This is a genomic window from Rhodococcus sp. 14C212, from assembly GCF_011058195.1.
GTDB classification, from domain to species: domain Bacteria; phylum Actinomycetota; class Actinomycetes; order Mycobacteriales; family Mycobacteriaceae; genus Rhodococcus; species Rhodococcus aetherivorans.
The window spans coordinates 1-57,671 of record NZ_JAALEH010000014.1 but is presented as its reverse complement, the minus strand read 5'-3'; the positions used below and the strand labels follow the sequence as shown (position 1 = coordinate 57,671).

45 protein-coding genes, 3 pseudogenes and 1 riboswitch (1 of these 49 running past the window's edge) are annotated in these 57,671 nt (G+C 66.6%); of the genes and pseudogenes, 21 read left to right on the top strand and 27 right to left on the bottom strand.

The features are described 5' to 3' along the window. Nucleotides 1-807: the 5' portion of an MFS transporter gene (locus tag G6038_RS09410; RefSeq protein WP_165037415.1), read on the bottom strand. It extends 567 nt beyond the left edge of the window; the window shows 807 of its 1,374 coding nt (coding positions 1-807); it begins with the start codon at nt 805-807; the stop codon falls past the left edge of the window. A 555-nt stretch (nt 808-1,362) separates the two neighbouring features. Between G6038_RS09410 and G6038_RS09405 the strand changes: the two genes are divergently transcribed. After that, on the top strand, nt 1,363-2,391 hold the full coding sequence (locus G6038_RS09405) for a LacI family DNA-binding transcriptional regulator (RefSeq protein ID WP_240918381.1): 1,029 nt from the start codon (nt 1,363-1,365) through the stop codon (nt 2,389-2,391). Between the two features lie 3 nt (nt 2,392-2,394). Here G6038_RS09405 and G6038_RS09400 read toward each other — a convergent pair whose 3' ends face one another. From G6038_RS09400 to G6038_RS09375, 6 genes are all read right to left on the bottom strand, one after another. Continuing rightward, nucleotides 2,395-3,528: an NADH:flavin oxidoreductase gene (locus G6038_RS09400; RefSeq protein WP_165037413.1), complete on the bottom strand. Its 1,134-nt coding sequence runs from the start codon at nt 3,526-3,528 to the stop codon at nt 2,395-2,397. A 4-nt stretch (nt 3,529-3,532) separates the two neighbouring features. Next, on the bottom strand, nt 3,533-5,080 hold the full coding sequence (locus tag G6038_RS09395; protein ID WP_165037412.1) for an AMP-binding protein: 1,548 nt from the start codon (nt 5,078-5,080) through the stop codon (nt 3,533-3,535). A 51-nt stretch (nt 5,081-5,131) separates the two neighbouring features. After that, a complete protein-coding gene (locus G6038_RS09390) occupies nt 5,132-6,394 on the bottom strand; it encodes a M20 family metallo-hydrolase (RefSeq protein WP_165037411.1) in 1,263 nt (420 codons plus the stop codon). Between the two features lie 14 nt (nt 6,395-6,408). Continuing rightward, nucleotides 6,409-7,779 (bottom strand): aminotransferase class III-fold pyridoxal phosphate-dependent enzyme, encoded by a 1,371-nt coding sequence (locus G6038_RS09385; protein WP_165037410.1) that lies wholly within the window; start codon nt 7,777-7,779, stop codon nt 6,409-6,411. Nucleotides 7,780-8,149: 370 nt separating this feature from the next. Then, on the bottom strand, nt 8,150-8,959 hold the full coding sequence (locus tag G6038_RS09380) for an enoyl-CoA hydratase/isomerase family protein (protein WP_346772779.1): 810 nt from the start codon (nt 8,957-8,959) through the stop codon (nt 8,150-8,152). 7 nt (nt 8,960-8,966) lie between these two features. Then, nucleotides 8,967-9,947 carry an agmatinase gene (locus G6038_RS09375; protein WP_165037409.1) on the bottom strand — a complete coding sequence of 327 codons (981 nt, stop codon included), beginning with the start codon at nt 9,945-9,947 and terminating at the stop codon, nt 8,967-8,969. 250 nt (nt 9,948-10,197) lie between these two features. Between G6038_RS09375 and G6038_RS09370 the strand changes: the two genes are divergently transcribed. Continuing rightward, nucleotides 10,198-10,989: an IclR family transcriptional regulator gene (locus G6038_RS09370; RefSeq protein ID WP_165037408.1), complete on the top strand. Its 792-nt coding sequence runs from the start codon at nt 10,198-10,200 to the stop codon at nt 10,987-10,989. A gap of 151 nt (nt 10,990-11,140) precedes the next feature. Beyond that, complete coding sequence (locus G6038_RS09365; RefSeq protein WP_165037407.1) at nt 11,141-12,352, top strand: MFS transporter; 1,212 nt, start codon at nt 11,141-11,143, stop codon at nt 12,350-12,352. Here G6038_RS09365 and G6038_RS09360 read toward each other — a convergent pair. From G6038_RS09360 to gcvP, 10 genes and pseudogenes are all read right to left on the bottom strand, one after another. After that, complete coding sequence (locus G6038_RS09360) at nt 12,347-13,138, bottom strand: IclR family transcriptional regulator (RefSeq protein WP_165037406.1); 792 nt, start codon at nt 13,136-13,138, stop codon at nt 12,347-12,349. The two genes, G6038_RS09365 and G6038_RS09360, sit on opposite strands and share 6 nt — an antisense overlap. A gap of 39 nt (nt 13,139-13,177) precedes the next feature. Continuing rightward, the gene (locus G6038_RS09355) at nt 13,178-15,004 is read right to left on the bottom strand and encodes an acyl-CoA dehydrogenase (RefSeq protein ID WP_165037446.1); all 1,827 of its coding nucleotides are present in this window, start codon (nt 15,002-15,004) and stop codon (nt 13,178-13,180) included. Between the two features lie 153 nt (nt 15,005-15,157). Next, the gene (locus G6038_RS09350; RefSeq protein ID WP_240918372.1) at nt 15,158-15,949 is read right to left on the bottom strand and encodes a crotonase/enoyl-CoA hydratase family protein; all 792 of its coding nucleotides are present in this window, start codon (nt 15,947-15,949) and stop codon (nt 15,158-15,160) included. Nucleotides 15,950-15,971: 22 nt separating this feature from the next. After that, on the bottom strand, nt 15,972-17,330 hold the full coding sequence (locus tag G6038_RS09345) for a Glu/Leu/Phe/Val dehydrogenase (RefSeq protein WP_165037405.1): 1,359 nt from the start codon (nt 17,328-17,330) through the stop codon (nt 15,972-15,974). Nucleotides 17,331-17,431: 101 nt separating this feature from the next. After that, a pseudogene (gene pdxS, locus G6038_RS09340) lies at nt 17,432-18,333 on the bottom strand (pyridoxal 5'-phosphate synthase lyase subunit PdxS). A 26-nt stretch (nt 18,334-18,359) separates the two neighbouring features. Beyond that, nucleotides 18,360-19,742 carry an L-serine ammonia-lyase gene (locus tag G6038_RS09335; RefSeq protein WP_165037404.1) on the bottom strand — a complete coding sequence of 461 codons (1,383 nt, stop codon included), beginning with the start codon at nt 19,740-19,742 and terminating at the stop codon, nt 18,360-18,362. Between the two features lie 4 nt (nt 19,743-19,746). Further along, nucleotides 19,747-21,015, bottom strand: coding sequence for a serine hydroxymethyltransferase (glyA, locus tag G6038_RS09330; RefSeq protein ID WP_165037403.1), 1,269 nt, complete (start codon nt 21,013-21,015; stop codon nt 19,747-19,749). Continuing rightward, entirely contained in the window at nt 21,012-21,416 is a 405-nt protein-coding gene (gene gcvH / locus G6038_RS09325; RefSeq protein ID WP_165037402.1) for a glycine cleavage system protein GcvH, read from the bottom strand. The genes glyA and gcvH overlap by 4 nt, the downstream gene beginning before the upstream one ends. A 74-nt stretch (nt 21,417-21,490) precedes the next feature. Further along, nucleotides 21,491-22,606: a glycine cleavage system aminomethyltransferase GcvT gene (gcvT, locus tag G6038_RS09320; protein ID WP_165037401.1), complete on the bottom strand. Its 1,116-nt coding sequence runs from the start codon at nt 22,604-22,606 to the stop codon at nt 21,491-21,493. Continuing rightward, nucleotides 22,603-25,491 carry an aminomethyl-transferring glycine dehydrogenase gene (gene gcvP / locus G6038_RS09315; protein ID WP_165037400.1) on the bottom strand — a complete coding sequence of 963 codons (2,889 nt, stop codon included), beginning with the start codon at nt 25,489-25,491 and terminating at the stop codon, nt 22,603-22,605. The genes gcvT and gcvP overlap by 4 nt, the downstream gene beginning before the upstream one ends. Before the next feature lie 159 nt (nt 25,492-25,650). Further along, nucleotides 25,651-25,742, bottom strand: a riboswitch (glycine riboswitch). Nucleotides 25,743-26,015: 273 nt separating this feature from the next. On the opposite strand from gcvP, the gene lipA reads away from it, so the two are divergent. Both lipA and lpdA read left to right on the top strand, forming a co-directional pair. Then, nucleotides 26,016-26,981 carry a lipoyl synthase gene (lipA, locus tag G6038_RS09310; protein ID WP_165037399.1) on the top strand — a complete coding sequence of 322 codons (966 nt, stop codon included), beginning with the start codon at nt 26,016-26,018 and terminating at the stop codon, nt 26,979-26,981. Between the two features lie 4 nt (nt 26,982-26,985). Beyond that, nucleotides 26,986-28,359, top strand: a complete 1,374-nt coding sequence (gene lpdA / locus G6038_RS09305) for a dihydrolipoyl dehydrogenase (protein WP_165037398.1) — start codon at nt 26,986-26,988, stop codon at nt 28,357-28,359. A 666-nt stretch (nt 28,360-29,025) separates the two neighbouring features. Here lpdA and G6038_RS09300 read toward each other — a convergent pair. The 8 genes and pseudogenes from G6038_RS09300 to G6038_RS09265 all read right to left on the bottom strand — a co-directional run bounded on the left by G6038_RS09300 (nt 29,026) and on the right by G6038_RS09265 (nt 37,900). After that, entirely contained in the window at nt 29,026-30,042 is a 1,017-nt protein-coding gene (locus G6038_RS09300) for a hypothetical protein (RefSeq protein ID WP_165037397.1), read from the bottom strand. A gap of 4 nt (nt 30,043-30,046) precedes the next feature. Beyond that, nucleotides 30,047-31,214, bottom strand: a pseudogene (locus tag G6038_RS09295) (site-specific integrase). A 685-nt stretch (nt 31,215-31,899) separates the two neighbouring features. Continuing rightward, entirely contained in the window at nt 31,900-32,394 is a 495-nt protein-coding gene (locus G6038_RS09290; protein WP_165037396.1) for a hypothetical protein, read from the bottom strand. Between the two features lie 138 nt (nt 32,395-32,532). Then, a complete protein-coding gene (locus G6038_RS09285; RefSeq protein WP_240918371.1) occupies nt 32,533-32,685 on the bottom strand; it encodes a hypothetical protein in 153 nt (50 codons plus the stop codon). Nucleotides 32,686-33,037: 352 nt separating this feature from the next. Then, on the bottom strand, nt 33,038-33,841 hold the full coding sequence (locus G6038_RS09280; RefSeq protein WP_165037394.1) for an N-formylglutamate amidohydrolase: 804 nt from the start codon (nt 33,839-33,841) through the stop codon (nt 33,038-33,040). 172 nt (nt 33,842-34,013) lie between these two features. After that, nucleotides 34,014-35,993, bottom strand: coding sequence for a cutinase family protein (locus G6038_RS09275; RefSeq protein ID WP_165037393.1), 1,980 nt, complete (start codon nt 35,991-35,993; stop codon nt 34,014-34,016). 126 nt (nt 35,994-36,119) lie between these two features. After that, nucleotides 36,120-36,689 carry a hypothetical protein gene (locus tag G6038_RS09270; protein ID WP_165037392.1) on the bottom strand — a complete coding sequence of 190 codons (570 nt, stop codon included), beginning with the start codon at nt 36,687-36,689 and terminating at the stop codon, nt 36,120-36,122. 245 nt (nt 36,690-36,934) lie between these two features. After that, nucleotides 36,935-37,900 carry an alpha/beta hydrolase gene (locus G6038_RS09265; RefSeq protein ID WP_165037391.1) on the bottom strand — a complete coding sequence of 322 codons (966 nt, stop codon included), beginning with the start codon at nt 37,898-37,900 and terminating at the stop codon, nt 36,935-36,937. Between the two features lie 158 nt (nt 37,901-38,058). On the opposite strand from G6038_RS09265, the gene G6038_RS09260 reads away from it, so the two are divergent. Genes G6038_RS09260 through G6038_RS09250 form a run of 3 tightly spaced genes read left to right on the top strand, consistent with a single transcriptional unit; the run spans nt 38,059 to nt 40,848 of the window. After that, entirely contained in the window at nt 38,059-38,730 is a 672-nt protein-coding gene (locus tag G6038_RS09260) for a hypothetical protein (protein ID WP_165037390.1), read from the top strand. Continuing rightward, complete coding sequence (locus G6038_RS09255; RefSeq protein ID WP_165037389.1) at nt 38,723-40,078, top strand: glutamine synthetase family protein; 1,356 nt, start codon at nt 38,723-38,725, stop codon at nt 40,076-40,078. The genes G6038_RS09260 and G6038_RS09255 overlap by 8 nt, the downstream gene beginning before the upstream one ends. Beyond that, on the top strand, nt 40,075-40,848 hold the full coding sequence (locus tag G6038_RS09250; RefSeq protein WP_165037388.1) for a gamma-glutamyl-gamma-aminobutyrate hydrolase family protein: 774 nt from the start codon (nt 40,075-40,077) through the stop codon (nt 40,846-40,848). The genes G6038_RS09255 and G6038_RS09250 overlap by 4 nt, the downstream gene beginning before the upstream one ends. 67 nt (nt 40,849-40,915) lie before the next feature. Here G6038_RS09250 and G6038_RS09245 read toward each other — a convergent pair whose 3' ends face one another. Continuing rightward, nucleotides 40,916-41,596: a TetR/AcrR family transcriptional regulator gene (locus G6038_RS09245; RefSeq protein ID WP_165037387.1), complete on the bottom strand. Its 681-nt coding sequence runs from the start codon at nt 41,594-41,596 to the stop codon at nt 40,916-40,918. Nucleotides 41,597-42,088: 492 nt separating this feature from the next. Here G6038_RS09245 and G6038_RS09240 point away from each other — a divergent pair, with 492 nt between their 5' ends. The 10 genes from G6038_RS09240 to G6038_RS09195 all read left to right on the top strand — a co-directional run bounded on the left by G6038_RS09240 (nt 42,089) and on the right by G6038_RS09195 (nt 53,808). Further along, nucleotides 42,089-43,729, top strand: a complete 1,641-nt coding sequence (locus G6038_RS09240; protein WP_240918369.1) for an AMP-binding protein — start codon at nt 42,089-42,091, stop codon at nt 43,727-43,729. A gap of 10 nt (nt 43,730-43,739) precedes the next feature. Beyond that, complete coding sequence (locus tag G6038_RS09235) at nt 43,740-44,534, top strand: enoyl-CoA hydratase/isomerase family protein (RefSeq protein ID WP_165037386.1); 795 nt, start codon at nt 43,740-43,742, stop codon at nt 44,532-44,534. Further along, nucleotides 44,534-45,628, top strand: a complete 1,095-nt coding sequence (locus tag G6038_RS09230; protein WP_165037385.1) for a Zn-dependent alcohol dehydrogenase — start codon at nt 44,534-44,536, stop codon at nt 45,626-45,628. The genes G6038_RS09235 and G6038_RS09230 overlap by 1 nt, the downstream gene beginning before the upstream one ends. Nucleotides 45,629-45,672: 44 nt before the next feature. After that, nucleotides 45,673-47,130 carry an aldehyde dehydrogenase gene (locus G6038_RS09225; RefSeq protein ID WP_165037384.1) on the top strand — a complete coding sequence of 486 codons (1,458 nt, stop codon included), beginning with the start codon at nt 45,673-45,675 and terminating at the stop codon, nt 47,128-47,130. A 112-nt stretch (nt 47,131-47,242) separates the two neighbouring features. Continuing rightward, nucleotides 47,243-48,907 carry an NAD(P)/FAD-dependent oxidoreductase gene (locus G6038_RS09220; RefSeq protein WP_165037383.1) on the top strand — a complete coding sequence of 555 codons (1,665 nt, stop codon included), beginning with the start codon at nt 47,243-47,245 and terminating at the stop codon, nt 48,905-48,907. Beyond that, complete coding sequence (locus G6038_RS09215) at nt 48,904-49,284, top strand: hotdog domain-containing protein (RefSeq protein WP_050035242.1); 381 nt, start codon at nt 48,904-48,906, stop codon at nt 49,282-49,284. The genes G6038_RS09220 and G6038_RS09215 overlap by 4 nt, the downstream gene beginning before the upstream one ends. Beyond that, the gene (locus G6038_RS09210) at nt 49,281-50,579 is read left to right on the top strand and encodes an FAD-binding oxidoreductase (RefSeq protein WP_165037382.1); all 1,299 of its coding nucleotides are present in this window, start codon (nt 49,281-49,283) and stop codon (nt 50,577-50,579) included. Before G6038_RS09215 ends, G6038_RS09210 begins: the two co-directional genes overlap by 4 nt. 77 nt (nt 50,580-50,656) lie before the next feature. Continuing rightward, entirely contained in the window at nt 50,657-51,352 is a 696-nt protein-coding gene (locus G6038_RS09205; protein WP_165037381.1) for a transporter, read from the top strand. A gap of 107 nt (nt 51,353-51,459) precedes the next feature. Continuing rightward, entirely contained in the window at nt 51,460-52,818 is a 1,359-nt protein-coding gene (locus G6038_RS09200; protein ID WP_165037380.1) for an NAD(P)/FAD-dependent oxidoreductase, read from the top strand. Nucleotides 52,819-53,178: 360 nt separating this feature from the next. Next, nucleotides 53,179-53,808, top strand: a complete 630-nt coding sequence (locus G6038_RS09195; protein WP_165037379.1) for a sigma-70 family RNA polymerase sigma factor — start codon at nt 53,179-53,181, stop codon at nt 53,806-53,808. A gap of 441 nt (nt 53,809-54,249) precedes the next feature. Here G6038_RS09195 and G6038_RS31245 read toward each other — a convergent pair. After that, nucleotides 54,250-54,390, bottom strand: a pseudogene (locus G6038_RS31245) (helix-turn-helix transcriptional regulator); the annotation flags it as partial. 237 nt (nt 54,391-54,627) lie between these two features. Here G6038_RS31245 and G6038_RS09180 point away from each other — a divergent pair. From G6038_RS09180 to G6038_RS09170, 3 genes are all read left to right on the top strand, one after another. Further along, nucleotides 54,628-54,903 carry a GlsB/YeaQ/YmgE family stress response membrane protein gene (locus G6038_RS09180; protein ID WP_165037378.1) on the top strand — a complete coding sequence of 92 codons (276 nt, stop codon included), beginning with the start codon at nt 54,628-54,630 and terminating at the stop codon, nt 54,901-54,903. Between the two features lie 796 nt (nt 54,904-55,699). Beyond that, the gene (locus G6038_RS09175; RefSeq protein WP_165037377.1) at nt 55,700-56,197 is read left to right on the top strand and encodes a hypothetical protein; all 498 of its coding nucleotides are present in this window, start codon (nt 55,700-55,702) and stop codon (nt 56,195-56,197) included. A gap of 1,146 nt (nt 56,198-57,343) precedes the next feature. After that, nucleotides 57,344-57,671: wax ester/triacylglycerol synthase family O-acyltransferase (locus G6038_RS09170; protein WP_240918368.1), on the top strand; the 328-nt coding region annotated here is incomplete at its 3' end.

Here is a 57,671-nt window from a genome sequence, read left to right as displayed (position 1 = left end):
CACGAAGGCGAGGCGCCCGACGTAGCCTGAGCGGATGATTCCGCGGAGCCCAACGGTCCGCTCCCCTTCAGCGGGAACCTCGTCGACCGTTACCCCGGGACCGAACACCCGCTCCATCACCGCGTTGGCCTCGTCGACGCGGCCGTTTCGTGTGAGCCAGTAGGGGGATTCGGGGGTCCCGATGCGTAGCACGCCGAGAAACAGGGCTGGAACGGCAGCGCTGGCGAGCATCCATCGCCAGGCGTCGTCCCCGAGTGTGGACAGCAGCACCTGTCCGACGGCGTAGGCGACGGCCCCGCCGAGGAAGAACAGCGAGATCAGCACTCCCAAAAGTGGTCCGCGGAACCGCTTCGGGCTGAACTCGGTAAGCAGGGCCGAACCGATTGGGTAGTCGACTCCGACGGCGAACCCGATGAGCAGCCGCATGATAAGCAGGGCGATCGTCCCATCGATCCAGAACGACGCAATGGATAGGACGGCGATGGCGAAGAGATCCCACTTGTAGATCTGCTGACGGCCGAACTTGTCCGATAGGTGGCCGCCGACCACTCCACCGAAGAAGACCCCGATGAGGATCGTCGCGGCGACGGCGCCCTTTGCTGCAGACGACAGGGAGAACTCTGGGCCGATCTGGATCAGCGCAACACCGAAGATGGACAGAATGTAGCCATCGATGAACCCCGAACCCCCGGCACATGCAGCAAGCCGGATCTGGAACAGGCTCAGTTTCCCGCTCTCGAGGGAGGCGCCGTCGCTGGGCGGAGACGGCGTTGTGGATGGGTACGCGGTGCCCGCAATCTCGGACATGAAACGCTCCTGTTCTGGGTTGGCTCTCGCGTCTACCGAATGCTCGCGGTGAAACGTGTCTCAGTGGGATTCGCGTCGTCATCTCTGATGGGTACGCGGAGCCTGGCGTGACTGTACGTCTGGTCTGGCCGGGGTGCCGATGTTCGGTCACCCACTATTTGCGGCTGGCTACCACGGGTACCGGACGATCCGGTACTTGGTGCGGCCCCCGCCGCGAGCGACTGCGAGGCCTGCACGTGGACACCCATCCCTTCTCGCTGTCGCCGCTCGGTGTGACCCACGCCGTGCCAAACGTTTGGTGTGACGATAATCCAGGCCCCCGAGTGGACGCAAGGGCCGGCCCGAGATCGGAAGGCGCGCTGCGCCCGACTTCCCGAATGACCATCAGCTCGCCAGGACGGCTGGCCGCCTCGCCCGGGAGAGTCCGCCGCACAATGGACAATCGTTTGGCGTACATTGAGGGGCTAGAGCTGAACTCTCGACCGAGACCCCAGTTCCTGGTCTCTTCCAACACGACCGCCGCACGAACTCGGAAGGAGGATGGGATTGACCGCGATGAACATGAAGCAGCTGGCAGCACTCGCCGGCGTCGACGTGTCCACTGTGTCACGCGCGTTGCGGGGCGACAGTCGGCGCGTGGCCGCGTCGACGATCGAGCGCATCCAGAGGCTGGCTCGCGAAGCGGGATACGTTCCCGACCCCGTTGCCTCCAGCCTGCGCGGTGGACGGTCCCGCATGCTCGGCGTGGTTGTACCCGTCCTCAGCGACATCGTCATGGCCATTCTCGCGACCGCCATCGAGGAAGCCTCGCGGGAGTTGGGCTATCTCTCTGCCGTCATCGCGACCCACGGTGACCCCGAGGTGCGCTCCGCCGCAATCGACCATCTCCTCAGCCGCAAAGTGGACGGGTTCATTCTGTGCGATACCGAGGTGGGGCGCGCCATTCCATCCCAGCTCGAATCGGAGTCGGTGCCGTTCGTGTGCGCCATGCGCCGGTCGGATACCGCCGTGTCGGTGTCTGCCGATGATCGGCGTGGCGGCTCGCTCGTGGCAGTGCATTTCGTGGCAATGGGGCACAAGCGAGTCGCGGTGGTTCCCGGGCCGGCGTCAGCGAGTACCTCGCTCGATCGGGTGGCGGGATTCACCGAGGTGATAGCGGAACACCCACAGATCACCGTCGTGTCCGTTTCGGGCGTCGGCGGATTCGGTGTCGAGGACGGGCATCGGTATGTGACGGAGCTGCTTGAGCAGCACCGGGAACCTCCCACTGCCCTGTTCTGCGCGAACGACCACGCTGCGATCGGAGCAGGTCGGGCGCTCGCCGACCGTGGCTTGCGGGTCGGGAAGGATGTCGCGCTCGTCGGGTACAACGACATTCCGCAGGCTGCATACCTCGAAACACCACTCAGCAGTGTCCGCACTGACCTGGGAGCGATGGGGCGGACGGCCGCGCGGAAGCTGGTGTCGTTGATCGAGGGACGAGATGAGGCAAGCACGACTTTGGAGCCCGCCCTGATCGTCCGCGCGTCCTCTGCCGGGGTGCGCGGCGCCCTGGTAGAACCGGCACCCCGGCTAGGGGTGTGATCATCACGCGACGAAGTCGTCCCAACTGTTCGCGAGATAGTCGATGAAGGTAGGACCCAGCCCCTGCATCTCAAGATGCTCACGAGGCACCGGCTGGCCGACGCTGCTGAACGACGGATCGCTCAACACTCGGCGAGCGAAGTCATGATGAAGGATCGCCGCCGTTCCGACGAGAACGAAGTCGGCTCCCCGATCGAGACACCACCGGGCCACCGCCCCGGAGGGGATCTTGCCCGCCACGCCGAGTCGCGCGGTCCCCCGCGGCAGCGAGGCAAAGACGTCCAACAGCGTGACGTCGGCAGCCACGTCGCGGTGTGGTCGCTTTGCGACATCCCACAGTGACATGTCGAGATAGTCGACGAGGCCCGATGTCATTGCGCGCTCGGCCACGTGACAGCTCTCGGCGAGAAGAACGCCGAAACGCTCGGGGCTCAGACGCAGGCCGACCTGAAACGAGGGTCCGGTCGCCGCTCGCACCGCCTCCAGAACCTCGAAGAGCATCCGGGAACGGTTCTCCAACGTGCCACCGTAGCCGTCGGTCCTGGTGTTGTGCCGCGAGTCCAGGAATTGGCACAGGAGGTAACCGTGTGCTCCGTGAATTTCGACGCCGGCGAATCCCGCGCGCTCGACACGTTGTGCAGCAGAAGCGAAGTCGCTGACTATGGCACCGATTTCATCAGTGGACAGTGCGCGAACACCTCTGGATGGATCATCCCAGGGAGCGCGCGGTTCAAGCCCTGACAGTTCGCGGCGTGCCCGCGCGCCACCGTGATGGAGTTGGACCGCCGAGGGCGCACCCCGGTCGGCCAGTGCGGAGGCCAGTCGTGTCAGGCCGGGCAGAAAACGATCGTCCCATATGGCCAGTTGTCCCGGAAATGCCTGGCCAGCCTGGGACACGTGCGCTGCACACGTCATCACCAGTCCGTAGCCGCCCTCGGCTCGCATCGTCAGCCAGTTCAGTTCGTCGTCGTGCAGGCTGCCGTCTGCATTGCTCTGTTGATTGGTCAGTGGCGCCAGAGCGAGCCGATTGGGCCAGCTCGGCCCGTGGGCCAGCTGCATGGGATCACCCAGCTGCGCAGGGTTCGGAACGCCGGAGGGCCGGTCACTGAAGCGGGCGCCGGACGGATAGTCGGTCATCGCTCTACCCGACCGCGGTCTGGTACTGCTTGCGCAGTTCGCGCTTGAGTACCTTGCCGTAGGCATTGGTCGGCAGCTCGTCCACGATCCAGACGTGGTGGGGCTTCTTGTACGAGGCCATCGACTTTCGTGCGAAATCGATGACGGATTCGGGCGTCAGATCGGTGCCCTTGTGCGGAACGACCACCGCGGCGACGACTTCACCCCATTTTTCATCGGGAATGCCGATGACCGCGGACTGCGCAATGTCGGGGTGCTGGCCGAGGATCTCTTCGACCTCGCGGGCATAGATGTTGGATCCTCCGCTGATGATCATGTCTTTGATGCGGTCTGTGATGAAGAGGTATCCGGCGTCGTCGAGGTAGCCGGCGTCGCCCGTATGCAACCAGCCGTCTTTGATCGTGTCGGCTGTCGCGTCCGGGCGTTCCCAGTAGCCCGCCATAACCAGTTCACCGCGAACGGTAATCTCGCCGACGGTGCCGACGGGAGCTTCCTGTCCCTGTGGGTCGACGATCCGAACGCGTGTCGAGAAGGTCTCACGCCCGGCGGACCCGAGCCGCCGGATGCAGTCCTCGTCGTCGAGACGGTGTTCGGCCTTCGGCAAGCAGGTGATGGTCGCGGCGGCCTCTGCCTGTCCGTAGAACTGCACAAAGACGGGGCCGAAGACCTCGAGCGCGCGCTTGAGGTCGGCGACCGGCATGGGCGCAGCCCCGTACACCACCGTTTTCAGGCTCGCGAGGTCGTGCTTTTCGACATCGGGGGCGTCGAGAAGCATTCGGATCATTGTGGGGGCCAGCATTGTCGCCGTGACGTTCAGGCGATCAATCGTCTCGAGCACCGCAGACGGATCGAAACTGAGTGAGGTCGGGAACGCGTTGGCTGCGCCCACTGCCAGGTGTGGCATTGCGACGCTGCACGATCCGTGAGAGATCGGGGCGAGGTGCAACATTACGTCGTCCGAGCCGAGATCCGAACCGAGTTCGAGCATGAAATGTCGTGTCATCGCGAGCAGGTTCCGGTGGGTCTCCACAGCCCCCTTGGGCTTGCCGGTGGTCCCCGACGTGTAGAAGAGCCACGCGGGATCGTCGGGTTCGATGGCGATGTCCGGACGTTCGCGCGGCGATTGCAGCCAGTCGTCGAAGCTGTCGAAGTCGGGGATGTCCCCGCCGAAGCTGACCCAGTGCTCGATGTGCGTGAGGTCCTCGCGAAGGGGAGTCAATCGATCGGCGAGCGCTGCATCGCATAGGACGATCGTGGCCCCGGAGTCGGAGAGGGCGTGGCGGTAGTCCTCCTGGTGCCCACGCGGGTTGAGGGTCACCGCGGCGCAACCGGCCGTGATGGTGGCCAGGAAGCCCTCGAGCCCCTCGTGGCGGTTCGTGGACAGAATCGCGACGCGCGCCCGCTGTGAGGTACGCGCAAGGATTGCGTTGGCAAGGGAACTGACGCGGGCGGCGCCTTCCGCGTAGGTGACGGGCGGACGGTCGAGCGAGATCCACAGCGGGTTATCGGGATATCGCAATGCGCTGCGGTAGAGCAGATGTGCCAGATCCATGTTGTTCTCCAGAGTGCGAAGTCCGAACCGGTCGCGAGGACGGTGCGGCGGTCAGTCGAAGTCGAGTTCGCGATCGAGGGTGATGATCGTGTTGAGGAGTACGTTTGCGCCCGAGTGGATGTCCTTCTCGGCCGTGAACTCGTCCGGACAGTGGCTGCGGCCGTCCTTGGACGGCACGAAGATCATGGCCGTCGGGATCTTCTTCGCGATGATCGCCGCATCGTGTTCTGCGCCGCTGTAGAGGCGGGACTGGCTCAGACCCAGACGATCGGCCTCCCGCGCGGTGACGTCGATGAACCGGTCGTCCATGCCCGCCGGACGCTCCGACGGAAGCCAGTCCAGCTGGACCTCCACCGAACGACTGGTCCCCTCTCGCTGCACTGCCGAGTGAAACTCGGTACCCGCGTCCTCCAGCCATCGCAGATCGGGGCTGCGGAATTCCCCCCAGAGTTCGGCGGACTCGGTGACGATGTTGACCGCGTCGGGTGTGAAGGTCACCAGCCCGGTAGTCCCTCGACCGTCGACGTTCGCCGAGGCGATCTGTTCGATAGCGAGGACGGAGCCGGCCGCGGCGCACCCTGCGTCGTGTCGGCGGTTCATGGGCGTCGTTCCAGCGTGGTCCGGCCGACCCTTGAACGCTACGCGGAAGCGCTTGATGCCGGTGATGGAGGTGACGAGCCCGATGTCGCTGCCCTGTTCCTCGAGGTAGGGGCCCTGTTCGATGTGGAGTTCGACGAACGCCTTGATGCGGCTGGTGTCCAGTTGAGCGGACAGTAGCGCACTGGGGTCGATGTCGACGCGTGCCAGCTCGTCTGCGAACCGCACACCGTCCGAGTCGACCCGGTCCAGATCCTGGGCAGTGATGAATCCTGTCATTGCCCGCGACCCGATGCAGCTGATGCCGAACCGGTTGGGTTCCTCGCTGAAGAAGTCGACGACGATGAGGTCGTGTCGGAGCCTGACCCCGCTGGCGCGCAGCGTTCGCACCACCTCGATTGCCGAGGCGACGCCGACATTGCCGTCGTAACGTCCGCCCCCTTCGACCGTGTCGGTGTGGGATCCGGTCATGATCGCACTGCTGCCCGGTGCGGTCCCGCGGAGCACACCGATGACATTGCCTGCGCCGTCGATGTGGGCCTCGAGCCCGGCCTCCGCCATACGAGCCTTCACCCAGTTCCGACCCACGACGTCGGCCTCGGTCAGCGCTTGCCGAGTCCAACCAGGAACGGTGGAGTCGACGATCGTCGAGAGGTGGGCCAGAGCGGCAGTGAGGTGCTCCGGATCGGCAATGGTGAGGGGGTCGAGCACAGACATGTGGTCTCCGTTTCTCAGGCCGAGAGATATCCGGCGGCCTGCAGCCGCTTGGTCACGGTGGCAAGGGTGAGGTCCAACCGCTCGACGATCTCGGTGACCTCGGCCTCGTTGATGATCAGTGCGGGGGTGAGCATGAGGAACTCGCCGAATGCTCCGCCGTTGAGTCGTCGACCGCCGATGAGCAGTCCGTTCTCCATCGCGGTACGGCGGATCTCTACCGTTGCGTTGGCAGCACCGGGAAGAGACGCCTTGGTCACGCGGTCGGCGACGATCTCGACGCCGACCATCAGTCCGCGGCCTCGAACGTCACCGATCAGCGGCCACTTCTCGGCCAGTCCGTTGAGCTGTTTGGCCAGTTCCTGGCCCATGACCGCGCCGTTCTCGATAAGGCCGCGCTCGGTCATTTCGTCGAGCACCGCACAACCTGCTGCACATGAGATCGGATTCGCGTTGTAGGTGTGCGACAGGTCGAAACCGCCGTTCGCGTTGAGTCGCTCGAGCAGCTCCGCCGAGACCGCGGTGGCGGCGAGCGGCACGTAGCCGGCGCCAAGGCCCTTGGCGATCACGATCGCATCGGGGCGTGCGTCGGGTGTGTGCTGTGCGGCCAGGAACTTTCCGGTTCGGGTCGCAGACATGACCTCGTCGAAGACGAGGAAGACGTCGTGGCGGGTGCAGATCTCTCGGACGGCACGCAGGTACGAAGCAGGGGCGACGTTCGCGCCGGTCGCTGTTCCGCCGATGGGTTCCATGATGAACGCCAGTACGTTCTCCGGGCCGAGTTCGAGGATTGCGCGCGCGAGATGCTCGGCGGCCAGTGACCCCGCCTCGTCTTCGGTGAGGCCCGCAGGGCGTCGATACGTCAACGGCGCAGGAATCTTCGTCGATGGAACCATCATGTCGCCGTAATAGGCGGTGTACTCGCTGTCCCCGGTCCACCCCATCGTGCCGAGGGTTCCGCCGTGGTACGACGGCGTCAGCGAAATGACCTTCCGTTTTGCCGGCTTACCGGCCTGGTAGGCCGCGACTCGCAGAAGCTTGATGGCCATTTCGTTGGCCTCGGAACCGTCGTTCGCGAGGTGGATGCGTTCGAAGCCCGGCCCTGCGAGCTCGGCGATCCGTGCCGTGAGCTCGATGTTGGGGTCGTGCCGGGAGAAGCGCACGTAGGAGAACGACATGCGGCGCCCCTGCTCGACCATGGCCTGAAGGACGCGTTCGTTGCCGGGTCCGATGTTGGCCACCGCAGCACCGGCGTTCGCGTCGATGTACATCGTGCCGTCGCTGTCGTGGTAGCGAATGCCCTCGGACCGGACGATGTGGGGTCGCGGGATCGCGGACTTCGAATAGAACTGCTCTTGATGGTTTCCGAGGCCGTCACGTGTGGACACTGCGCCTGACCTTCCTACTGTCGCCGTGGTTTTGAGATGAAATAAAGACCGGCAGCCTGGCACCTTCTGTCCGACGGTTCGAAGTCGGCATCAGCGGTCAAAGGCGGTGCTGGCGGACCCGTGCCAAACGTTTGGCTATCACTCTACGTTCAGGTGCCCATCGGCACAAGGCATGTCATGGGACATGTGAAGCTTTACCGACTGATCGGTCGCCCTACTTTGTCTTGCCCTCTGTTCGCCGAACGGATGACGGCACGCCGTCGACCGAGAAACGCTGATGGCGACGAATCCCGTGGTGAGCGGGATCCGTCGCCATCCGGGTGCCGCCGGCTCAGGACGTCGTTGTCCAACCGAGGGTCACTGCCGTTTGTCAGGTGAGCGGCCCACCGGACGCCGACGGGAACCGAGGTTCCCGCTTCTCCTGGAACGCAGTCAGGCCCTCCAGCGCGTCTTCCTGGTAGAAGTCGATGGTTTCGAGAGCCACCGACAGCTCGAAAGCAGGGGCAGCACTGCGCAGCACGTGGTTGAGCGACCGCTTCGTGGAGCGTAGCGCCCGCTGAGGTCCACGACCGAGTCGATCGGCGACAGCGAGGGCCTCCTCCAACACCGACTCCGCCGGCGCCGCCTTGCTGACGAGACCGATACGCTCCGCCTCAGCGCCGGTCAGGAAGTCCGCGGTCAGCAGGTAGTACTTCGCCTTGGCCATGCCGCACATCCACGGCCACAGCATCACAGCGTGATCGCCGGAAGCGACACCGATACGGCTGTGGCCGTCGGTTATCCGCACCTCCTCGCCAATGATGCTGATGTCGGCGGTCAAGGCCACTGCAAGTCCCGCCCCCACCGCGACACCATTGATGGCAGAGATGATGGGCTTGTCCAGGTCGAGCATGTTGTAGACGATGTCGAGCGCGACCTTGCCAGAGCGCAGAACCCGGTCGGACCGCAGGCTCTCCTTCGGGCTGCCGTGCTCCTTGAGGTCGCCGCCGGCCGAGAAGACCTTTCCGCGACCCGTGATGACCGCGACCCGCGTCTCGTCGTCTCGAGCGATCGTGCGCCACACCTCCGCGAACTCGTCGTGGGTGCGCGCGTCGGCGGCGATACGCTCGATATGAATCAAGAGCACCCCGTTCGGGCGACGCTCGAAGCTCAGGCTTTTGTACTCGTGGTACTGCAGCATCAGGCCCTCACGCACCCTTGGCGGCGGCGTTGCCGCGCTTGGCAGTACGAGCAAGGGCGATTGCGCAGGTAATCTCGAACATGATGTTCGCGGCGTTCAGCGCGGTGTGACCGCTGGGGTCGAGAGGAGGGGCAACTTCCATGACATCCCCGCCTACGATGTCGAGCCCCTTCAGTCCCCGCAGAATCGCCAGCGCCTCTCGCATGGACATCCCGTCAGGTTCGGGTGCTCCTGTGCCGATGGCATAGGAGGGGTCGAGTGCGTCGATGTCGAACGTAATGTAGGTCGGGCCGTCTCCGACGACACGGCGGATCTCGGCGATCGTTTCATCAGCACCGAGTTCGACGACGTCGTTGATGGTGAGCAAGCGCATGCCGTGCCGATCGTGGTAGTCGCGGTCGGTGGTCATGAATCGGGTTCCGCGAATGCCGAGGCTGATGGTGCGTTTCGGGTCGACCAGGCCGTCCTCGATGGCAGCCCGGATTGCGTTGCCGTGGTGAATGAAGCCACCGTACGGATCGTCGTAGGTGTCGGGGTGGGCATCGAAGTGGATCAGACCGACAGGCCCGTTGCGGACGAGTCCCTTGAGGACGGGGTAGGTGGTTCCATGGTCACCGCCGACGGCGACTACGGCTCCCCCGCGGTCCGCGACCTTGCTCACGAACTCGGTGGCAAGCTCCTGGCTCACCCGTGGGTCCATGGGATTGAGGACAGCGTCGCCAATGTCAGCGATGTTGCAGAGGTCGAACGGCGCGACGCCGTCGTAGCTCACCCGGCGGATGAGACCGGACATCTGTCGGACCTGGGACGGTCCCGTCTTGGCCGAGCCTCGCCCACCCTGGAAGTCGAACGGGACCCCGGCCAGTGCGATGTCCACGCCGTCGAGGTCGGGCTTGTACGGGGCACGCATGAAGGTTTCCACGCCCACGAAGCGGGCCAGGCCCTGCTTGCCGAGCTCGCCGATCGTGGATTCGGGCTTTTCTGACATGTCATCTCCTGGGCTCCTGCCGCGACACCCCCTTCGGGAGCTGATTGTGTTGCCGCGAGCAGTCTGAGAGGATTGGTAAATGTTCCGCAGTATGGAATGTCTGTCAATCTAGCAGAATGGCTTCAAACTCGGAAGGGGTGATCTCGTCGAGTTCGGGGCCTCTTGGCGCGATTGACCATCAATGTAGAGTGCATACAGTTCCGAGGGGCGGAATCACATTCGTTCTACAGTGAGCGAAAGGAGTGGGTGGATGCGCCACGCGGAGCCTGACGACACTTCGGCCGAAGCCGGCGCCGCCGCAACTTCCGGTTCGGTCGGCAATGCCCTGAGGATTCTGCTCATGTTCCGTGAATCCACAGCGGTACGAGTCTCCGATGTCGCTCGTGAGCTCGGAGTGGCTCGATCCACGGCGCACCGATTGCTGACGACTCTCGAGCGGTTCGGTTTCGCGACACAACAGGTCAGAGGTAAGGCATACGAAGCGGGTCCGGTACTGCTCGATACGGGACTGCATGCCCTTGCGGACCTCGATCTGCGATCCGTCGCGCGGCCCCACCTCGAACATCTCTGCAGGAAGACGTCGGAATCCACCGGACTGCTCGTGTTGGAGGGGCGTGATGTCGTCGTCCTCGATTTTGTGCCGGGCAGCCACAGACTGCGGGTGGTGGAGCGACTCGGCGACCGGGCTCCCGCGCACAGCACAGCAGCCGGCAAGGCCATCCTTGCGACATTGAATCCCAATGATTTTCGACGATTGTATCCGGGTGAATCGCTGCCCGCGTCCGCGCCGCGGTCCGTTCACACCCGTCGCGCGCTCGAGGACGAACTGGAGCGGATTCGGCACGACGGCTACGCCCTCAACCGAGAGGAGTCGGGAGAGGGTTCGGTTGGCATCGCCGCCGCGGTCATACACCGGATCGACGGCGTCGTCGGTGCGGTCTCGCTCGCACTGCCAACGAGCCGGTTGAACGACGATCTCGGCGCCGACTTCGGAGCATCCGTAGTGGAGGCGGCACGCCGTATCGGCGAGGGACTGCCATAACCTGCCTCGCCACCATGGCGTGACGCGAGTCGTCTCGCACCTCTACAGGTCTTGGGCAGCCAAGGTCGGTCGATGTGCGTGCTGACTCGTCCACTACTAGTGAGATTCGTGCGTTGCCTTCGTGCTTACGCGCCGACCAGGAGGAATAATTGTGAGTCGTCAATTGCGCATGTCGACGCTCTCGGTCGTAATCTTCATTGTTTCCAACATATTCGGGTCGTGGGCACTGGTCTTTCCCGTAACACCCCTGCTTGTCAGTACTGTCGGAGGCTCACGCTTCACGGCGGGAGCGACAACTGGGGTATTCATGGCCGCTACCATCGTCGCCCAACTCGCTACCCCGGCGTTGCTGCGCCGCTACGACTTTCGTCCTGTTGTCGCATCGGGATGCCTGCTGCTCGGACTGCCCTGTCTCGCTCTGGTGCCGTGGTCGGACAACATCACCGCCTTGATGATGATCAGCGTAGTCCGGGGAGTCGGATTCGGGCTGGTGACGGTGGCCTGCTCGGCGCTACCCCCCTATCTCGTGAGCAAAGACCGACTCAGCCGCGCGATCGCAGCGCAAGGCATGGCGAATGCCGGGTCCCAGACCGTTTTTCTACTCGTTGGATTGCAGCTGTATCAATCCGTCGGGATTGTGGCTGTGTCAACGCTCGCTACGGCAATGGCCACCACAGCAGCAATGGCAGTGCTCGGTCTCCCTCAGCGCCTGTACGGAAGCAGCGGTAGGCAATTTGAGTACGTACCCACACAGGGCGCACTCAGAAGGCAGTTCGTCTTGGTGAACGTGGCGGTCGTCGGCATCGCATCCGCCTATGGCGGACTGTCGGCTCTGATTCCACTCGTCGATTACCCCCAGTCCGCACATGCCGGCGTGATTCTGGCGGCGATCGGGGGGGCTGTCGTTGCTGGTCGCTTCGCTGCGGGACGTTATGCCCACCGGACAGCCGATCACCGATTGACAGTGCAGATTGGGGTGTTCGCCGCGGTCGTAGGGACGGTGTGTCTGTGCGTCGCTGCCCTGGGAGTGAATGCGGCGCTGGCCGTAGCACTGATCGGCGGGGTCGCTTTCGGGTTCGGACTCGGATGGGTCCAGAACGTGACTTTGGTCCGCATCTTCGACTCGGTTCCTCCCCATCGTGTCGGATTCGCCAGTGCAGCGTGGAACATCAGCATGGACGCGGGAATTGGGTTGGGCTCGACGACGATGGGCGCGGTTGCCGATCACTCGGGTTACAGCAGCGCCCTTCTCGTGTCTACGGTGGCCATTGTGCTGACCGTGGCTTTGCCACTTGCGCTGCAGCAGAGTCGTAAGCGGCAGGATCGACCAGGGTTGAGGGAAGAGCAGGCGAACCAGCTATAGGACGGCGCCCACGGACTCTGCGGCGCGGCGGGCCTGGGGCCCGAGATGGGTGGCGAAGCCATCACCGGCCCGGGCCCATGGCAACGCCAGCGTGACCGCTCCGCGGACCAATCCGCTGCCGTCGACGACGGCCGCCGCGACGCCGACGTACTCCGCGCCTGTCTCGCCCAGATTCGTCGCGTATCCGAGTTCGCGTACCGAATCCAGGTGCGACGTTAGTAAAGCGCGACTGTCGATGGATCTGTCGGTCGCCGTCTCGAGGTCCTCCTCGGGGAAGAGGGCGAATACGTCCGCGGGTGGCATCGCCGCGAGAATCGCCTTGCCGGCTGCCGTCAGATGAGCCGGCATCCGATCGCCGAGCTCGTCGACCACACGTAAGGGGAGCAAACCCTCGGCGACGTCGGCAACAACCACATCCCGTCCATCGAGGACACACAGCTCCGTCGTCTCCCCGGTGACGTCCCGTAGATTGCGGATCGGCTGATACGCCGCCCGACGAACGGGCAGCTGATTCACCGCGGCCAATCCGATCTCCACCAGTGCTGGGCCTCGACGGTAGGTCCGGGTCGAGAGGTCCTGCTCGACGAAATCGAACTGCTGCAACAGGGTCAGGGTCCGGTGCGCACTCGAACGTGCGATGCCCAGGTCGGTGGCGACATCACTCACCCGCAGCGCCGACGACGTCTGCAGCAGAAGAAGAACCTGCAGCGCATTGCCGACCGAGCCGATCAGGGAAGCGGTGGCGTCCCCTTTTTCATCCGCCACTTCCAGGTCACTGCCGCTCACGACACGTCACTATACGTGTCGCTGCGGCCCCCGCGGTCATCAGAATGCGGCGGCGTCGAGATCCATGATCTCCAGGTCAAGGTCGAGCACCGACTGCTTCGTCGCCGCGGTCCGTGGAAGTACGGTCCTGGCGAAGTAGGACGCTATTGCAACCTTCCCACGGTAGAAGGAGGCGTCGGCGCCGGTCGGATCGCCGGCCAGAGCAGTCGACGCAACCTCCGCCTGCACGAGCAACCGCCACCCGACAAGCAGGTCACCGACCGCGTCGAGCAACCGGCACGCGCCGAGTCCCGCCTTGTAGATCTCACGCGCATCGTCGGAGCCGTCGACATAGCGCTCGAAAGCGTCGATCATATCGCGGATGTCGTCGAGCGCGCCCGTGAGCAGTGCACGCTCGCGACGCCGCTCCCCCGGCGTTTCGTTGACGAACCGCTCGATCTCGTCGGCCACGTGCGAGAGGGCGACCTTCTTGTCTCGCAAAATCTTTCGGAACAGGAAGTCCTGGGCTTGGATCGGCGTCGTGCCTTCGTAGAGCGTGTCGATGATGCTGTCACGTAGGTACTGTTCGAGCGGGTAGTCTTGGAGAAAGCCGGAACCCCCGAACACCTGGAGTCCTCGTGTGAGCATCTCGCATGCACGTTCCGAGCCGACACCCTTGACGATCGGGAGGAGTAGATCGTTCACGCGTCGCGCTACATCCGCGTCGGCGCCGGAGACCGTGGCCGCGATCTCGGGATCCTGGTGGGCTGCGGTGTAGAGGTACACCGCACGCAGGCCCTCGGCGTACGCCTTTTGCAGGGCAAGGCTGTGACGAATGGCCGGGTGGCGGTCGATGGTCACACGCGGGGCGGTGGGGTTCCGCATTTCGGTGAGGTCCACCCCCTGTACGCGTTCCCTCGCGTAGGCCAGGGCATTCAGATACCCGGTCGAGAGAGTTCCGATGGCCTTCGTGCCCACGGTCATGCGTGCACTTTCGATGACCTTGAACATCTGGGCGATACCGTCGTGTACGTCACCGACGAGCCACCCGACAGCGGGAACGTGGGTTCCTCCGAAGGTCAGCTCACACGTGGGCGAAGACTTGATGCCCATCTTCTTCTCGACACCGGTGACGAAGACGCCGTTCCGCTCCCCGAGATCCAGTGTCACCGGGTCGAAGCGCCACTTGGGCACATAGAACAGGCTCAATCCCTTGGTGCCCGGTCTTGCGCCCTCCGGGCGCGCGAGCACCAGATGGAACACGTTCTCGGCGGTGTCGCCGACATCGCCGTTCGTGATGAATCGCTTCACGCCCTCGATGTGCCAGGTCCCGTCCGGTTGTGCCACGGCCTTCGTCCGGCCCGCCCCGACGTCCGAGCCGGCATCCGGCTCGGTTAGGACCATGGTCCCGGACCAGCCACGCTCCAGGCCGGCTTTGGCCCAGTGCCGTTGCTGCTCGGTGCCGAACTCGAACATGACCTGTGCGATCACTGCTGAAAAGTTGAAGAAGGTCAGGGGTGCATTTGCTGAGGACAGCATCTCGTTCACAGCCCAGACCACCACCGCCGGAGCCGAGGATCCGCCCATGTCTGCCGGCAGTCCCAACTCGGCCCACCCGGACTCCTTGACGGTGCGCACCACCTCGGCCAGAGACTTCGGGATGACTACCGAGTTGGCCTCGACGTCGAAGGTCGTCGGCGCCCGGTCGGCGTCCTCGAACGACTCGGCAACGGGGCCTTCGGCCAGCCGGCTGACTTCGTGCAGAATGTCCGACACGGTCTCTCGGTCGAAGTCCTCGTAGGCGCCTGCGCCCAGGACCTTTTCGAGGTTGAGGACCTCGAAAAGGTTGAACTCGAGGTCACGAACGTTGCTCTTGTAGTGAGCCATGGGTCGGTAGTCCCCTCTGCATGAGTCGGTCATGAGTAGCTGCTCCGTGTGGCGGATCGGCAGACCGGGCGCCGCCGCGGCAATTCTGTATGACGAAGCCAAACGTTTGGCATCACGATACGGATGCATGTCCTCCCGCACAAGGTGCCGAATTCAGACCCTGGAATCGAAGTCGAGCAGGAGATCCCGTTGAAGCGACGTCTCAAGTCTGAGCCCCGTGGCAGTGTCCGCGTGCCACGACTCGTTGTAGAGCTGTTTCGCCGCACGCACGGCCTTCGGCGGTCGGGCGGCAATGTTCCGCGCGAGCTCCATGGCATAAGCAGTGGGATCGTCGGCGGTATGCGTTACCAGCCGCAGCTCCCGTGCCTCATGCCCGGACAGAATGCGACCGGTAAAGGTCAGATCCTTGGCGACGTCGATGCCCACCAGCTGGGGCAGCGACTGAGTGATCCCCATGTCGGGAACGAGTCCCCACCGGATCTCCATGATGGAAAGCCTGGACTCGGGCGCTGCGACGCGGATGTCGGCACCTAGGGCCAACTGGAGCCCTCCGCCGAAGCAGTTTCCGGTGATAGCAGCGATAACCGGTACCGGCAGTAGATGCCAGTCGTAAGACACGCGCTGCGCGGAGTTCGCTTTCTCGCCCGACCCACGGACCAGCAGATTTTCGATCCTGTCGGGGTTCTGTAGGTAGTGCTTCACGTCCAGCCCGGCGCAGAAGCTCTCGCCTTCTCCGCGGAGAACCACTGCACGTACCCGTGGATCGTCCTGCAGTGTCTCGGAGCACTTCAGAAGGGCCGAGATCATGGCATCGTCCAATGCGTTGTGGTGTTCGGCTCGCGTCATGGTGACGACGGCGACGCCCGCTTCGTCGACATCGGTGCGGACCCGATCCTCATTCGCCATCTTCCGCCTGTCCTTCTCGTCATCGGATTTGCCGTTCATGCACAGTCATCGACATCGACCGTCATGGATACAGACCTCGGGTCAGGTGGGCGGTTGTCACGGTGTCCACTGCGAGCACCGTCGCCGCGCTTCGTAGTGAAATATCGTGGAGTGCCGCGTATTCGAGTACGCGGTTCCATGCGCGTTCCATCCGTTCACGGAGACGGTTCTCGACGTCGGTCTGGCTCCACCAATATGCTTGGTTTGCCTGCACCCATTCGAAGTAGGAAACGATGACACCTCCTGCGTTGGCGAGAATGTCGGGGATCACCAACGTGCCGGCCGCCCGGAAGATCTCGTCGGCGGCCGGTGTAGTCGGACCGTTTGCCCCTTCCACGATGAGCGAGGCACGCACGCGATCAGCGTTCCCGGCGTGCAGAACCCCCTCGATGGCGGCGGGGACGAGCACGTCCACATCGAGATACAACAGCGCGTCGCTGTTCTCCAGCTCCTCGCCGCCCTTGAACCCGAGCACAGATCCAGTGGCTGCTGAGTGCGCCTCGAGCTCGGGTAGGCACAGACCATCAGCGTTGAAGACGGCACCGTACTCGTCGCAGACCGCGACCACCTTGACGCCGGCCTCCCGGAGGAAGCGGGCCGCTCCGCGTCCGACCTTTCCGAAGCCCTGGACTGCGACTGTGGTTCCGCTCGGTCGTCTGCCCAGGTAGCTCAGAGCGGCCAACGCCACATGCGCAACCCCCAGCGATGTCGCCGTCGGTCGACCGAGCGAGCCGCCGAGCTCGAGTGGTTTACCCGTGGTGACACCCAGCACGGTATGCCCCAGGCTGGCGGAATAGGTATCCATCATCCACGCCATGACCTGTTCGTCGGTCCCCATGTCGGGAGCCGGAATGTCCTGGGTGGGGCCGATGATCGGAATGATCTCACTGGTGTACCTGCGCGTGACCCGCTGGACCTCGTCACGCGAGTAGAGCTTGGGATCGAAGCGCACTCCGCCCTTCGCTCCACCATAGGGCACGTCGACCAGCGCACACTTCCACGTCATCCACATGGCCAGGGCACGCACCTCGTCGAGCGTGACATCCTTGCTGTACCGCAATCCGCCCTTACCGGGTCCGCGAGAGACATTGTGCTGCACACGGTGTCCGACCAGGAGCTCGATCTCCCCGTCGTCGCGGCGAAGCGGCACGCTGACGGTCATTTCGCGTCTCGGATGCGCCAGCATCGAGTAGACGCCGTCATCGAGGCCGAGGATCTCGATCGCATCGGCCAACTGCGCCCTGGCGTCCGCGAGGGGTCCGGAAAGCGTGTCTGGGGTCTCCTCCTCGCGTGATGTGCCGGAGGGTCGGGGCCTGGTGTGCGGAGGAGCGCAATCAAGGTCCGGGCGCAGTTTCGCGCTGGAATCCAGGTCGGTCGTCATGGCAGTTCCTTAGGTGTGTGCGAGGTAGTGCAAGGCGTATGTCGAGCGCCGTACAGGTGACACCGGCACGCTGCACAGCTGTGGTTCGTTCAATGTCTCGCTTACCAGCCGCGTTCGGCGAGGCGGTGCGGCTGCGGGATCTCGTCGACGTTGAGGCCGACCATCGCCTCGCCCAGCCCGCGGGAGACCTTCGCGAGCACGTCCGGGTCGTCGTAGAAGGTGGTGGCCTTGACGATCGCCGCCGCGCGCTGGGCCGGGTTGCCCGACTTGAAGATGCCGGACCCGACGAACACGCCTTCGGCGCCGAGTTGCATCATCATCGCCGCGTCCGCGGGGTGGCGATACCGCCCGCGGTGAACAGCGTGACCGGCAGCTTGCCCTCCTTCGCGACCTCCAAGACCAGCTGGTACGGCGCCTGCAGCTCCTTCGCCGCGACGTACAGCTCGTCCTCGCTCATCGACCTGAGCCGGCGGATCTCCGCCCCCAGGGTGCGCATGTGGGTGGTCGCGTTGGACAAGTCATCGGTGCCTGCTTCGCCCTTCGACCGGATCATGGCCGCACCCTCGGTGATCCGGCGCAGCGCCTCACCCAGGTTCGTCGCACCGCACACGAACGGCACGGTGAGCTTCCACTTGCCGATGTGGTTCGCGTAGTCGGCCGGGGCGAGTACCTCGGACTCGTCGATGTAGTCGACGCCGAGGGACTGCAGGATCTGCGCCTCCACGAAGTGACCGATCCGCGCCTTCGCCATCACCGGGATCGACACCGCGCAGATGATGCCGTCGATCATGTCCGGATCCGACGTCAGGGAGACGCCGCCCTGTGCGCGGATGTCGGCCGGGACGCGCTCGAGCGCCATGCCGGCGACCGCATCTGCATCCTCGGCGATCTTGGCCTGCTCCGGCGTCACCACGTCCATGATGACCCCGCTCTTGAGCATCTCGGCCATGCCGCGCTTGATACGCGCAGTGCCGGTCACACTGGCGGGTGCGTTGGCAGCCATGTCGACTCCTTCGTTGTGCAGAGTGGTCAACACTCGACCAGGTTCACCGAGACGTTGACGGCCAGCCCACCGGTCGACGTCTCCTTGTACTTCGAACTCATGTCGGATCCGGTGGACCGCATCGTCTCGATCACCTGGTCGAGACTCACGCGGTGGCTTCCGTCTCCCCGAAGTGCCATCCGGGCTGCATTGATCGCTTTGCCGGCGGAGATGGCGTTGCGTTCGATACACGGGATCTGAACCAGCCCACCGATCGGATCACAGGTGAGGCCGAGACTGTGCTCCATGGCGATCTCCGCCGAGTTCTCGACCTGCTCGGGTGTGCCACCGAGGATCTCCGCGAGTCCCGCGGCCGCCATGGACGCGGCGGAACCGACTTCGCCCTGGCAGCCGACCTCCGCACCGGAGATCGAGGCCCGTTCCTTGTACAGCGAGCCGATGGCACCCGCGGCCAGCAGGAATCGGATCGTGGTCCCGTCCGGGTCTGCCCTGCCCGCCGGCGTGTAGTGCACCGCGTAGTGCAGAACGGCGGGGATGATCCCGGCGGCACCGTTGGTCGGGGCGGTGACGATCCGGCCGCCGGAGGCGTTCTCCTCGTTGACGGCCAGTGCAACCAGATTTACCCAGTCTTCGGCGAACTCGGGGTCGCGGTTCGGGTCCTCGGCGTCGAGTCGCTCAAACCAGTCTTTCGCGCGGCGGCGGACCTGGAGGCCGCCGGGGAGATACCCGTCACGGGTGATCCCTCGCCGCTCGCAGGCGACCATGACGTCGCGGATGTGTAGCAGTTGTTCCCGGACGTGGCGTTCGCTGCGGTGGACGCACTCGTGCGCGAGCATGAGGTCACTGATCGTGATGCCGAAGTGGTTGGTGAGGTCGAGCAGTTCGCGCCCCGAGCCGAAGGCGAATTCGTTGACTTCTGTGTGTGACTCGGATTCCTCCTCGCCTTCGGTGACGACGAATCCGCCGCCGATGGAGTAGTAGGTCTTCGCATCAAGCTCGCGGCCGTCGACGCCGGTGGCGGTTAGCGTTAGGGCGTTGGGATGGAGGTCGAGGAACGTCAGTGGATGCAGAACTATCTCGTCCTCGGCGAGTGGGACGTTCACCACCCCACCGAGCTGGATCCGGCGGGAGGCTCTGATCTCGGCGAGCCTGCGGTCCATGGTGTCGGTTTCGATTGTCTCGGGGTGAAAGCCCTCGAGGCCGAGGAGGACGGCGGGCATTGTGCCGTGCCCCGCGCCGGTGGCCGCGAGTGATCCGTAGAGGTCCACGCGAACACTGGCGACGTCGGGGAGCTGGCCGGCTCGTTCGAGATCGGTGACGAACCTGCTCCCGGCCCGCATCGGTCCGACGGTGTGTGAGCTCGACGGACCGATGCCCACCGAGAACAGGTCGAACACACTGATCGTCATGCGATTACAGCCTTGGGTAGAGCGAGTATCGGTCGGCGAGAGCACGGACAGTCGTGAGGAGTGCTGATGTAGGAGCATTGGTGTCCGCGGTGAGAGCGCGTGCGATGACGTCGGCGACCACCTCGAAGTCTTTCCGTCCGAAACCGCGCGCTGCGAGTGCGGGGGTTCCGATCCGCAGTCCGGAGGTGATCATCGGCGGCCGTGGGTCGAACGGTACGGCGTTGCGGTTGACGGTGATACCGACCGCATCGAGGCGGTCCTCCGCCTGCTGCCCATTGATTGCCGCGTGGCGTAGGTCGACGAGGACGAGGTGTACGTCGGTGCCACCGGTGAGGACGCTGATACCGGCTTCCTTGACGTCGGGCAGACTGAGTCGCTCTGCGAGCACTGCCGCCCCGTCGAGTACGCGCTGCTGACGCAGCGCGAACTCGGGCTCGGAGGCCATCTTGAACGCTGTCGCCTTGCCGGCGATCACATGCTCGAGCGGGCCGCCTTGCTGTCCGGGAAACACCGCGGAGTTGATCTTCTTGGCGATGGCGGCGTCGTTCGTGAGGATGATGCCACCGCGCGGGCCGCCGAGCGTCTTGTGGGTGGTCGAAGTCACGACGTGCGCGTGCGGCACCGGCGAGGGGTGCAGTCCCGCGGCGACCAGTCCCGCGAAGTGCGCCATGTCGACCATCAGGTACGCGCCGACCTCGTCGGCGATCTCGCGGAAGCGCGCGAAGTCGAGGTGGCGCGGGTAGGCGGACCACCCGGCGATGATCAGCGCGGGACGGTGTTCCCGCGCTGCCGCAGCGACGGTATCCATCTCGATGAGGTGATCCCGCTCCGATACCCCGTAGGCGGCGACGTTGTACAGTTTCCCGGAGAAGTTCAGCCGCATTCCGTGTGTGAGATGCCCCCCCGCGTCGAGGGACAGCCCGAGGATGGTGTCGCCGGGCTTGATCAGGGCGTGCATCACCGATGCGTTCGCCGTGGCCCCGGAATGCGGTTGGACGTTCGCGAACTCGGCATCGAAGAGGGCTTTGACGCGGTCGATCGCGATCTGTTCGATCACGTCGACGTGTTCGCATCCGCCGTAGTATCGCCGGCCAGGGTAGCCCTCGGCGTACTTGTTGGTCAGGATTGAACCCTGTGCCTCCATCACCGCGAGCGGCGCGTGGTTCTCGGAGGCGATCATTTCGAGTCCGGTGCGCTGGCGCTCGAGTTCCTTGTCGATCAGTGACGCGACCTCGGGGTCGAAGTCGACGAGGCGCTGATCGAGGACATTCATGCGTTGACTCCGTTCTGTTCGGCGTACTCGGCGGCGGTGAGCAGTTCACCGGCGTCGGTGGGCTGGACGGCGAACAGCCAGCCTTCGCCGTAGGGGTCAGCAGTGACGAGCTCGGGGTTGTCGACTGCGGCGGTGTTGATCACGGTGACACGACCGCTGACCGGCGGGTACAGCTCGGAGACGGTCTTGGTCGATTCGACCTCGCCGCAGGGTTCGCCGGCGACGATCGTCGATCCCACCTCGGGCAGGTCCACGAAGACGAGTTCGCCGAGCGAGTCGACGGCGATCGAGGTGATGCCGACGCGGACCGGGCTGTCGGGCAGCTGGTCACCGGGCGCGATGGCGACCCATTCGTGGTCGGTGGTGTAGCTGCGGTCGTTGGGAATGGCGTGGGATGGCATGGGTACACCTAGTGGTTCGGGGCTTCGTTGTCGAAGCGGTGGCTGAGGGAACGTGCCGGGCGAATCGGCGCGGATCAGGAGCGGCGGTAGAACGGCGCCGGGGTGACGGTGAAGAGTTCCTTCTTGCCGCGGATGTCGACGGTGAGCTCGGTACCGGGTTCGCTGTGCGCGAGGTCTACGTAGGCGAGTGCGATCGGATGCCCGAGGGTCGGTGACAGTGCGCCGGAGGTGACGGTGCCGATCGGTGTCGTGCCCGCGGCGTCGTAGACGGTGTACTCGGCGCGGGCGGCGCGGCGTCCGGTGCCGGTGAGGCCGACGAGCGCGCGGCGTGGCGGCTGCTCCGACAACGTCTGCAGCGCGTCGCGGCCGACGAAGTTCTTGTGGAGGCGGACGACCCGGCCGAGACCCGCTTCGTACGGGTTGGTGTCGAGGGTGAGCTCATGTCCGTAGAGCGCCATCCCGGCCTCAAGGCGGAGTGTGTCGCGGCACGCGAGCCCGGCGGGAACGCCACCGCGTTCGGTGGTGACGGCAAGGAGCGCTCGCCACAACTGCACTGCATGTGCGTTCGGCACGTACAGCTCGAAGCCGTCTTCGCCGGTGTAACCGGTCCGGGCAAGCAGCACCTGGAGGCCTGCGACCTCGGCAGGTGTTGCCGCGTAGTACTTCAGGTTCGCGACGAGTGCAGCCTGCGCGTCCGGGACAAGCGCGGTGACGATGTCCTGCGACGCCGGCCCCTGTACGGCGATCAGAGCGGTCATGGTCGACCGGTCGGCAACCGAGACATCGAAACCTTCTGCTCGCGAATGCAGTTCATCGAACACGGTCGGCGCGTTGGCGGCGTTGGCGACGACGAGGAAGTGGTCGTCGGCGAGTCGGTAGACGACGAGGTCGTCAATCACGCCGCCGTCGCGGTTGCACAGCAGCGAGTACTTGGCGCGGCCGACGCCGATCGTCGACAGCTCCCCGGCCAGTGCGTGGTCGAGCAGAGCTCCCGCACCGGTGCCGGCGATTTCGATCTCGCCCATGTGCGAGAGGTCGAACAAGCCCGCGGTGGTGCGAACTGCCCGGTGTTCGGCGAGTTCGCTGTCGTACTTGAGCGGCATCTGCCACCCGGCGAAATCAGTGAAGTGGGCACCGAGTGCCGTGTGCTCGTCGAGCAGCGGGGACACGGGGGTCACGGCGGTGGTCATGCGTAGGCCTCCTGCTTCGGCGCAGTGTCGGTGTTGGTCTCGAACGCCTCGGGCGCAGGGCACGAGCAGACGAGATTGCGGTCGCCGTGGACACCGTCGATACGCCGGACCGGCGGCCAGTACTTCCCCTTGTGCAGGGAGGCGACAGGGTAGGCGGCCGTGTGTCGCGGGTACGGCAAGTCCCAGGAGTCCGCTGTCACCTGCTCGGCGGTGTGCGGGGCCTGGCGCAGCGGACTGCGTTCGAGGGGCCACACCCCGTCGCCGACGAGGTCGATCTCACGGCGGATAGCGACCATCGCCTCGATGAACCGGTCGAGTTCAGCGAGGTCCTCGGATTCAGTCGGCTCCACCATGAGGGTGCCGTTCACGGGGAACGACAGAGTCGGGGCGTGGAAGCCGTAATCGATCAACCGTTTTGCCACATCCTCGGCGGTCACACCGGTGGACTTGGTGAGCGCGCGCAGGTCGAGGATGCACTCGTGCGCGACCAGCCCGGACGGACCCGTGTAGAGCACGGGGAAGTGCTCGTTGAGGGCATTGGCGACGTAGTTGGCGGCCAGGACCGCGTTCTTGGTGGCCTCGGTCAGCCCGTCTGGCCCCATCAGCGCGATGTACGCCCACGTGATCGGGAGAATGCCAGCGGAGCCATAGTTGGCAGCCGAGACTGGGGCGCCGAGCCTGTCGGCGCCCAGCGGATTGCCCGGAAGGAACGGCGCGAGATGCCGCCGCACCGCCACAGGGCCCACACCCGGCCCGCCGCCACCGTGGGGGATGCAGAAGGTCTTGTGCAGGTTCAGGTGCGAGACGTCGCCCCCGAACTGTCCCGGCTGAGCGAGTCCGACGAGGGCGTTGAGGTTGGCGCCGTCGACATAGACCTGACCGCCGGCGTCGTGCACCAGGTCGCAGACGGTGCGCACGTCGATCTCGTACACCCCGTGCGTGGACGGATAGGTAAGCATAATTGCCGCGATCCGACCTTCGTGCTCAGCGATCTTCGCACGAAGGTCCCTGATGTCGATGTTGCCGTTCTCCGCCGTCGCGACGACGACCACCCGCATCCCCGCGAGGACGGCGGACGCGGCATTGGTACCGTGCGCGGACTGCGGGATGAGGCAGATATCGCGATCGAGATCGCCGCGGCTCTCGTGGTAGCCGTTGATTGCGAGGAGGCCGGCGAGCTCGCCCTGCGATCCGGCATTGGGCTGCAGCGATACCCGGTCGTAGCCGGTGATCTCGCACAACCATCGCTCCAGTCCGAGGATCAGTTGCAGATAACCCCTGGTCTGTTCGACGGGGGCGTACGGATGGATCGAGGCAAATCCGGGCCAGCTGATCGGCTCCATCTCCACCGCCGAGTTCAGCTTCATCGTGCACGAGCCGAGTGGGATCATCGTCCGGTCGAGCGCGAGGTCCTTGTCGGAGAGTGCGCGCAGGTAACGGAGCATCGAGGTCTCGGACCGATGCGCGTGGAAGACCTCATGCAGCAGATAGTTCGTGGTGCGCAACAGGGCGGCATCCAGCCCGGACTGAGCGATGCTCGGTACGTCGGCGTCGAACACAGCCAGAACGCGAGAGACGATGTCGTCGGTGGTGCACTCGTCGCAGGCGATGGCGACATGATCGCTGTCGACGAGCCGCAGGTTGATACCGCCTCTGTCTGCGTGGTCGACGATCTGTCGAGCAGCAGTGGGCACGCGCACCAGCACCGTGTCGAAGAAGCTGTCGTGGACAACGTGCAGTCCCGCTTCACGCAGTCCCGCCGCGAGTACTGCTGCGTGTCCGTGGGCTCGCTCGGCGATGGTCCGCAGTCCGTCCGGGCCGTGGTACACCGCGTACATCGCGGCGACGTTGGCCAGCAGCGCCTGGGCTGTGCAGATGTTGCTGGTCGCCTTGTCGCGGCGGATGTGCTGCTCGCGGGTCTGCAGGGCGAGCCGGTAGGCGGGATTGCCGTCGGTGTCGACGGAGACCCCGACCAGTCGGCCCGGGAGCATCCTTTCCAGACCGTCGCGAACCGCCATGTACCCGGCGTGCGGACCTCCGAAGAACAGCGGCACGCCGAACCTCTGGGCAGAGCCGACCGCGATATCGGCGCCCTGCTCACCGGGCGGAACCAGCAGGGTCAGCGACAGAAGGTCGGCGGCCACCGTGGTCAAAGCGCCCCGCGCCTTTGCCTCAGCGATCAAGGGTACGAGGTTGCGCACCACGCCACTGGCTCCCGGTGCTTGAAGTACGAGACCGAAGAAGTCGCCCTCCGGTAGGCCCGCCGCGAGGTCTACCACCTCGACCTCGATACCGACCGGTCTCGCGCGTCCGCGGACGACCGCCAAAGTCTGCGGCAGGATCTCAGCATCGACGACCACCCGCAGCGTCGATGTCTTGGCTTTGTTTGCCCGCCGCATCAAGAGCACGGCTTCCATCACCGCGGTCGCTTCGTCCAGCAGCGATGCGCCTGCCAGAGGCAGCGCCGTGAGGTCCTCGATCATCGTCTGGAAGGTCAACAGAGCTTCGAGACGACCCTGGGAGATTTCCGGTTGATACGGGGTGTAGGCGGTGTACCAGGCCGGGGACTCGAGCATGTTGCGTCGCAGGACCGCGGGGGTCACGGTGTCGTGGTACCCGAGTCCGATCATCTGCACGCGAGTCTCGTTGCGATCGGCCAGTACACGCAGATCGGCGAGAATCTGCTGCTCACTGCGCGCATCAGGCAGATCCAGCACCCTGCTGCTGCGGATCTGCGCGGGCACGGCTGAATCGATGAGCGAATCGAGGTCGTCGTAGCCGAGTGCCTCGAGCATGTGGCGGGTTGCCGAGGGCCGCGGCCCGATGTGGCGGGCCGGGAACTCGCCGACATACGGGAGACTGCTGGGACGGGGGTGATCACGCACGAGGTGACTCCGGTTTCGGTGATGCCGGGACCGCACCCGACAACGACTGGGACACCTCCCCGCTCTGTCCTTGAACCTGAGAGTCTGGGCACGCAAACCGCGTGCTCTACACCTTCGGTAAGTCCCGGCTGTGCGACCGGTCCTGTTCTCCAGAGTTGCCTCTGCGCTGCGGTACTGGGGCCTGAGAGATTCCCGGGGAGGACGTTGCTCCTACGGCGCCTCCACGACGGAGGTTCTCCCGCTGCGCGTCATCGGCAGATTCAGTTGTGATGCGGCAAACATACACAGACTTCCTCGTGTTGTCGCCCCCCGGATCCAAGACAGCCGGAAGTCCCCATGAGGACGCTTGCACTCGATGCCCAACGTTTGGCATCCTGCTACGGAACAGCTCGCGACCGCACACGGCTCGATGCGTCTAGGCAACCTCGCGTGCAACAGTTGTCCACCCCGATCTCCGGGTTCACGTGCAGTCGAATCTGACGCTCGGCGACAGCACACCCCCGCACTGACTGAAGGAGTCTCCAATGACCGTCGCCCCCGACGGACGGCGGCTGCTGCGCCTCGAGGTCCGCAACTCGAGGACACCGGTGGAGCGCAAACCGTCGTGGATGAAAGTCCACATGCGCACCGGTCCCCAATATCGCGAGCTCGCTTCACTCGTGCAACGAGAAGACCTCCACACTGTCTGCCAGGAAGCCGGATGCCCCAACATCTTCGAATGTTGGGAAGATCGCGAGGCCACCTTTCTCATCGGCGGCGACCAGTGCACCCGCCGATGCGACTTCTGCCAGATCGACACCGGCAGGCCCGCTGCACTCGACCGAGACGAACCGCGTCGCGTCGCTGAAACGGTCCGTTCGATGGGTTTGCGCTACGCCACCGTCACGGGTGTGGCGCGCGATGACCTTCCCGACGGAGGCGCGTGGCTCTACGCTGAAATCGTCCGCAACATCCACGAACTGTGCCCAGGCACTGGCGTCGAGCTGCTCGTCCCCGATTTCAACGCAAACCCCGACCAGCTTGGTGAGGTGTTTGCAAGCCGACCTGAAGTTCTGGCACACAACGTCGAAACCGTCCCTCGCGTCTTCCGGCGAGTTCGCCCGGGATTTGCCTATGAGCGCTCGCTGGAAGTAATCACCCGAGCGCGGCATGCAGGCCTGATCACGAAGTCCAATCTCATCCTCGGACTGGGTGAGACTACGGACGAGGCAGTCCAGGCGCTTGGTGATCTCCACGCCGCCGGCTGCCAGCTGATCACCATCACCCAATATCTTCGGCCGTCTTCCCGTCACCACCCGGTCGAGCGTTGGGCCACTCCCGACGAGTTCTCCATGCTTGGCGACATTGCCCGCAAACTCGGCTTCCTCGGTGTGATGTCCGGACCATTGGTTCGCTCGTCGTACCGTGCCGGCCGACTGCACGCAGAAGCACTTGCTGCCGCGGCAGACCCCGGACCTCGCACGCCTCCCGCTTCGCCTTCTCAGGAGTAACCGCATGTCCCCCACGTCCGCAGATATCGTCGTTCTCGGTGGCGGATCCGGTGGCTATGCCGCCGCGATCCGGTCCGCCGAGCTGGGCAAGTCGGTGATCCTTATCGAGGAAGGCGACTTGGGCGGCACCTGCCTACACCGAGGGTGCATCCCAACCAAAGCACTTCTGCACGCGGCCGAAGTAGCAGACAGCGCCCGATCTGCGAGTCAATTCGGCGTTGAAGCTACGTTCAGTGGAATCGACGCGACGAAAGTGCAGAACTACAAGAACACCGTCGTCAATCGCCTGCACAAAGGTCTGACCAGCCTCGTGGCGAGCCACGGGATCACCGTCGTCCACGGCCGTGGACGACTCGTCGGGCCGAACCAGGTCGAGGTGGACGGCGAGGTGATCACCGCTACGCAAATTGTTCTCGCCACGGGCTCCGTCCCGAGAAAAATCCCCGGCATCGGCATAGGCGGGCGAGTGATCACCAGCGACACAGCGTTGGAAATGACATCGGTCCCGTCGAAGGCGGTGATTCTCGGCGGCGGAGTCATCGGTGTCGAATTCGCCAGCGTCTGGGCATCATTCGGATCATCGGTCACCATAGTTGAGGCCATGACCCGGCTCGTACCCAATGAAGACGAAACGATGAGCAAGCACCTCGAACGGGCATTCCGGCGCCGAAAGATAGCGGTCAAGACCAGCGCGAAAGTTGTCGAGGTCGCGCAGGACGATCGGCAGGTCTCGGTAACCCTGGACTCCGGCGAGGTCCTTGATGTCGATGTCGTCCTTGTAGCAGTCGGACGCGCACCCAATACCGAACGTATGGGATTTGAGGAAGCTGGCGTGCGGCTGGTTGATGGGTTCGTCGCCACAAACGATCGACTACAGACCAGCCTGCCGCAAGTCTATGCGGTCGGCGATATCGTCGTTGGACAACAACTGGCACACCGCGGGTTTCAGCAGGGCCTCTTCGTTTCCGAGGAGATTGCGGGCAGCAGACCGGAAATTGTTGATGAGAGCGGGATACCCCGCGTAACGTATTCGCACCCGGAAATTGCTTCTGTTGGTCTCAGTGAATCCTCTGCGCGCACACTTTTCTCGGACGATGTAGAGACAGTCACGTATGACCTGGTCGGCAACGGAAAGAGTCAGATCATCAAGACGTCCGGCGCTATCAAGTTGGTTGTGGGCCCCAATGGCGTCGTTGTTGGCGTCCACATGATCGGCGACCGGGTCAGCGAGCTGATCGGAGAAGCCCAACTCCTGTGCAATCTAGAAGTCAAGGCTGCTGACGCCGCCAAACACGTCCATGCCCACCCCACACTGGGCGAAGCTCTGGGCGAGGCTCTACTGGCGATCGCGGGTAAACCACTACACACCCACAGTTAACGGTAGCTCCCAGACGGTTTCCGAGCAGTCGTCTGTGACGAGACGCAGGGGCGGTTCGGCAGACGATACCCAGGCAGGCGAGCATTCGAAGAGAAGTGAAGGCATGGTAGTGAGCCCGGCCCGACAGGCAATCGTCGAGTCAGCAATACAGCACATCGCTCAACTCGCTCAACGCGGATTCCACGCCAGTTCAGTCAAGAGTGTCGCGACCAGCTCAACATCACCGCGGCTGTGCTCTACTATCACTTCAGTTCAAAGCAAAATACTGGAGTCGATCATTCTCTCCGCGGCTCGCAACTCGATCGCGGCAACCCGAACTGCCGTACTTCGTTCGGCAGTTCGGGGTTCGACAGCGCAACTCGGCGCACTCGTACGTGCGGGGGTGCTGCTGCACACGACAAAGCAGGCGGAATTGTGGATCCGTGCGACCAGGTCAAGTACCTGAACACAATTGGTCGCCGACTAGCAAACGCACTCTGGAGCGAGTAGAAGGCGCTCTTTTTCGATGTGATCTCTTGGGGAATCGATGACACCGACCTTGGACCGCTTGAACCATCGACGAGGAGTCCCGCGACGACGTCGTACACCACCCCACGGGACTTGACCCGTGGGGTGGTGTCCTAATTCTTGGACAGTACGCACCGCTCCCCCAGGAGGGCAGAACGCCTACAGCCCGTCCAACATGGTGAGCAGTTCCTCGAGCAGGGCGTCGGCGCGGGCTTCGATCTCGTCGAAGACGTCGGTGAGACCGTCGAGGTTGTCGTGGGCACTGCGGCGGGCGGCAACACCTCGTTCGTAGTAGTGCGGATCGAGGTCGATCCCAGTCTCGCTCCCGATGGGCGGGGCGTCATCCCGGTCCCCCCGCTTGCGCAGGGGCAATTGGGCGCGAGCCGGGACCCGGCCGGACAGATGGTCTCGCACGATCGAGGCAATGGACTGCGCGGTCATCGGCTGCGGCATCAGCGGCAGGTGTCCCCAGCGGTCGATCGGGGTCAGCAGGTGTTGCCGGGCCTGCCGGTCGGTGAGCGCGACCTGCTCCACCTCGACCGGGTCGGTCAGGTGCTGGGCGAGCAGGTCGGTGTTCGGGTACGCGTCGAGGAACGCCTGGATCTCCGCCCACCTGCGGTACACCGCCACCGCCGGACTCTCGCCGCTGCCGGACTCCGGGGGCACACAGAACCGCTCCCCGTCGGTCGTGGCGACGAGGGTGCCGGCGTCGACGGTGACATCGCCGCGGCGCAATCGGGTGAGCTGGGTGAACGGCATCCCGGTCGCGGCCAGGGTCAACAGGAGGGCGTCGCGGCGGCCGAACACCCCGCTCGGCCAGCCCATGGTGGGTAGCTCGGCGGCGCGGCGGTGCAGCAGCGGGGCCAGCCGGTCCGCCCGGGCGACGCGGGCGCCGTCCAGCCGGCGGCGGACGGTCTCGCTGCGGCCGGGCGCCGGGTGACCGTGGCGGGTGTGGACGGTGTTGATCGCCGAGACCCGCTGCCGCTGGGTGGCGGGCGCCGCCGGGTGCTCGCGGAGGAACAGCGCGAGCGCCTCCGGGGTGGCCGGCACGCACGGCTGGTCGGCGGCGGTGCACCAGTCGGCGAACAGGGCCCAGTCGTGCCGGTACCGTGCCGGGATCCGCAGGCCCAGCGCGTCTTCCAGGGATGCGTCGTGTCGTCCGATCGGGGTGCTCATCGCGCTACAAGCCCAGGTGGGTGACGGCGTTGTTGATGAGGGGGGCGTGTTCGCGGGCGTAGACCTCGAGCATGGCGGGGGTGGTGTGCCCGGTCTGGCGCATGATCGCGTGCGCGGAGGCGCCGTTGCGGAAGGCCTGGGTGACGAACCCGGCGCGCAGCGAATGCCCACCGAGCTGGGCGACGAGTTCGGGGTCGTAGCCCGCCAACTCGGCGCGGCGGCGGATTACCGCATGGACCGCCTGCCCCCGACAACGCCGTCTCGGAGAGGTTGCCGTTGCGGCGGATCGCGCGCAGCAACGGCGCGCCGGACGTGGCGCGGGGGCGGGGGCCGCGGCACACGTGCGCCGCGAACGGCTCCGCGCTGCGGAGCAGCCGGATCACTCCGGGCCGACCACCCGCGTCGTGGGCGGCGACGATCTGCGCCCACCGCGTCCACGCGCACGGCGGGCAGCTGGTGTGGCTGTGGGTGAAGGGCAGGGCCCGGATGGTGCCGCGGCCCTCCTGGTCGGTCTTGGTCTTGCGGAGTTTGATGTGCAGGCCGTCGAGCCGGTGCAACGCCACATCCCCACAGGTGAGGGCGACGAGTTCGCTGCGGCGGAACGCCCCGGCGAAGCCGAGCAGGAGGAGGGCGGTGTCGCGGCGTTCGACCACCTCGTCGGCCCAGCCCCGGCAGTCGGCGCGGGCCTTGTCGACAATGGCGAGGACATCGGCGGTGAGCAGCGGCGCCCGCGGGCTGCGGGGCCGCTCCCCGGCGGTGGCGTAGCCGCGGCGGATCCCGGACATCGTCGCTTTGACCAGGTCGTCGCCGGTGGGAGCCGGGTGTCCGCTCTGGCGGTGGTGGTGGGCGATCGCGGCGAGGCGGTGCGCCAGGGTGGCCGGGGCGTAGGCCCGCTCCCCCGCCTCGGTGACGGTGTCGGCGCACGCCACGAGGTAGGCGGCGACGGTGACCGGGTGCGCCGGCACCGCGGTGTGGCCTTCGCGCGCGCACCAGGTGGTGAAGGCCCGCCACGCCGAGGCGTAGGTGCGGCGGGTGCCGGCGGCCCGCGCCGACGCCACCGACTCCGCGATCCGGTCCGCGGTGGCCGGGGCGAGGTCCGGCACCGCGGGCCCCACAGGGGCCCCGGGCACCACGATCTGCCCGTCTCCTGCGTCGTTCGTCTCGAGATCCACGGGTGGGAACGGTACCGGAGGCCTCCGACACTGTCCTCGCTCAAAGTAGTTGTCGGAGAGCAAGGTTCTGACCTGCGGTGCAACAACTAACTTGAGCGAGGGTAGGGACGGTCGTTCAGGATAGATGTCGCATATCGTCGAATCCGCCTCGTAGGAAGGCAAGGTGGCGCGGCGATCCCCCAGACCCGGGAATCGAGATCCGCGTCGAGGAGGAAGTCCCGCTCCACCCCCGACTCGAACGCCACGTGACGGTGCGTGGTGGCACACCACCATCGCCTGGTGAAACTTCTCTACCCCGTGAACGACGGACACCCGCGGACCGGGCGAACGCGGCCGGTGACGCGGCGCCGCGGCAGGGGACCGGCTTTCTCGCAGGGTAGAAGCGCAGAGCTCCGAAGTCCGACAACTTTGTGAGGGCGTGTCGCGGGCCATGCAGCACCTTCGGTGGAATTCTGACAGAAACACTGAGCGAGGACAGACACCGTCTCGATACACAAAAACACGCTCAGCTGGGGGTTCGCGGGGATAGCTGCGTAAATGGCAATTTGCGCACCGTCTCTCTCGGGCGTCTTCGGTCGTCACCTTGCTGCTCGCCCGACCCTCTGCACAGACACACGGAACCATCCACAGGGCACATCGATGCGTGGAGTAGACGCCGGGCAGATGGCGGTCAGCTGAGCCCGGCTCAATTCCCGACCGACGCGGCTTGGTACGCCTGGGTCTTGGCGATTCCGTCGTCGTAGTCGGTGACGTACTTCCCCGCACCTCGTTCATAGAGCGAGCCGACGGCACTGGGGTCGTATGCCATGAACACCACGTCCGGCCGACCGTTGTTGTACCGACGATACGTCTCGTAGTTCCAGCCGTCCGGCGCGTAGTCGTCGTTCCAGGTCAGACGGGCGACGGGCACGAATCCTGCATCGGCGTAGAGCTTGGGCAAGACCGTGTCGAAGCAGTCCAACCGTCGGCCGCCGAGCGCGGTGGCCTGCCGCAACATCGACTGGGCCACGCCGGGATGCGCCCCGTCTTGGTGAGCGAATACGGAGACGACTTCATCGCCTTTGAGGGCGACCCCTGCTGTGACGTCCTCGGTGACCAGCATTTGCATACGTGCGTATTCTTCTTCGTCGTAGACGTAGACCGATGCGGCGAACGGGTTGTTCTTGGTCAGCGCGGTCATCTGTTGCCGGTACAGGTCTGCATCTGAAGGATGCAGTTCGTACATCTCCGGGCTGGACAAACCGCGTGCCTGGAGATCGGTCCGTACCTCGTCGGTCAGGTGGTGGGACGGCGACAGGTTCGACGGTGCGGTCGCCGATCAGAAGCCGAGGTGCTGCGCTTCCTCGATCTCCGCGTCGGTCCAGTACTCCTCGATCTTCCGGCGTTCGGTCTCCAGCAGGTCCGGGGTCCATCCGTATGTCCGCCAGAATGCCTCGCGGCGTTGCTGAATCATCGGTTCCTTGTCGGTCATGGCTGTGGGCTCCTTGGTTTCGATCATTGTCCCGAGCTTCCTGGGTTCGGCGCAGGGCGTCGGTTTGCTCGGCGCGTAGTCGTTCGCCGATGCTCAGACGGTTCGCGAGTCCGCTGAGTGCAGTTGTGTCGGGTTCGGTTTGGATCGCTGCCTGCAGTTCTCGTTGTCCGCCGGGTGTGGCGTCGTACAGGGCTTGGATCTTGGCGCGGTCGGTTTCGGCTTTGGTGAGGCGTTGCTGGAGGTGGACGTGTTCGGGGTGTTCGTCGAGGTCGTGGCGGGCGGTGGCCAGGCGCGCGGCGGCGCGGGTGAGGCGGGTGCGCATGTGTGGGGTGCAGCGTGGTCCGGGTTGGGTTTACACATCCGCGTCGACCTCCGCGGCGGTGTCGACGAGCGCGGCCAGGTAGGTGCCGATCTGCGCGACAGCGTCCGGGCCAGGCTCGTGGCCGTGGCCGGGGAGGTAGGTGTCGCGGCGTAGTTCGATCATGACTGCGGCGACGCGCTGGTCGTGCCCGTAGCGGTCGAGTGGCACGTAGCACCCCGCGTAGGGCTCGTTTTCGACAATGTCGCCGAGAGGGTGGAAGGCGCGGCGGGCGGCAGCGTTCAACCAGTCGGTCGTATGGATCGGATCGGTGCCGAGGCACAGGGCCGGCCGAGTCAGGGTGGGGTCTTTGAATCCGGAGGGATGCGGCGGGTAGGAGTGCACGTCGATGATCACTGCACGTCCACTGGCTGTGATGCGGTCGGTGACGAGTTCGGAGACGGCGGTGGCGTAGGGCCGGAAATACGTGTCGAGCAGAGCGTCGGCGTTGGTCAGGGGTTCCTGACGCAGGAGTGTGCCGGTGCAGGTGCGGGTGTAGACGGCGCCGCGGCCGTACGCGGCAGCGGGTTCGGAGTCGTCGGGGAACCGTTCCGGATCGACGACCAGCCGGGAGTAGGCATTGCACACGACCCAGGGCCGCATGTGGGCGTAGTCGGCGCCGAGTGTGGCGATCAGGTCGGTGCCGGTGTCGGTGGCCTCGTCGAGTTCGGTGTCCAGTGCAGCGTCGTCGAGGAGCAACGCTTCACGGATCTCCGGTGGGATGGTGCGGGAGGCGTGAGGGACGTGCAGGATCACCGGTGACGACGGGTGACCGGGCAGGATCGAAAATTTGTTCATGGGTGTCCTTACGGGTGATTGCGATGGTCGGTGGGACGACGACGGTGTAGTCGGAGGTCGCCGTGGTGGCGTGGGCGAGCGGCGTTCGGATCGCGACGGCAGCAGTCACCGGGGCGATGGTGGGAAGCGCACCACTGCCTGCGAGTGGAGGTGTGGTCGCGCAGGCGCCGGGTCATGCGGCGCGTCCGATCTGCAGGTTGAGCCAGTCGGCAAGCCAGGTGAGGGCGGTGCGGCCGGCGTTGTCGACGACGAGGGACTGGTAGTTGGTGTGAGCGCCGGAGGTGAAGAAGCTCGCGGCCTCGAGTCCGTCACCGACGAGGGTGAGAAGGCCTTCGACGCTGTGGGATTCGGCGATGGTGGTCAGTGATCCGGCCAGTGCCGGTAGATCGGGGTTCTGTGTCTGAGGCGTAGTGGTGGTGTCGGCGATGGGGTGCTGTTTTCCCAGTAGCTCGGGCGGGGTCTGGGTGGCTTTGCCGGAGAGCATGGTCACCGCTACCGACGCCAGGTCCAGGCCGACGGGGAGCAGGCCGGTCATCACCGCACCGGCACCGACCGGATCCGGCGCCTGCCCCGGTGGAGGCAGCAGCTTCTCTACGGCGGTCCAGGCGATCTCTTGGATCTGTCCGACCAGGGTGGCGAGCCGGATGATGTCGACGTTCGCCAGGATCGAGACGACCAGCGCGGCGATCTGCGTGACCCCGGACGGGTCCGGGATGACCGCGAGCACCTGGGAGACCCAGCTCAGGTCGACGCCGGCGGCCATCTTCACCAGTGGGGCGAACTGGTTGTTGAGCTCCCCCGCGATCTGGTGGGCGCCGCGCGCATCGAGCGCGGCCACCTTCTGCGGCAACAGGGTCAGGTTGTGCAGGATGGCGGGCACGTCGAGCGAGGTGAGGCCGGTGGCGACGGTGAGGACCTGATCGAGCACGACGGTGGGTTTGAGTACCGACAGCACGCGCGGGGCGGCGGACAGCGTCTCAGCCGGGGTGGACGCGAGGGGTGCGAGCTGCCCGTCGAGGGGACCGGCGATCGACGCCAGGGTCTGCACCTGCGGTGAATTCGCCGGCACGGTCGGCGCCCCGGTGTCGAGGAGTGTGGTGGCGGTGTCCGCGATGGTGGTGACGGCCGTGAGGGCTCCGCTCAGGTCCGCCCGGTGGGCGCGGTCGAGGACCTGGGCGGCGCTGTGCTCGGCCGAGTCGGGTCCGGTGGCGGTGAGGCGGGCGGTGGCGGCCGGATTGGTGGCGCCGGAGTCGAGCAGCTCGGCCAGCGGGGTGAGGGTGTCCCGGATTGTCGTGGCGAGGTGGGACACGTGCTGCAGATCGACCGTCGGGGAGGTCAGTTGCTGGCCGAGGGCGCCGATGTTCGCGCCGAGGGCGGGCAGATCCGCACGGGAGAAGTCGGAGGTGAGGGCGGTGGCCACCGCGGTGGCGCTTGCATCGGCGCTGGCTGCGCCGGGGGTGGTGCTCAGGATCGAGCCGAGCGAGCCGAGCAGGGGGTTCGAGCCTTTGTTGATCGAGCAGTACAGATCGCCCGGGTCGCAGATCGACGCCACCCGCCCGGCGAGCGCGCCCATGCCCTGCGGGCGCGGGTCGGCGATGCCGTCCCCGGAGCTGGGTGGGCCGACGACGGCCGCACCGTCGGTGCCGGCACGCGGGTCGGCGAGCAACCCGACGGCCAGCACCTTCTCCGCGGGGATCGGGCCTTGGTGGTGGCCGATCGCCGAGGCCAGATCCCCAGCGGCGTCGGCGCCTTGGGAGTAACCGGTGATCGTGAACCTGGTGCGGGGGCACCGCTCGGCGGTTGTCGCGAGCACATGTTGGGCTCGGTCGAGGGCGTCGGCTTTGCTGTCGGCGTAGGTGTGGCCGTTGTCGAATGCGCGCGCCATGTACGGCAAGGTGTAGATCTCGGCGGCGGCGCCGTGGGTGCGCTGCAGTGCCTCGGCGACGGGGGCGAGAATCCCGACAGGCCGACCGGGGTCGGCGTGTTCGTCGGTTTCCCACGTGCCGGGGATGAACAGATTGAACGTGGCAGCACAGTCGGTGGGGGCGGCGTGCGCGAGCGCCGGGGTGGTCACCGCGATGCAGCCGCCGGCCACGGTGGCGCTGGCGACAAGAGCCACCGCGCGGCGGCGCCGGGAACGTGGGACTGGCATGTGCACCTCGATCTACCCGTAGGGGACGGCAAGCACCCGATCGTGCGCCTGCTCTCCCGTGACGCGAAGACGAGTCGACACACCATCAGGTGCACGCCCCACCGTGACCGCCCGCGGCCGTGCGATTCAAACCCGGCTGTGGATAGCCCGGCCAGCGGATGGACTTCTTGCCCGCAGGCTCCGCGAAATCCACCTCGCCTCATTGCGTTTGGGTGTGATCGTCGCACTCACCCCACGGCGCTGACTCCTCCACGCGCGGCCGATCCTCCCGACGCCGAACGAGCGCGTGAGTGAGGGACGCCTCGGTGATCTCGACACCACCAGTCCGGCCCCCACTGCGGTCTGACCGATCAGTAATGCTCCGGGCAGGGCCACGAGCTCCCACCCGGTCGCCGAGGGCAGCCACGGCGATGCAATGCACATGGCGAACAACGCAACCGTCACCACCTGGCCGGCCGCGATGAGGCGGTGACCTGCCGAGGTGAGCCGCCGCCGCCCGAACAAGATCAACGACGCCGCGGCGGCCATGATGCAGACGACGAACCCGACCGGTCCGGGATAGACGAACAGCGGCTCGAACGCCGGGGAGCCGCCGACAGTGATGGACCCGGTCGTCACCAGCTGGGGAAGCACCCACCCTGCGATCAACAATGCGCACACCACGCTGACGTAGGAACAGCCGACCAGGAATCTCATCTGGGGCAGGCTAGCCGGTCGCCGCTGCTGCCAGGTCCTGACATGACCGACGACGAGAACTTTCACCATCACCCGCACCTGTCGATGCCGCAGTCCCGTTCTGCGGTGGTGACCGGGGGACCGAACCGTCATTGAAATGGGGGCGGAGCCGTCCTTCTTCCGTCGTCGACGCCAGCCCTCGGATCTGCGTTGGTGGGGCGCGATCCCCCGCTATTCAGCGTCGCAACCGCCCCACGGGTGCGGAGCTACGCCCGTGCGAGCTCGCGCAGATGCAGACACACCTCGTCGATCGCTTGCTTCGACTGCGCGAACACGCCGATCTCAGTAAAGAATCCGTGGAAGACGCCGGCATACCTGGTCAGTGAGACGGGGACGCCGGCGCGCCGCAGCCGTGCCGCGTATGCCTCGGCGTCGTCCCGGATCGGGTCGACCTCTGCGGTCAGGATCAGGGCGGGCGGCAGGCCGCGCAGCGACTCGGCGCGCATGGGTGCCGCGAGTGGGTCGTCCGTCTGGTGCCCTGGGCCGATGTATTGGTCCCAGCACCAGCGCGCGTCCGCAGTGCTCAACAGCGGTGCATCGGCGAAGTCCGACCACGACGGCGCGGTGAATGCCCCGTCGACGGCGGGGTAGGCGAGCACTTGGGTGACGGGGAGGGGGCTGCGCTCGTCGCGTCGGTACAGGCACAGGGCGGCGGCAAGATTGCCGCCCGCGGAGTCGCCCCCGACCGCGAGGCGCCCCGGATCGATGCCGAGCTCCGGTGCTGTCCGGGTCAGCCACCCGTAGCCGTCGATGCAGTCTTCCAGTGCTGCCGGGTATGGATTTTCCGGGGCCAGGCGGTAGTCCAAGGACACGACCGTCCAGCCGGATCCGGCGGCGATCGCGCGGCACAGTTCGTCGGCTCCGTTCAGGGTTCCCAGGACGAAACCGCCGCCGTGCAGGTAGACGAGGGCAGGAGTATTGCCGTCACGGCCGGCACTGTCCGCGCGGTACAGGCGAGCCCGGATCGTACCTGCACGAGTCGGCACGGTCAGTTGTTGGACCTGGTCCAGCGGCGTGATCGGCTCGGCGGGTGGAGCCGTGTTCAGGAGCGCCCGGGTCTGCTCTGGTCCCAGCCGTCGGATGGGTTTCTGCAGGACCTGGGTGATCATCCGGGCCGCGGCCTTGGCATCGTCGTCGAGCAGATTCCACCAGGCGGGTGCGTTGTCGTTCATCTCGGGAACCTCGCAAGTCTTTGACAAGAAGTGATCTGTGCCTCATCATCATAGTCAGATGACCAAGACGATTGACTATGATTGGTCACATTCCAACCGGGATCCGCTGCCGACGGTGTACCGCGCACACGATCTCGTCGACTCGAAAGGACAGAAGGATGACCGAAACGACGATCGTCCCCGCGACACGCGGGGACGACGCGGGCGGCGGGGTCGACATTCGGATCGAGGACGATGCAAGTCCGATCGTCCGGCTGATCGGTCGGACCATCGCCGATTCCGTCCGCGCGGACGGTGCGGACGCCGTCGTGGCAGGGGTTGCAGGCACAGTCGCCGTCCGCTCCCACGACACCCCGCAGGCTGCGACGATCCGCATCTCGGACGGTGTCGTCGCGGTGTCGAGCGGTGTGTTCGTCGAGCCCGACCTCACTTTGACCGTCGACCTGGACGCGCGGCTCGCCCTCGTCGGCGCGCCTGTTGTCGCAGGCGACGATGATTTCCCCGCTAGGGCGCTGGCGCTGCTGTCGCCGCCGCTACCGGACTGGCGGGTCGCCGCGGAGACGTTCTGGGCCGCGGCCCGATCGGTACCGGGGATCCCCGACGTGCTCGTCGCCATTGCGGACGGCCCCGACGGTGTGGCCCAGCTGGTCGTCGGCGAGGGCGAGACCCACTATGCGATCGCCGGCCCCCCGGAGTTGCTGGCCGGCATTTTCACGGGCGCCGACGACCTGATCGCCGCCCTGTCGACCGGTCTGATCGGCGTGCGCGGCACGTTATCTCAGCTGTCGGTGCTGGTCGCCGCATCCTGGAAGGTTCGTTACGATGTCTGAAATCGCCGCCACCGCAACGGAGCGCGACGCCGCCGTCCACACGGTCCGTCTCGAGGCCACCAATCACGATGGCTCGTTCCTCGGAAAGAACGTGGCGCCCAAGAAGTTCGCCGCGGGCGCGGCCTCAGGCTTCGCGTTCGCCGATCTGCTGTTCGGTCTCGACCTGGGCAACGCGCCGACGTTCGGATTCGCCTACCCCGGCTGGCGTGGGCACCTCGCCGACCTGCAGTTCCGGCCCGACATGTCGACCCTGGTGCAGTGGGAACCGGGTCTGCAGTCCGTGATCGGTGACTACTGGCAGGCGGACGGCACCCCGGTCGGGACCTGTCCGCGAAATCTGGCCCGAAAGCTGGTCGACCGACTCGCAACGCGCGGTTTCACGGCCACCGTGGCGGTGGAGATCGAGGCGACCCTGTTCGAGGAGTCCATCCACGAGGCCCGCGCCAAGGGATATCGCGACCTGACCCCGCTCGGTGGTTCCGCCGGAACCGCGTACCACCTGGCGAAGTCGAAGGACTGGGTCGACTACATGTCGGCGGTCTCCCGTCGCCTCGGCGAGATCGGCATCGAGTGGGAGGCGTGGAGCGACGAGGATGCGGCCGGCCAGGTCGAACTCAACCTGGTTCCCGGTGACCCGATCTCGGTCTGCGATGCCTGGGCTCGCACCCGGCAGGTGATGCGCGAGGTGGCGTTCGAACTCGGTCACACCGTGACCTTCATGGCCAAGCCGACGGCCGGGTACGGCCAGGCCTCGCACGTCAACCTGTCCCTGCAGCGCGACGGGGCCAACGCGTTCTACGCCGCGGACGGGCCGTCGCCGACGATGCGGCATGCGGTCGGCGGGCTCCTTGCGACGATGCGGGGTGCAACATCGATCATGCTGCCGCAGATCACCTCGTACCGCCGCCTGGTGGACCTGAGCGGGCCGCCGACGACGGTCACGTGGGGCATCAGCAACAAGAGCACCGCGGTGCGCGCGGTGTGCGGGCACCCGGCGTACTCCCGCCTCGAATACCGCGTTCCCGGCGCCGACGCGAACCTGTACCTCGCGGTCGCGGCCATTCTCGCCGGGGTGATCGCCGGCTTCGATAGCGCGATTGAGCCGCCCGAGTCGGTCACCGACATGGCGTGGTGTGTGCCCGACCTCGAGCGGTTGCCGGACACCATCACCAAGGCGGCCGCTGCTCTCGAGATGGACCCGATCCTGCGCGAACAGCTCGGGGACGAGTTCGTCGACTACTGGGTGGGCACGCGCCGCTGGGAGTGGATGCAGTTCCACACCACGGGCGGCGATCCGTTCGCCGAGCTCTCCGAATGGGAGTCGGCGCGATACTTCGAGTTCCCGTGAGCGCGGGGAACGCGACACCGGGCACCGTCCGGCCGATGATCGGCCTCACCGGCCGGCGGTTGCGGCTGGGGCTGGTGGGCGGCCTGGACCAGCGCTACGGTCACCTGTTCGCTGACGCCTTCATGTCCGACTTCTCGGACCGAATTGCCAGGGCCGGTGGGATTCCGGTGAACCTGCCCTACGATGCCGACCCGGGGGCACTGTGCCACTGGCTGGCGGGCGTGGTCATCACCGGCGGCCAGGACGTTCACCCCGCGTGCTGGGGTGGCGATCTGTCGGTGGTCGGCGACGTGGATCCGCGGGACGATCCGATGGTCCACGACCCCGACCGGGACGCGTACGAGATCGCGCTCGTGCATGCCGCACTTGCCAGAGACATCCCGGTCCTCGGGGTGTGCCGGGGCCTGCAGATCCTGAACGTCGCCTTGGGCGGCACGCTGATCGCAGACCTCCCGTCCGGCTCCGTCGAGCACCTGTCGGGTTCGGGTCCGCTCACCGACGGTGCCGACGACCACAAGGTGGCGTTCGCGCCCGGCTCGATCGCGGAACGACTGTTCGGCGCCAGCGCTGTGACCAACTCGTGGCACCACCAGGCGGTCGAGCGCTGCGGTACCGGCCTGGTGGTCACGGGGCGCGCGGCCGACGGCGTCGTCGAAGCGGTCGAGCTGCCGGGAGCGGCGGTGCTCGGTGTCCAGTGGCATCCCGAGTGGATGGAGCGCGACGATCCGGCGCTGAGCTGGATCGTCGCCGAGGGCCACCAGCGGATCTGACCCGGGAAAGACTGTCGGCCGCCACCGAAAGATGGCGGCCGACAGTTGTCCTTCGGTCGGCTCGGTATCAATCCACACTCACCCAGGACCCGAGCGAACGCAGGGTTTGCTCGGGCGAAGTCTTCGAGGCCCGGACCGGCGGCCCGGAGGCCTCGCCGAGGTGTGCGGCCATCCAGGCGTCGAGCACGCCGAGGACCACGTCGATCTGTGGCTCCGCCGCTGTGCGGTCGGTGAACACCAGCCAGTTCAGCGCGAAGCCGTCCGACAATACGGACACGAGGTAGGTCAGTTCGTCGAGGGTTTTCGGGTCGACCGACTGATCCGAAGCGGCCGCGGCGGCCTGGAGGATCGGCCGCATGGTCGCGAATGCTTCGTTGTACACCATCTCGGCCTGGTTGTCCTCCTGACGTTGGGCCCAGCTGATCAGCTCGACGATCGCCGCGCCGAAGTCCGGATTCGCCACGTACCACTCCAGCAGGCCGCGCAGCAGAGTGCGCGCGGTGGTCGCCACGTCGCCATGGACATCGTTGTGCGTCAGCACTTCTCGGTATCGACTGGCGACGTGATCGAAGACCGCCGCGAATAGCGCTTCCTTCGTGGCGAAGCAGTAGTGCAGCGTGGCCAGCGGAGCGTTTGCCTCCTGCGCGATGCGGCGGGTGGTGGCGCCGTCCACCCCGTGGGCGGCGATCATGCGCACGGCCGCTGCCACCAGTTCGGCGCGACGTTCAGCGGCGGGAATGCGAGCCATACGTGCCTCCTGGCGAATCAAATACGAACGACTGATCAAGTCAATCCGACGCTACCAGCCCGATGTGCTCGGGCGCGCTGACTGCACGTCCATCGACGCCGGCCTCCCCCTCGGTGCGACCCGCACCCGAAGAGCAGCGAGAACGACCGACATGAGCACGCTCGGCCAGAGTGAGGCGATCGGGCGGGTCAGTCCAGCAGGAGCCGTCCCACCAGCGTAGTGACCACCTGGGCCGCGCCGGGGGCCGAAAGAAATAGCCGTGCCGGCCAGCCCGGCCAGGAAAAAGAGGCACCCGGCACCTCTTACAGTCGTGTGTCTTGATCATATGACTATGTTCTTCTACACTATGACGGAACCCACAGTCCGGCGCCCTCGGCGATCGGAGGGTCCCAGGCCACGAGCTCATCGCGGATGCACCCTCACGACATGAGATCGGAAGCTGCACCCCGCATCAGCGCCGCCTCACACCCGACCAGCCCGAAGAGGATGACCATGACCGGAGTCGAAGCACTTCGACCAGAACGCGCGCCCGTCCTGACCCGGATGGCACAGGACCCGCCGATCGACAACCTCGTCGACCTCCTAACGGATCGAGCCGAGCGTTCCACCGGCCGGGAGTTTCTCCGGTTCGGCGACAAGTCCTGGACCTTCGGCGAGGTCGAGGAGTGGACGTCCGGACTGGCCCACCGACTGATCGACCATGACGATGTCCAGGTCGGTGACCGTGTCGCGATCATGCTGCCCAACGTGGTGCAGTGGCCGATCGCCTGGCTCGCGATCCTCAAGGCCGGCGGCGTCACGGTGCCGGTGAACTCGTCGTATCAGCGCGCAGACCTCGAATTCGTGCTCCGTGACTCCGGCGCTCGGGTGCTGATCACCGATGACGCGCACATCCCGCTTGCCGAAGAGGTGCGCGCCGCGAGCGACGATCTGGCCGACGTCCGGATCGTCGAAGCCGCATCGTGTGACGAGCTCGCGCAGTATCCGGCGGACCGGCCGCGGGTCGCCGTCTCCGGCGAGACGCTCGCGAACCTCCAGTACACCTCGGGGACCACCGGATTCCCGAAGGCGTGCATGCTGACCCATGACTATTGGGTCCGGCTGGGCTGGGTCTGTGCGAGCGCGGCGGGCCTGGGGGCCGACGACGTCGTACTCACCTCGCAACCGTTCTCGTACATGGACCCGCAGTGGAACACCGCGCTGTGCCTCACGATCGGCGCGCCGTTGGTGGTGCTGCCCCGGTTCTCCGCCTCGGGTTTCATGGCGGACGTCCGCCGACACCGGGCCACGTTCTGTTACGTGCTCGGCTCGATGCCCACGCTGCTGTTCAAGCAGCCGCCGAGCCCGCAGGACCGGGACAACGATCTGCGCCTCGTGCTGTGCTCGGCCATCCCCGTCCCGCTGCACGCGCAGCTCGAACAGCGCTGGGGCGCGCCGTGGCGGGAGATCTTCGGGATGACCGAAAGTGGGGTCGACCTGGTCAGCCTGCCCGAGAGCACGGCGGACGTCGGCAGTGGGCGGCTGGGGCGGCCGGTTCCGACCAAGCAGGTCCGGATAGTCGATCCGCAGGGCCGAGAGGTTGCCGAGGGAGAATCCGGTGAGCTGATCACCTCCGGCAGACCGATGATGCTCGGTTACTGGAACCGGCCCGACGACACCGCGCAGGTCCTGCGCGACGGCTGGCTGCACACCGGCGATGTCGCGGTCCGCGAGGAGGACGGCTACCGCCTGGTGGGCCGGCTCAAGGACATGGTCCGCCGCGGCGGGGAGAACATCTCCAGCGCCGAGGTCGAACGCGTCCTCGAATGCGACGACACCGTCGTCGCGGCGGCGGTGGTCGGCGTCCCGGACGAGCTGTTCGGCGAGGAAGTCAAGGCCTTTGTGCAGCTGTCCACCGGCGTGCAGGAGAGCCGCGCGACGGCAGAGCGAATCATCGGCGGCACGCGAACCCAACTGGCGCGGTTCAAGGTTCCGCGCTACGTCGAGTTCGTCGCCGATTTTCCGCGCACCCCGTCCGAGCGTGTGTCCAAGCCGGCGCTCGAGGCGCGTTCCGCCGAGCATCCCGGCACCACGTACGACCTGCAGCCGCCGCGCACCGCCGGCAACGGCAACGGCAACGGCAACGGCAACTGAGGAACCAGACATGACCGACAACTACCTGGACACCCACCTCGACCACGACGTCGCGGTGCTCACCCTGAACCGCCCGGCGAAGCTGAACGCGATGAACGTGGCCACGCGGGTGCTGCTCGCGCAGACGATCCGCCGGTTCGGAACGGGTGATCTCGTCCGCGGAATCGTCCTCACGGGCACCGGGCGGGCCTTCTCCGCCGGTGAGGACCTGCAGACCGTGCCGACCAGCTACGACGAGATTCGCGAGGCCGTCGCGACTTTCCACGACATCACCCGCGCAATTCTCGAGACGAAGGTTCCCGTGATCGCGGCCGTGAACGGGATCGCGGTCGGCGGCGCCTCGGAGGTCACCCTGTGCTGCGACTCGCGGATCGGCACCCCCGAGGCCGAGTACTTCCAGCCGGAAAACCACCGCGGAATCATCATCTCGAACGCCTCGAGCTTCCTGATGGGCCGCCTGGTACGCAACCACGCGATGCGCATCATCCTGGGCTCCGAGCGGATCGGCGCGGACGAAGCCCTACGGATCGGGCTGCTCGACGAGATCGTGACCCCGCAGACACTGCTGGACCGCGCGGTCGAAGTGATCCGGCAGTGGAACTGCGATCCTCGCATCACCGCACTGCATCTGGGTCTGCTGCGGCCGTACCCGGAAGACATCGAGGCCGCATTCGCCCGCGAAGACGACGCCGCCCGCCAGGCCTGGGAGTCCGGCGCCTTCACCGAAGGCATCGGGAGCTTGTGGACATCGAAGAACGCGGCGCCGTCGGCGCCCGCACAGAGCACTCGAGAGCGGAGACGATGATGATCACCACCGAAGCAGCACTTCTCACCGCGGTGAACGAACCGCTGGAGTTCACCGAGATCCAGGTCGACGACCCGGAGCCCAACGAAGTCCGCTTGGCGGTCTCGAATGTCGGCCTGTGCCACAGCGACCTGCACTACATGACCGGAACCGTGGGCGCCGACCTGCCCGTGGTGGTCGGGCACGAGGTGGCGGGCGTCGTCGAGTCGGTCGGCTCCGCGGTGACCTCGGTGCGTCCGGGTGACCGCGTCGTCGGCGCCCTCACGCCCTCGTGCGGGTGGTGCCGCAACTGCCAGGCCGGGCACTCGACGCAGTGCCAGCGTGTCGCGCAGATCCGGCAGCGGCCCCGCCCCGCTTTCCAGCTGCCGGGAGGTCAAGTCGTCGAGCGGCTCGGCGACGTCGGCGCGTTCTCCCGCCACACCCTGATGCGGGAGAACGCGCTGGTGAAAATGCCCGACAAGGTGGGGCTGCACGTCGGGTGCCTGCTGTCGTGCTGCATCATCACCGGCGTCGGCGCCGTCTTCCGCGGCGCGCAGGTACGCCCTGGCGCCACCGTGGCCGTGATCGGCTGCGGCGGTGTCGGGTCGGCCATCATCCAGGGGGCGCGGCTCGCCGGTGCCTCGGCGATCGTCGCCGTGGATCTCGACGATGCCCGGCTCGCGGCGGCCCGTACGTACGGTGCCACACACGTGGTGAACGGCGCGGTCGATGTCCCCACCGAGATCCGGACGGTACTCGGCGACGGCGTGGACTATTCGTTCGAGGCCGTCGGTTCCGCGCGTACCGCGGCGACCGCACTGTCGGTCCTGCGGGCCACGGGCACCGCATGCCTGGTCGGCATCGCCCCCGACGGCACCGACCTCACGGTGCCGGCCTCGGACTTCTTCTTCGGGGAGAAGCGCCTCATCGGCTCCTACATGGGCTCGGGCCACGCCCACGAGGACATCACCCAGTTCGCCCGTCTGTACCTGCAGGGCCGCCTGCTGCTCGACGAAATGGTCACCGACGTGATCCCGTTCCGCGAGATCGACAAGGGCTTCGAAGCGATGGGGTCGGGCGAGGTGACCCGCATCGTCGCCGACCTCACCGTGTGAGCACACCGACCCCGCCCCCACCGACGCACCGAAGGAAGCCGCAGATGTCGAACCCGCACCTGCCCCAGCCGACCAACTACATCGCCGACGAGTGGTCCGAGTGCCGGACGATCCCGGAGGCGTGGAATCTCGATCCCAACACCGGCCAACCCGTCCACCGCGCCGTCACCACCAGCTCGGACGACGTGGAGCGCGCACTACGCCATGCCGAGCGGTTCTACCGCTTCCGACGCTGGGATGACGCGGCGAGCGAGGAACGCGCGGCGGTCATCGAGCGTGCGGCCGACGTCGTCGAGGCCCGGATCGAGGACATCGCCCGGACCGATGCTCTCACCAGCGGCGTCCCGATCGCGAAGGCTCGGATGGTCGCGCAGTTCCTTCCGCACCGGATCCGCTCGTCGGCGGCGGATCTGCGCACCATCCCGCGTCGCACGGCGCTGGAGGCCGGCGGCCGCGACGTGCGGCTGTACAAGGTTCCGTGGGGCCCCGCAGCCATCCTCACCCCGTGGAACGGCCCTAGTTTCATCCCCGCCGCGAAGATGGTGAGCGCGCTGGCCGCCGGCTGCCCCGTCATCCTCAAACCGTCCGAGCACGCGCCGAGCAGCGCCCAGATCATCGTCGAGTGCTTCGTCGAGGCCGGCCTGCCCGACGGTGCGCTGCAGCTCGTCCACGGCGCGGGCGACGTGGGCGCGGCACTCACCGGCGATCACCGCGTGAAAATCGTCTCGTTCACCGGCGGCCCGAACGCCGGCCGCGCGATCGCCCGCGCGGCGGCCGAAGACTTCAAGGTGCTCCAGCTCGAGCTCGGCGGCAACAACCCGGCCCTCGTGCTGGACGACGCCGACATCGACGTGGCCGCCGACGCGATCCTGGACGGGATGACCAAGCTCAACGGTCAGTGGTGCGAGGGCCCCGGAAAGGTGCTGGCGCACAAGAGGCTCGTCGAGCCGCTGCTCGACGCGCTGCTCGATCGGATCTCCCGTATCGACATCGGGCACTCGCTCGAGGAGAACACGCAGCTGGGTCCGATCTCGAACGCCCCGCATTTCGCCACGCTGCAGAGCCGGATCGACGAGCTGCGGGCTCACGGTGCGAGCATCCATCAGCCCGCAAAGCTGCCCACACTCGACGGGTTCTTCCTTTCGCCCACCGTCGCGTCGGGAGTCGACGCGTCGGTGGCGACCGCCGAGTTGTTCGGGCCGCTGATCAGTCTGCATGCCGTGGAGTCCGATGAGGACGCCCTGCGCGTTGCCAACGCCGACCCCTCGGGTCTCGACGCGTACGTGTTCGGCGGCGATCTGGACCGCGCGATCGAGTTCGGATCCCGGGTGCTGGCGGGTGAGGTGCGTGTCAACGGGGCCAAGATCGCCGATCTCGCCGACGGCTCGGCCCAGAGTTTCTGGGGTACTTCCGGAATCGGCGGTCACGCCCCCGGGGAGTCCGTCCGGGTGTTCTGCGGCGACCGCGTGGTCGGCGTCGACGCACCCGATTTTCCGATGTAGCGACTGCGGCTGCATTCGCCACACCCCTTGACTGTGACCGGGACCACTGGTCTACTTCTTCTAAGTCATTTGATTCAGTCATTTGACCGTTTCGATGAAAGCGACACATGCCATGAACCCCACCCCCTCCTCGACGACCGCGGTCGTCGATGTCATCGGTGTCGGCGCCGGATTCTCCGGGCTCTACCTCTCCCACCGGCTCACCACCGCCGGGTGGACCTTCACCGGTTTCGAAGCCGGCCCCAGCGTCGGCGGCACCTGGTTCTGGAACACCTACCCGGGGGCCCGCTGCGACGTCGAGAGCATCTACTACTCGTACTCGTTCGACGAGGCACTCCAGCAGGAATGGACGTGGAGCCAGCGATTCGCACCGCAGGCCGAGATCCTCAGCTACATCAACCACGTCGCCGACCGCTTCGACCTGCGCAAGCACTTCACGTTCAATACCCGCGTGGTCGGCGCGAGATGGAACGCGGCCGACCGGCTGTGGGAGGTGCAGCTGGACAACGGCGAGACCCGCCGCAGCCGCTACCTGATCTCGGGCGCCGGCGGCCTGTCCACCCCCAAGGACTTCGACGTGCCGGGCCTCGAGAACTTCACCGGTCTCCAGGTGTCCACCAGCCGGTGGAACATCCCGCTCGACGACCTCGCCGGCAAGCGTGTCGCCGTGATCGGCACCGGATCCTCAGGCGTGCAGGCCATCCCCCTGATCGCACAGGTCGCCGAACACGTCACCGTGTTCCAACGCACCCCGAATTACGTAATGCCGGCCCGCAACACCGACCTCTCCCCAGCGCAGATCGACTCCATCAAAAGCAACTACCCGACGATCCGCGAGGAATGCCGACACTCCCCCGGAGGCATCCCCGACCGTCCCGCGGCCGACAAGGCCTTCGACGTGTCGGACGAGGAGCGTCAGCGGCGCTACGAGGCGGCCTACGAGCTCAGTGGCTTCAACGGCGTCGGTGCCGAGTTCGCCGACCTGCTCACCGACGTCGAGGCGAACCGGACCGCCTCGGAATTCATCCACAACAAGATCCGGGAGATCGTCAAGGATCCGGCCACCGCCGAACTGCTGGTGCCCAAGTACCACCCTCTAGGCGCCAAGCGCAGCTGCTTCGGAACGGACTACTACGAGACCTTCAACCGGCCCAACGTGTCGTTGGTGTCGCTGCGCGACGAGCCGATCGAGACGATGACCACGAACGCAATCGTCACCTCGACGGGGACGTACGAGGCGGATGCCGTGGTGCTCGCCATCGGGTTCGACGCCTTCACCGGCCCCCTGTACGGGCTGAACCTCACCGGCGCCTCCGGCCGGAAACTGCAACAGGCCTGGCACGACGGTATCCGCACGTACCTCGGGATCATGACCACGGACTTCCCCAACTTCTTCATGATCGGGGGCCCGCAGAGCCCCGCACTGGCGAGCAACGTGGTGATGACCATCGAACAGGCCGTCGACTGGATCGCCGACCTGCTCGAGCACACCCGCGACTGCGGCGCCACCGTCGTCGAGGCCACCGCCGAGGGCCAGAACGACTGGGTGAACATCACCGAGGAGACCGTCGCCGCCACCCTGTACGCCACCACCGACTCCTGGTACCGCGGCTCCAACGTCGCCGGCAAGCCCAACACCTTCATGGGCTACGTGGGCGGCGTCGGCAAGTACCGCCGCATGTGCACCGAGATCGCCAAACGCGGCTACCCCGGCATCCAACTCGACGGCGAGGCACAGTCCCGCCACCTGGGCCCCATCCATCAGGAGATCTCATGAGCACGGCAGTCCACCGACGCTACGTCGCCTTCTCCGACGCGCACTACGCGGGCAATCTGGTCGACGGCGCCTTCGCCCTGAAGTTGTTCGGAGACGTCGGCACGAACCTGTCGATCGAGATCGACGGCCACGAGGGCCTGTTCGCCGGCTACTCGTCCGTCGAGTTCCTCGCCCCGGTCCGCGGCGGCGACGTCGTCGAGGCCGAGGCCACGCTGGTGAAAAAAGGCAACCGCAGCCGCACGGTCGACTTCGAGCTCCGGGTGATCTGCCGCGCGGCGGACGACTCCGGCCGGTCCGAGGTCCTCGAATCGCCGCTGGTCGCGGTGCGCGCTCGCGGCACCGCGGTCATCCCCGCCGGGAAGGAGCGAGCGTCATGAAACTGATCCACGAGACGGGTTGGGCCCCACCACCCGCCACCGTCGAACCACCCCTGACCGGTGACATCGACTGCGATGTCGTGGTGATCGGAGGCGGCGGGGGCGGCATGTCGGCCGCCCTCCGCCTCGCCGAGAAGGGCGCCGACGTGGTCCTCCTCGAGGCACAGACCCTCGGCTGGGGCGCCAGCTCCCGCAACGCCGGATACATCACGAACTCGGTCGCCGCCGACCCGGAGCTGCTGGGTCTACTGCTCAAGCCTGAGCGGCTGCGCAACCTGTACCGGTACGCCGAGAACGCGGTGCACTTCGCCGAGGACGCCATCACCCACCACGGGATCGACTGCGGCTACCAGCAGGCCGGCATCGTGATGGCCGCGGTGTCCAAGGGGCAGTTGCGGCGCGCGCGCCGCAACGCGAAGGTCTTGGCCGAGGCCGGATCGTCGGCCGAGTTCGTCGAGGGTCGTGCGGCGGGCCTTCCGGACGGATTCCTGGGCGGAGTGCGCGAGGGCGTCGGCGGCACGCTCAACCCGGGTGAGTTCGTCCTCGGCCTGCGGGCCGCGACGATCGCGTCCGGTGTGCGCGTCTACGAGCACACCCCCGCCCGCGACGTCACGGACACCGGCGGCGGGGTCACCGTCGACACCCCGGACGGACGGGTTCGGGCTCGCAAAGCACTGCTGACCACCAACGCCGACAGCGCGGGCCTGTCCATCGCGCCGAAGAACCTCGCCACCCCGGTGTGGACCTCCCTGGTCGAGACCGAACCCGTCACCCCCGAGCGACTCGACGAGATCGGCTGGACCAGCCGCGCCCCGATGGTCACGCTGCACATGATCCTCGAGAACTACCGCCTCACCCCCCGGGGCACCATCGTGTTCGGCACCCGCCGCCTACAGACCGGCCGGACCCCCCTCCCGGACCGCACCCCCGACCAGCACGTCGCCGACGACCTCGTCCGCGGATTCCACGAGCGATTCCCAGGCCTGCGCGACGTCCCGCTGCAGCAGGCCTGGGGTGGCTGGATCGGCATGAGCTCCACGTGGCTCCCCGTCGCCGGCGAGGCCTCCGACAACGTGCTCTACTCACTCGCCTGCAACGGCCACGGCTTCGCCCAGGCACAGTACGTGGGCCATCTGCTGGCAGACCGGATCAGCGGCGCGGCGCTGCACGACGATCTGGCGGCGATCTGGCACGGCCGCAAGCACTTCCGACGCAGCTTCGTCAGCCGCCCCGCCCTGTACGCAGGCTGGCTCGCCGATCGCGCCTCGGACCGCCTGGCAGCCCTGACGAAATAACAAATCGCCCCGACCCGGTTGCTCGGATTCTTCATCGCTCATCCGAACGGCTGATGTCACCACGCAAGGAGAAGGCCATGTCCATCCGAGAACTGCTCTTCGCGGCCGCGGACATCTGGATGATCACCGTCGGATTCACCTACGGAATCAAGTTCCTTCGGAACTACAAGAACTATCTGCTCGGCATCGAGTGGATCATCGTCGCGACGTCGGGTACGAACTTCCTGATCTACGGCCTCGTCGAGGCTGGTCACGACAGCCCGATGTACGCCGTCGCATACTTCCTGGACGCCTTCTCCCGGTCCATCGGTATCACGCTGATCCTGGTGCTCGGACTGATGAAGGTCACCCACCGGTACAAGCCGTCCGCGGCGGTGGACATCAGCGCGTTCGCTCTCGCGACCGTGGTGGGCATCGTCCTCAGCCAGTTCGCTGAGGAGATCGGCACGCCCGGCAAGATTTTCTACATCGTGGCCAACGTGCTCACCACGATGTTCCTGACCTACTTCGTCCAGCGCCTGTGGAACATCGGCGAGCGCGGGCATGCTGTGTGGGCCGCCGTCGCCACCGCCTGCGGGTTCGTCATCGCCGCGACCTACGACTTCGTCCACATCCCGGGCGACGACGCGGAGCACACGATCTTCTACATCTTCGCCCTGTCCACCTGGGGCCTGCAGATGTTCGTCTACTACCGCGCCTACCGGGCGTTCGACGCCCACAACAAGCGCGTCGACGCCCAAGCGGTCAGCAGCGACGCTCCAGCCACGGCTTGAGCCAGGCCGTGGCCCTACCAGGTTCGAAGCGTCGCTGACCGCGACCGGTGGTCGGCAGCAATTCGCCGGCCCTTCCCTTCCGATCGATCTACAGCCAGGAAACGACTATGACAACGCACCCAGCCCACGAAGAGACCACCGAGGTAGTCGTCGTCGGCGCCGGAATGGCAGGTTTGACGGCGGCGACCACGCTGGCGCCGGAGATCGACGTGGTTGTGCTCGAGTCCACCGATCGCACGGGCGGGCGAGTCGAGACCGTGCGGCAGGGCGACTACTGGATCAATGTCGGCACCCAGTTCACCGAGGGCACAGGCACGCTGATCGATGCGCTCAACCGGCACGGCATCGAGATGGGTTCGCTCGCAGGCAAGAGCATCGCGCTGTACCTGAACGGCGGGGTGAGCGACACCTCGAATCCCGTCGCGCTCATGTTCCGCACACGGATGACCATGCTGGACCGTCTCGGGATGGCCATGGTCGGTGCACGCATCCTGGCGGTGATGCCGTTCCTGGAGTCGCAGCGCCGGATCGCGCAACGGGTTCGCGCCAGGCTCGACACCACGCTGGCGTCGTACCTACTCAAGGGAGTCCGGTCGGAGCTGGCCGCCGCTGTCGTCCGGTCGTGGTCGGCGCAGTGGATGGGATGCGAGGTGGAGGAGACGGCCGCCACCCAGTTCGTCACGTCGGTGGGCCTCGCGCTGGCCGACCCGGCGAAGATCCCGAACTTCTCGCTGCCGGTGGGTGGCAACCAGACGCTGACCGACGTGCTGACGGAGGATCTCGGTGACCGGATCCGGCTGAACACGGCGGTGCACTCGGTGCGGCAGGACGGTGACGGCGTGGTCGTCGACTATCACGACGGTGACCGACCGGTGCGGCTGCGGGCCAAACGCGCGATCGTGACCACACCCGCCGACATCGCCGAGCGGATCATCCCGGATCTCCCGCAGCAGCACCGGAACGCATTCAACGACATCACCTACGGCCGGTACGTGATCGTCGGATTCTTCACCGACGAAGTCGGGCCGCAGCGCTGGGACGACCACCTCGGCGTCTCTACGCCGCAACTGTCATTCCAGGCGATGTTCAACCACGCCGCGGCGATGCGGAGCGGCGACAAGCGAAAACCGGGTGGAGCCCTGGCTTGTTTCGCCGGCGGCGCTCAGGCCGACTCTTTGCTCGACCTGCCCGACGAGGAGATCGTGTCGCGATTCGCCAAGGACCTACTCGCCGTGTTCCCCGAGCTGGAAGGGAAACTGGGCGAGGGCATCGTGCGGCGCCACCGCCGGGTCGTGCCCTTCTGGGCGCCCGGGCGGAGGAACTCGCTTCCGACGTTGCGTGATCCGCTCGGACCCATCTACCTCGCCGGCGACTACCAGCTCGATCTGCCGTCGCTCGCCGACGCAGCCACGTCAGGCGAACGAGCGGCGAACGCCGTACTGGCGAACCTGAACCGACCGCGATAGACGAGGACCCGACAGCCCAGCGTGATCAGTCGTTTCCCCAGACTGCCGGGGTGCGGGGTAGGTCGTCAACGAACCGCACCGGTTCGTCGACACCGCGACGGTTGGCTGAAGGACCGGGCTTGCGCGCTACGTTTCCAGGGTCAGCATTGCTCTCACCTCCTCACCGCGCTTCTACCGGTACGTCGAACCGGAACACCGGAGATCGACATCGTCACCCATACCGACGAGGCACCCCGGATTCGGACGCACGGTGCGTCCCTTCGTGGTGACCGCCGTCGGTACCTGTACGCGATGATCCCTTGGGGGGTCGCCACCGCGCCGCCGGACAGGGATGCTGGAGACGGAGAGGAACCATAGAGCATGAGCGAGGACACGGCCACCACCGCGACGACATCCCAGTCGGTACCAGCCGATCTCGATCAGCTCTGGCGCCGCTTCTCCGCCGATCTGCGGGCGTTCATCGCCCGCCGGGTCTCACGCCCGGAGGACGCCGATGACATCTTGTCGATCGTGTTTCTGCGGATGGCCAAGAGCTTGGACGATCTGCGTGAGCAGGACCGGCTCCTGGGGTGGATGTATGCCATCACGCGCAACGCGATCACCGACTACTACCGGTCGGCGGCGCATCGGCGTGAACTGGCCGTCGACACCGTCCCCGACCATTCTCCCGACGGCGAAATCGAGGCCGACGAGGCGGCGGAGAAGGAACTCGCCTCCTGCCTGGTGCCGATGCTCTCCCGGCTACCCGCCGAGCAGGCCGCGGCGGTGAAGATGGTCGACCTCGACGCCCGCACCCACGCCGCGGCCGCCGACGAGGCGGGAATTTCGGTGTCCGGGATGAAATCCCGGGTCCAGCGCGGCCGTGCCGCTCTCCAGGCCCAATTGCACGCGTGCTGTCGGATCAGCCAGGACCGCACCGGCCACGTGCACGACTACCAGCCCCGCGGCGGATCCTGCGCCTGCGGAGCCACCCCACCGGCGGACCGGTAGACCGGCACACCGGCTCTGATGTCAGCGTTCAATCGTCTGCACGCCATCACGCACGGACAGCGGTGCGGTGCGAGCCCCCATCGCTCGCACCGCACCGCCGTGCTGCCCGATGATGAGGATTACCGGCACCCGCACCCGCCGCTCGCCGTTGCCGCCGGACCGCAGCACGTCGCCTTCTCGCTGTGATCGCAGCAGGTGGTTTGTCGTTCGGTACTGCAACACGCGGGCGCCGCAGCCTGCGGTGTTGCGTCCGTCCGATCCGTTACCGGGTTTTCGAACTCGTTGGGGGTTGGTCACGGTGACTCCTGGATCCGGGGGGATGGGTACCAGATCAGACGGAGAAGATCGCGAAAGGACGCAGCCCGAAAGGACGCAGCCCTCGGAAACAGCGGGGGACAGAATCGTCGCAGAGGAGGTGGGGGGTGGCGCTTTCGTGCGGACCGGTTCGTCGGTAGCAGCAACTTCGATGAGGTCGTCGACTCCGCCGTCGACGATGCCGCACAGCGCAGCGAGGGTGCCCAGGCTCAGCCGTTGCGGGGTGCGGGTGACCAGGCGGTAGACCTGTTCGCAGGACAGGTGCACGGCCGCGACCTTCTCGTGTCCGGCCCCGGCGCCCACGATGCGGTCGCCGCCCGTGCCGGCCGGATGTTCGAGGACCAGAACCTGCGGACAGGACGAATGTGCTGTTCGGGATCTGGGTGCAGGTGTGGGTGGCCGTCGTCGGGGTACCCGTCGCAACACAGGGCCGTCGGCATCGAGTTCGACGCGCCACCAGCACCGGCCGAGGATCTCGACGGTGCGGCAGAAAGGACATCCACGATGCTCGGACTGGGAATCATCGGCTGGATCATCATCGGCGGACTGGCCGGCTGGATCGGCAGCAAGATCATGCACACCGACGAACAACAAGGGATCCTGCTCAACATCGTCGTCGGCGTCGTCGGCGGACTCATCGGCGGCTTCCTGCTGAGCCTGTTCGGGGTCGATGTCAAAGGCGGCGGGTTGATCTTCAGCTTCCTGACGTGCCTGCTCGGAGCACTGATCCTGCTGTTCGTGCTCAAGGCCGTCACCGGACGCCGCCACGCCCACCGCTGAGAGCCGGCCCCACCCCGTCATGGTCCTTCGTCGTGGTGCGCGCGAACCGGCGCACCACGGCACTGCTCAGCCCGGTACTTCCCGGTGTGCCCGGTACTTCCCGGCCGCCGGCTGAGCTCGCGACCTGTGCGCGTCGCGTCCGGCGCCCGCACAGTGCCCCACCCCAGGTGTGCTGCTGTCCTGCCGTCTCGAACACCGAGCAACCCCCTCACTCCCCCATCGATCCTGGTACCCACGAACTGGGCCCAGCGCAGGCCTGCCCGACGCTCAGGGGTCCGCCCGTGGCAGCACGTGTCCCTTTGCTCCTCGCGGCGGCCCGGTGGCGCAGGCCGGGCCCTCGGAACCGGAAGGACTCATCCTCGGTGGACAGGCGAACACGACGCCCATGAGCAAAGTCCGCTGAACCGATTCAGGGTCCCCGCCGATGAGTCCGGCGCCGTGTCCTATCTGAAAGATCCACCTCAGCAGACCAAACGCCCCCGAGGCTCAGCCCGGCCCTGGCAACCGCCTTGACCAGCAGCATCACGGCGCCGAACGCGAAGAACAACGCGGCCGGACGATCCACACGCGCACCCCGTGAACAGCGCGCCGCTGTCCGTCCGCTCGCCGCGCAGCATAGAACCGGCCGCACCGGGCCACCCCCGCACGGGCCTCCGCCCACCCGCCGATCGGGCACCACCGCGTCACCCGCACCCGCGCTGTTACCTGTGCCCTAAGGTAACCCCTTGCGCCGGCAGGGATCTCGACTACCGTCGAGGTGTCCGTGACCACACGCGACCCCCACCGGAGGAGACCTATGACGTCCCCCGCAACACCCAACAACCCCAAGACCGCGCCCGCAATCTCCAAGCCTGCCCCGGCGACACCGAAGACGGTCGCGGCCTCACCGGGCGTCAGCGGGCCCTCAAGCACCGCCGACGACGCCAGCGAACTGGAGATCGCCGCCGACGCCGCCAGCGAGGCCACCGAAATCGCCGCCGCTCTCGCGGTGGAGGCCACCGAGCCCGAACCCGAGCCTGAACCCGAGGCCGGCACCGGTCTCGCCGCGACCGTCGCGGACTCCGCCGGACAGTTCCGCGCCGTCAACGACAACCTCCTCGCGACCGCCAAGCTGACCGGAACCCTCACCCTCGACACCTACGAAAACACCCTGCACACCCTCCTCGCGCTGGAGGAGCGGGTCGGCACCCTCAGCGGACCCGGCTGGATCGGCGAGTTGACTCGGGCGCACGTCGCGCTCGTCACCTCGGTGAGCAGTCCGGTGTTCGCCGCTGCCCGCCACGCCCTGCAATGACCCCCTGACCTGCCTCTGGACCCGGCCCGGCCGCCGAGGGGTGGCCGAGCGGGGTCGATCTGGAGCCGCCGGCACCTCCCGTACCACTACCCGGGAGGTGCCGACGGCAGTGCGCACCGGGACCGGTGCCGTCGACGGGGAGCCGACGTCGGCACCGTTCGTCTCCGTGCTTTGCCGGCTCACTTCCCGCGCGCACGAGGACCGGGAACTGTCGCAGTTGTCCCGGTGAACGTCCACGTCGCCGCCCCAGGCTCGGACGCCTGCGGCGAGCTGCCCCCGAGCAGGGCGGTCCCCCGGCCCGAAAGCGACCCGCCGGGGTCGGGGAACCGTCCGGTCAACCCGGCCCCGGCCGGCATGACCGCCGTGCGCAGCGTGCGCCGGCGACCGAGGACATAGCCGGCCGCGACGCCGGCGGCCGTCCGGGTGTCGCTCGCATGAGCGATCTCCTTCGATCGACGCTCGTCCCGCGAGGCGGCCGACGGTCCGGTGGTTCTCCGGTGGCGGGCGGAATACTCCGGTGGCGGGCGGAATACTCCGGTGGCGGCTGCGACCGGGCGCAGGTCCGGCCACCGTATCGGGTGGTCCGCACTTTTCGAGTGAATGATGTTGTCGGACAACGCCTCGCGTCCTCGCGTGCGGGTCCGGGGCGACCGGAGTCACCGGCCGCGGGCGACGCAGGCGTCACCCTTCCATCATGCCGCTTTCCGCCGGGCCGCGGCCAGAACACCGGCGTTCTGCGGCGCACCGGTGCCGGGCCCGCTCTGTCGCGACGCCTCCGGCGACCTTTCGCCCCCACGCGCACGAATGCCCTGCCCCGGGGGGTCGGGCAGGGCATCCGCCTCGGGCGCGGGCCCGAGTCCACAGCCCCACCTGCAGGGGGGAGAAGAGGCGGGCTGTGGCAGTTCCTGCACTCGGTGTCGCCACCGGTGCAGCCCCAGTATACCCACCCGGGTACGGTCCCGCCCGGGGGCCCTGCCGGTCGCCGTGACCGGTCGTCGGCGGCTGGGAGACATCGCCGGCGGATACGGCGGTTTCGGTGCTCGGGGGGCGGCGGGGGCGGTATGCACGGTAGCGAGCGAACCCGAGGGTGCCCGGTCGGATCCCGCGAGAGATCACCACGTCCAGGAGAAGAGTGCCATGCCGGCGATGAGCGTGTCCGAGGCCCTGTTCCTGCTGCTCGAGACGCCGTCCCGGCCGCTGCACCTGGGTGCGTTGGCGGTGTTCGAGCCACCCCCGGACGCGCCCGACGCGCCCGCCCGCCGCCTGTTCGAGACGCTGCTCACCCACGGCGAGGTGGCCGAGGTGCTGCGCCGGCGCCCGGCTCGGCCGCTGCGCGGCCTGGGCTATCCCTGCTGGTCCCGGGCGGACGAGGTGGATCTGGGCTATCACGTGCGGCACGCCGCCGTGCCCGGATCCGGCTCGCCGGCGGAGCTGCTGTCGCTGGTCTCCCGGATCCACAGCATCCCCCTCGACC

Excerpts from the sequence above, each read along its gene's own strand:
- G6038_RS09230 (WP_165037385.1), top strand. The coding sequence starts at position 44,534 with ATGATCACCACCGAAGCAGCACTTCTCACCGCGGTGAACGAACCGCTG.
- G6038_RS09200 (WP_165037380.1), top strand. The coding sequence starts at position 51,460 with ATGACAACGCACCCAGCCCACGAAGAGACCACCGAGGTAGTCGTCGTC.
- G6038_RS09345 (WP_165037405.1), bottom strand. The coding sequence starts at position 17,330 with ATGACGACCGACCTGGATTCCAGCGCGAAACTGCGCCCGGACCTTGAT.
- G6038_RS09390 (WP_165037411.1), bottom strand. The coding sequence starts at position 6,394 with ATGTCTGTGCTCGACCCCCTCACCATTGCCGATCCGGAGCACCTCACT.
- G6038_RS09245 (WP_165037387.1), bottom strand. The coding sequence starts at position 41,596 with ATGGCTCGCATTCCCGCCGCTGAACGTCGCGCCGAACTGGTGGCAGCG.
- G6038_RS09255 (WP_165037389.1), top strand. The coding sequence starts at position 38,723 with ATGTCTGAAATCGCCGCCACCGCAACGGAGCGCGACGCCGCCGTCCAC.
- G6038_RS09380 (WP_346772779.1), bottom strand. The coding sequence starts at position 8,959 with ATGCTGCAGTACCACGAGTACAAAAGCCTGAGCTTCGAGCGTCGCCCG.
- G6038_RS09205 (WP_165037381.1), top strand. The coding sequence starts at position 50,657 with ATGTCCATCCGAGAACTGCTCTTCGCGGCCGCGGACATCTGGATGATC.
- G6038_RS09280 (WP_165037394.1), bottom strand. The coding sequence starts at position 33,841 with ATGAACAAATTTTCGATCCTGCCCGGTCACCCGTCGTCACCGGTGATC.
- G6038_RS09235 (WP_165037386.1), top strand. The coding sequence starts at position 43,740 with ATGACCGACAACTACCTGGACACCCACCTCGACCACGACGTCGCGGTG.
- G6038_RS09215 (WP_050035242.1), top strand. The coding sequence starts at position 48,904 with ATGAGCACGGCAGTCCACCGACGCTACGTCGCCTTCTCCGACGCGCAC.
- lpdA (WP_165037398.1), top strand. The coding sequence starts at position 26,986 with ATGTCCCCCACGTCCGCAGATATCGTCGTTCTCGGTGGCGGATCCGGT.
- G6038_RS09180 (WP_165037378.1), top strand. The coding sequence starts at position 54,628 with ATGCTCGGACTGGGAATCATCGGCTGGATCATCATCGGCGGACTGGCC.
- G6038_RS09210 (WP_165037382.1), top strand. The coding sequence starts at position 49,281 with ATGAAACTGATCCACGAGACGGGTTGGGCCCCACCACCCGCCACCGTC.
- G6038_RS09370 (WP_165037408.1), top strand. The coding sequence starts at position 10,198 with ATGCGCCACGCGGAGCCTGACGACACTTCGGCCGAAGCCGGCGCCGCC.
- G6038_RS09400 (WP_165037413.1), bottom strand. The coding sequence starts at position 3,528 with ATGACCGACTATCCGTCCGGCGCCCGCTTCAGTGACCGGCCCTCCGGC.
- G6038_RS09290 (WP_165037396.1), bottom strand. The coding sequence starts at position 32,394 with ATGACCGCGCTGACCAAGAACAACCCGTTCGCCGCATCGGTCTACGTC.
- gcvH (WP_165037402.1), bottom strand. The coding sequence starts at position 21,416 with ATGCCATCCCACGCCATTCCCAACGACCGCAGCTACACCACCGACCAC.
- G6038_RS09335 (WP_165037404.1), bottom strand. The coding sequence starts at position 19,742 with ATGACGATCAGTGTGTTCGACCTGTTCTCGGTGGGCATCGGTCCGTCG.
- G6038_RS09175 (WP_165037377.1), top strand. The coding sequence starts at position 55,700 with ATGACGTCCCCCGCAACACCCAACAACCCCAAGACCGCGCCCGCAATC.
- G6038_RS09220 (WP_165037383.1), top strand. The coding sequence starts at position 47,243 with ATGAACCCCACCCCCTCCTCGACGACCGCGGTCGTCGATGTCATCGGT.
- G6038_RS09270 (WP_165037392.1), bottom strand. The coding sequence starts at position 36,689 with ATGAGATTCCTGGTCGGCTGTTCCTACGTCAGCGTGGTGTGCGCATTG.
- glyA (WP_165037403.1), bottom strand. The coding sequence starts at position 21,015 with ATGAATGTCCTCGATCAGCGCCTCGTCGACTTCGACCCCGAGGTCGCG.
- G6038_RS09265 (WP_165037391.1), bottom strand. The coding sequence starts at position 37,900 with ATGAACGACAACGCACCCGCCTGGTGGAATCTGCTCGACGACGATGCC.
- G6038_RS09350 (WP_240918372.1), bottom strand. The coding sequence starts at position 15,949 with ATGAACGGCAAATCCGATGACGAGAAGGACAGGCGGAAGATGGCGAAT.
- G6038_RS09240 (WP_240918369.1), top strand. The coding sequence starts at position 42,089 with ATGACCGGAGTCGAAGCACTTCGACCAGAACGCGCGCCCGTCCTGACC.
- G6038_RS09300 (WP_165037397.1), bottom strand. The coding sequence starts at position 30,042 with ATGAGCACCCCGATCGGACGACACGACGCATCCCTGGAAGACGCGCTG.
- G6038_RS09375 (WP_165037409.1), bottom strand. The coding sequence starts at position 9,947 with ATGTCAGAAAAGCCCGAATCCACGATCGGCGAGCTCGGCAAGCAGGGC.
- lipA (WP_165037399.1), top strand. The coding sequence starts at position 26,016 with ATGACCGTCGCCCCCGACGGACGGCGGCTGCTGCGCCTCGAGGTCCGC.
- G6038_RS09195 (WP_165037379.1), top strand. The coding sequence starts at position 53,179 with ATGAGCGAGGACACGGCCACCACCGCGACGACATCCCAGTCGGTACCA.
- G6038_RS09355 (WP_165037446.1), bottom strand. The coding sequence starts at position 15,004 with ATGGCTCACTACAAGAGCAACGTTCGTGACCTCGAGTTCAACCTTTTC.
- G6038_RS09285 (WP_240918371.1), bottom strand. The coding sequence starts at position 32,685 with ATGACCGACAAGGAACCGATGATTCAGCAACGCCGCGAGGCATTCTGG.
- gcvT (WP_165037401.1), bottom strand. The coding sequence starts at position 22,606 with ATGACCACCGCCGTGACCCCCGTGTCCCCGCTGCTCGACGAGCACACG.
- G6038_RS09225 (WP_165037384.1), top strand. The coding sequence starts at position 45,673 with ATGTCGAACCCGCACCTGCCCCAGCCGACCAACTACATCGCCGACGAG.
- G6038_RS09275 (WP_165037393.1), bottom strand. The coding sequence starts at position 35,993 with ATGCCAGTCCCACGTTCCCGGCGCCGCCGCGCGGTGGCTCTTGTCGCC.
- G6038_RS09260 (WP_165037390.1), top strand. The coding sequence starts at position 38,059 with ATGACCGAAACGACGATCGTCCCCGCGACACGCGGGGACGACGCGGGC.
- G6038_RS09405 (WP_240918381.1), top strand. The coding sequence starts at position 1,363 with ATGAACATGAAGCAGCTGGCAGCACTCGCCGGCGTCGACGTGTCCACT.
- G6038_RS09395 (WP_165037412.1), bottom strand. The coding sequence starts at position 5,080 with ATGGATCTGGCACATCTGCTCTACCGCAGCGCATTGCGATATCCCGAT.